General features: G+C 51.2%; 57 protein-coding genes and 1 pseudogene (1 of these 58 only partly in view). 32 read left to right on the top strand and 26 right to left on the bottom strand.

Translation table 11 applies throughout. From position 1 onward, the window contains the following. Positions 1-546, bottom strand: the 5' portion of a protein-coding gene (locus tag NY07_RS11260; RefSeq protein WP_081953823.1) for an MliC family protein. Its footprint begins 126 nt before the window's first position; the window shows 546 of its 672 coding nt (coding positions 1-546); it begins with the start codon at positions 544-546; its stop codon lies off the left edge, out of view. 182 nt (positions 547-728) lie between these two features. Between NY07_RS11260 and yegS the strand changes: the two genes are divergently transcribed. The 5 genes from yegS (at position 729) to NY07_RS11235 (ending at position 5,544) form a co-directional block, all read left to right on the top strand. Next, positions 729-1,646: a lipid kinase YegS gene (yegS, locus tag NY07_RS11255; RefSeq protein ID WP_033539457.1), complete on the top strand. Its 918-nt coding sequence runs from the start codon at positions 729-731 to the stop codon at positions 1,644-1,646. Positions 1,647-1,651: 5 nt separating this feature from the next. Next, on the top strand, positions 1,652-2,575 hold the full coding sequence (locus NY07_RS11250; protein WP_033539456.1) for a dTDP-4-dehydrorhamnose reductase family protein: 924 nt from the start codon (positions 1,652-1,654) through the stop codon (positions 2,573-2,575). A gap of 68 nt (positions 2,576-2,643) precedes the next feature. Next, complete coding sequence (locus NY07_RS11245) at positions 2,644-3,828, top strand: sensor histidine kinase (RefSeq protein ID WP_052125629.1); 1,185 nt, start codon at positions 2,644-2,646, stop codon at positions 3,826-3,828. Further along, positions 3,828-4,364 (top strand): response regulator transcription factor, encoded by a 537-nt coding sequence (locus tag NY07_RS11240; protein ID WP_033539454.1) that lies wholly within the window; start codon positions 3,828-3,830, stop codon positions 4,362-4,364. The genes NY07_RS11245 and NY07_RS11240 overlap by 1 nt, the downstream gene beginning before the upstream one ends. Before the next feature lie 199 nt (positions 4,365-4,563). Next, positions 4,564-5,544 carry a sensor domain-containing diguanylate cyclase gene (locus NY07_RS11235; RefSeq protein WP_033539453.1) on the top strand — a complete coding sequence of 327 codons (981 nt, stop codon included), beginning with the start codon at positions 4,564-4,566 and terminating at the stop codon, positions 5,542-5,544. A gap of 77 nt (positions 5,545-5,621) precedes the next feature. Here the strand turns inward: NY07_RS11235 and NY07_RS11230 are convergent, their stop codons facing one another. The 3 genes from NY07_RS11230 to NY07_RS11220 form a co-directional block, all read right to left on the bottom strand. After that, positions 5,622-7,679, bottom strand: a complete 2,058-nt coding sequence (locus tag NY07_RS11230; protein ID WP_033539452.1) for a TonB-dependent receptor — start codon at positions 7,677-7,679, stop codon at positions 5,622-5,624. Positions 7,680-8,696: 1,017 nt separating this feature from the next. Continuing rightward, positions 8,697-8,906: a TOBE domain-containing protein gene (locus tag NY07_RS11225; RefSeq protein WP_033539451.1), complete on the bottom strand. Its 210-nt coding sequence runs from the start codon at positions 8,904-8,906 to the stop codon at positions 8,697-8,699. 89 nt (positions 8,907-8,995) lie between these two features. Beyond that, complete coding sequence (locus NY07_RS11220) at positions 8,996-9,892, bottom strand: DMT family transporter (RefSeq protein ID WP_033539450.1); 897 nt, start codon at positions 9,890-9,892, stop codon at positions 8,996-8,998. A gap of 171 nt (positions 9,893-10,063) precedes the next feature. On the opposite strand from NY07_RS11220, the gene NY07_RS11215 reads away from it, so the two are divergent. The 3 genes from NY07_RS11215 (at position 10,064) to NY07_RS19620 (ending at position 11,529) form a co-directional block, all read left to right on the top strand. Next, a complete protein-coding gene (locus NY07_RS11215) occupies positions 10,064-10,564 on the top strand; it encodes a MarR family winged helix-turn-helix transcriptional regulator (protein ID WP_033539449.1) in 501 nt (166 codons plus the stop codon). A 405-nt stretch (positions 10,565-10,969) separates the two neighbouring features. Further along, complete coding sequence (locus tag NY07_RS11210; RefSeq protein WP_033539448.1) at positions 10,970-11,326, top strand: hypothetical protein; 357 nt, start codon at positions 10,970-10,972, stop codon at positions 11,324-11,326. 20 nt (positions 11,327-11,346) lie between these two features. Then, entirely contained in the window at positions 11,347-11,529 is a 183-nt protein-coding gene (locus NY07_RS19620) for a hypothetical protein (protein WP_140946943.1), read from the top strand. Here the strand turns inward: NY07_RS19620 and NY07_RS11205 are convergent. Together NY07_RS11205 and NY07_RS18890 are read right to left on the bottom strand one after the other, a co-directional pair. Then, entirely contained in the window at positions 11,513-12,718 is a 1,206-nt protein-coding gene (locus tag NY07_RS11205; protein ID WP_033539447.1) for a GGDEF domain-containing protein, read from the bottom strand. The genes NY07_RS19620 and NY07_RS11205 overlap by 17 nt on opposite strands. 107 nt (positions 12,719-12,825) lie before the next feature. Continuing rightward, a pseudogene (locus NY07_RS18890) lies at positions 12,826-14,759 on the bottom strand (bifunctional diguanylate cyclase/phosphodiesterase). 441 nt (positions 14,760-15,200) lie between these two features. Here NY07_RS18890 and NY07_RS11195 point away from each other — a divergent pair. After that, entirely contained in the window at positions 15,201-16,646 is a 1,446-nt protein-coding gene (locus NY07_RS11195) for an MBL fold metallo-hydrolase RNA specificity domain-containing protein (RefSeq protein WP_033539446.1), read from the top strand. A gap of 70 nt (positions 16,647-16,716) precedes the next feature. Further along, entirely contained in the window at positions 16,717-17,946 is a 1,230-nt protein-coding gene (locus NY07_RS11190) for a cation:proton antiporter (RefSeq protein ID WP_033539445.1), read from the top strand. Between the two features lie 11 nt (positions 17,947-17,957). Here NY07_RS11190 and NY07_RS11185 read toward each other — a convergent pair whose 3' ends face one another. Continuing rightward, complete coding sequence (locus NY07_RS11185) at positions 17,958-19,127, bottom strand: MFS transporter (protein ID WP_033539444.1); 1,170 nt, start codon at positions 19,125-19,127, stop codon at positions 17,958-17,960. Positions 19,128-19,498: 371 nt separating this feature from the next. Beyond that, on the bottom strand, positions 19,499-20,506 hold the full coding sequence (locus NY07_RS11180) for a class I SAM-dependent rRNA methyltransferase (RefSeq protein ID WP_033539443.1): 1,008 nt from the start codon (positions 20,504-20,506) through the stop codon (positions 19,499-19,501). A 106-nt stretch (positions 20,507-20,612) separates the two neighbouring features. On the opposite strand from NY07_RS11180, the gene NY07_RS19215 reads away from it, so the two are divergent. After that, the gene (locus tag NY07_RS19215) at positions 20,613-21,248 is read left to right on the top strand and encodes an esterase/lipase family protein (protein ID WP_081953822.1); all 636 of its coding nucleotides are present in this window, start codon (positions 20,613-20,615) and stop codon (positions 21,246-21,248) included. Here the strand turns inward: NY07_RS19215 and rarD are convergent. Beyond that, on the bottom strand, positions 21,168-22,094 hold the full coding sequence (gene rarD / locus NY07_RS11170) for an EamA family transporter RarD (RefSeq protein WP_033539441.1): 927 nt from the start codon (positions 22,092-22,094) through the stop codon (positions 21,168-21,170). The genes NY07_RS19215 and rarD overlap by 81 nt on opposite strands. A 241-nt stretch (positions 22,095-22,335) precedes the next feature. Between rarD and mnmD the strand changes: the two genes are divergently transcribed. The 3 genes from mnmD (at position 22,336) to NY07_RS11155 (ending at position 25,092) form a co-directional block, all read left to right on the top strand. Next, positions 22,336-23,028 (top strand): tRNA (5-methylaminomethyl-2-thiouridine)(34)-methyltransferase MnmD, encoded by a 693-nt coding sequence (gene mnmD, locus NY07_RS11165; protein ID WP_235363919.1) that lies wholly within the window; start codon positions 22,336-22,338, stop codon positions 23,026-23,028. A 162-nt stretch (positions 23,029-23,190) separates the two neighbouring features. Beyond that, entirely contained in the window at positions 23,191-24,669 is a 1,479-nt protein-coding gene (locus NY07_RS11160; RefSeq protein WP_052125624.1) for an FG-GAP repeat domain-containing protein, read from the top strand. Between the two features lie 210 nt (positions 24,670-24,879). Continuing rightward, positions 24,880-25,092 carry a hypothetical protein gene (locus NY07_RS11155; RefSeq protein ID WP_033539439.1) on the top strand — a complete coding sequence of 71 codons (213 nt, stop codon included), beginning with the start codon at positions 24,880-24,882 and terminating at the stop codon, positions 25,090-25,092. Positions 25,093-25,114: 22 nt separating this feature from the next. Here NY07_RS11155 and NY07_RS19425 read toward each other — a convergent pair whose 3' ends face one another. From NY07_RS19425 to NY07_RS11085, 15 genes are all read right to left on the bottom strand, one after another. Further along, the gene (locus tag NY07_RS19425) at positions 25,115-25,363 is read right to left on the bottom strand and encodes a hypothetical protein (protein WP_140946942.1); all 249 of its coding nucleotides are present in this window, start codon (positions 25,361-25,363) and stop codon (positions 25,115-25,117) included. 119 nt (positions 25,364-25,482) lie between these two features. Continuing rightward, complete coding sequence (locus NY07_RS11150; protein ID WP_033539438.1) at positions 25,483-26,745, bottom strand: sensor histidine kinase; 1,263 nt, start codon at positions 26,743-26,745, stop codon at positions 25,483-25,485. An 11-nt stretch (positions 26,746-26,756) separates the two neighbouring features. Then, positions 26,757-27,440 (bottom strand): response regulator transcription factor, encoded by a 684-nt coding sequence (locus NY07_RS11145; RefSeq protein ID WP_033539437.1) that lies wholly within the window; start codon positions 27,438-27,440, stop codon positions 26,757-26,759. 105 nt (positions 27,441-27,545) lie between these two features. Then, positions 27,546-28,913 (bottom strand): magnesium transporter, encoded by a 1,368-nt coding sequence (gene mgtE, locus NY07_RS11140; protein ID WP_033539436.1) that lies wholly within the window; start codon positions 28,911-28,913, stop codon positions 27,546-27,548. Between the two features lie 100 nt (positions 28,914-29,013). Further along, positions 29,014-29,289, bottom strand: a complete 276-nt coding sequence (locus NY07_RS11135; protein WP_033539435.1) for an HPr family phosphocarrier protein — start codon at positions 29,287-29,289, stop codon at positions 29,014-29,016. Further along, complete coding sequence (rapZ, locus tag NY07_RS11130; protein ID WP_033539434.1) at positions 29,282-30,130, bottom strand: RNase adapter RapZ; 849 nt, start codon at positions 30,128-30,130, stop codon at positions 29,282-29,284. The genes NY07_RS11135 and rapZ overlap by 8 nt, the downstream gene beginning before the upstream one ends. Then, complete coding sequence (gene ptsN, locus NY07_RS11125) at positions 30,127-30,570, bottom strand: PTS IIA-like nitrogen regulatory protein PtsN (RefSeq protein WP_033539433.1); 444 nt, start codon at positions 30,568-30,570, stop codon at positions 30,127-30,129. Before ptsN ends, rapZ begins: the two co-directional genes overlap by 4 nt. 2 nt (positions 30,571-30,572) lie before the next feature. Next, positions 30,573-30,860 (bottom strand): ribosome hibernation promoting factor, encoded by a 288-nt coding sequence (gene hpf, locus NY07_RS11120; RefSeq protein ID WP_033539432.1) that lies wholly within the window; start codon positions 30,858-30,860, stop codon positions 30,573-30,575. 30 nt (positions 30,861-30,890) lie between these two features. Next, on the bottom strand, positions 30,891-32,378 hold the full coding sequence (locus NY07_RS11115; protein ID WP_033539431.1) for an RNA polymerase factor sigma-54: 1,488 nt from the start codon (positions 32,376-32,378) through the stop codon (positions 30,891-30,893). A 132-nt stretch (positions 32,379-32,510) separates the two neighbouring features. After that, complete coding sequence (gene lptB / locus NY07_RS11110; RefSeq protein ID WP_033539430.1) at positions 32,511-33,242, bottom strand: LPS export ABC transporter ATP-binding protein; 732 nt, start codon at positions 33,240-33,242, stop codon at positions 32,511-32,513. Then, positions 33,239-33,781, bottom strand: coding sequence for a lipopolysaccharide transport periplasmic protein LptA (gene lptA / locus NY07_RS11105; protein ID WP_033539429.1), 543 nt, complete (start codon positions 33,779-33,781; stop codon positions 33,239-33,241). Before lptA ends, lptB begins: the two co-directional genes overlap by 4 nt. After that, positions 33,768-34,325, bottom strand: coding sequence for an LPS export ABC transporter periplasmic protein LptC (gene lptC, locus NY07_RS11100; protein WP_033539428.1), 558 nt, complete (start codon positions 34,323-34,325; stop codon positions 33,768-33,770). Before lptC ends, lptA begins: the two co-directional genes overlap by 14 nt. Further along, positions 34,322-34,873: a 3-deoxy-manno-octulosonate-8-phosphatase KdsC gene (kdsC, locus tag NY07_RS11095; protein WP_033539427.1), complete on the bottom strand. Its 552-nt coding sequence runs from the start codon at positions 34,871-34,873 to the stop codon at positions 34,322-34,324. Before kdsC ends, lptC begins: the two co-directional genes overlap by 4 nt. A gap of 1 nt (position 34,874) precedes the next feature. After that, a complete protein-coding gene (locus NY07_RS11090) occupies positions 34,875-35,852 on the bottom strand; it encodes a KpsF/GutQ family sugar-phosphate isomerase (RefSeq protein WP_033539426.1) in 978 nt (325 codons plus the stop codon). Positions 35,853-35,887: 35 nt separating this feature from the next. Next, on the bottom strand, positions 35,888-36,847 hold the full coding sequence (locus NY07_RS11085; RefSeq protein WP_033539425.1) for a calcium/sodium antiporter: 960 nt from the start codon (positions 36,845-36,847) through the stop codon (positions 35,888-35,890). A gap of 165 nt (positions 36,848-37,012) precedes the next feature. On the opposite strand from NY07_RS11085, the gene NY07_RS11080 reads away from it, so the two are divergent. From NY07_RS11080 to NY07_RS11035, 10 genes are all read left to right on the top strand, one after another. Beyond that, a complete protein-coding gene (locus NY07_RS11080) occupies positions 37,013-37,858 on the top strand; it encodes an ATP-binding cassette domain-containing protein (RefSeq protein WP_052125622.1) in 846 nt (281 codons plus the stop codon). After that, complete coding sequence (gene mlaE / locus NY07_RS11075) at positions 37,845-38,630, top strand: lipid asymmetry maintenance ABC transporter permease subunit MlaE (protein ID WP_033539424.1); 786 nt, start codon at positions 37,845-37,847, stop codon at positions 38,628-38,630. Before NY07_RS11080 ends, mlaE begins: the two co-directional genes overlap by 14 nt. A gap of 71 nt (positions 38,631-38,701) precedes the next feature. Further along, positions 38,702-39,175 carry an outer membrane lipid asymmetry maintenance protein MlaD gene (gene mlaD, locus NY07_RS11070; RefSeq protein ID WP_033539423.1) on the top strand — a complete coding sequence of 158 codons (474 nt, stop codon included), beginning with the start codon at positions 38,702-38,704 and terminating at the stop codon, positions 39,173-39,175. A 44-nt stretch (positions 39,176-39,219) separates the two neighbouring features. After that, complete coding sequence (locus NY07_RS11065; protein ID WP_373681782.1) at positions 39,220-39,840, top strand: MlaC/ttg2D family ABC transporter substrate-binding protein; 621 nt, start codon at positions 39,220-39,222, stop codon at positions 39,838-39,840. After that, entirely contained in the window at positions 39,840-40,133 is a 294-nt protein-coding gene (locus tag NY07_RS11060; protein WP_033539421.1) for an STAS domain-containing protein, read from the top strand. The genes NY07_RS11065 and NY07_RS11060 overlap by 1 nt, the downstream gene beginning before the upstream one ends. A gap of 15 nt (positions 40,134-40,148) precedes the next feature. After that, entirely contained in the window at positions 40,149-40,406 is a 258-nt protein-coding gene (locus tag NY07_RS11055) for a BolA family protein (RefSeq protein WP_033539420.1), read from the top strand. Between the two features lie 9 nt (positions 40,407-40,415). Further along, complete coding sequence (gene murA, locus NY07_RS11050; protein WP_033539419.1) at positions 40,416-41,675, top strand: UDP-N-acetylglucosamine 1-carboxyvinyltransferase; 1,260 nt, start codon at positions 40,416-40,418, stop codon at positions 41,673-41,675. 43 nt (positions 41,676-41,718) lie between these two features. Next, positions 41,719-43,188, top strand: a complete 1,470-nt coding sequence (locus NY07_RS11045) for a sensor histidine kinase (protein WP_235363918.1) — start codon at positions 41,719-41,721, stop codon at positions 43,186-43,188. Next, on the top strand, positions 43,188-43,820 hold the full coding sequence (locus tag NY07_RS11040; RefSeq protein ID WP_033539418.1) for a response regulator: 633 nt from the start codon (positions 43,188-43,190) through the stop codon (positions 43,818-43,820). The genes NY07_RS11045 and NY07_RS11040 overlap by 1 nt, the downstream gene beginning before the upstream one ends. A 195-nt stretch (positions 43,821-44,015) precedes the next feature. Further along, entirely contained in the window at positions 44,016-45,683 is a 1,668-nt protein-coding gene (locus NY07_RS11035) for an Ig-like domain-containing protein (protein ID WP_033539417.1), read from the top strand. A 606-nt stretch (positions 45,684-46,289) separates the two neighbouring features. Here the strand turns inward: NY07_RS11035 and degS are convergent. Next, complete coding sequence (gene degS / locus NY07_RS11030) at positions 46,290-47,369, bottom strand: outer membrane-stress sensor serine endopeptidase DegS (RefSeq protein ID WP_033539416.1); 1,080 nt, start codon at positions 47,367-47,369, stop codon at positions 46,290-46,292. Positions 47,370-47,507: 138 nt separating this feature from the next. Next, positions 47,508-48,860 (bottom strand): Do family serine endopeptidase DegQ, encoded by a 1,353-nt coding sequence (degQ, locus tag NY07_RS11025; protein ID WP_033539415.1) that lies wholly within the window; start codon positions 48,858-48,860, stop codon positions 47,508-47,510. Between the two features lie 309 nt (positions 48,861-49,169). Between degQ and zapE the strand changes: the two genes are divergently transcribed. The 8 genes from zapE to rlmB all read left to right on the top strand — a co-directional run bounded on the left by zapE (position 49,170) and on the right by rlmB (position 57,172). Next, entirely contained in the window at positions 49,170-50,276 is a 1,107-nt protein-coding gene (gene zapE / locus NY07_RS11020) for a cell division protein ZapE (protein ID WP_033539414.1), read from the top strand. A gap of 275 nt (positions 50,277-50,551) precedes the next feature. Further along, positions 50,552-50,983 carry a 50S ribosomal protein L13 gene (gene rplM / locus NY07_RS11015; RefSeq protein WP_033539413.1) on the top strand — a complete coding sequence of 144 codons (432 nt, stop codon included), beginning with the start codon at positions 50,552-50,554 and terminating at the stop codon, positions 50,981-50,983. A 15-nt stretch (positions 50,984-50,998) separates the two neighbouring features. After that, on the top strand, positions 50,999-51,391 hold the full coding sequence (rpsI, locus tag NY07_RS11010) for a 30S ribosomal protein S9 (RefSeq protein WP_011867089.1): 393 nt from the start codon (positions 50,999-51,001) through the stop codon (positions 51,389-51,391). Positions 51,392-51,497: 106 nt separating this feature from the next. Continuing rightward, entirely contained in the window at positions 51,498-51,686 is a 189-nt protein-coding gene (locus NY07_RS11005) for a DUF2065 domain-containing protein (RefSeq protein WP_033539412.1), read from the top strand. A 66-nt stretch (positions 51,687-51,752) separates the two neighbouring features. Next, positions 51,753-53,048 (top strand): adenylosuccinate synthase, encoded by a 1,296-nt coding sequence (locus tag NY07_RS11000; protein ID WP_033539411.1) that lies wholly within the window; start codon positions 51,753-51,755, stop codon positions 53,046-53,048. Positions 53,049-53,236: 188 nt separating this feature from the next. Then, on the top strand, positions 53,237-53,893 hold the full coding sequence (locus tag NY07_RS10995; RefSeq protein WP_033539410.1) for a tetratricopeptide repeat protein: 657 nt from the start codon (positions 53,237-53,239) through the stop codon (positions 53,891-53,893). A gap of 55 nt (positions 53,894-53,948) precedes the next feature. Continuing rightward, on the top strand, positions 53,949-56,417 hold the full coding sequence (gene rnr, locus NY07_RS10990; protein ID WP_033539409.1) for a ribonuclease R: 2,469 nt from the start codon (positions 53,949-53,951) through the stop codon (positions 56,415-56,417). Positions 56,418-56,431: 14 nt separating this feature from the next. Continuing rightward, complete coding sequence (gene rlmB / locus NY07_RS10985; protein WP_033539408.1) at positions 56,432-57,172, top strand: 23S rRNA (guanosine(2251)-2'-O)-methyltransferase RlmB; 741 nt, start codon at positions 56,432-56,434, stop codon at positions 57,170-57,172. The last annotated feature ends 176 nt before the right edge of the window (positions 57,173-57,348 follow it).

Genomic DNA, 57,348 nt, shown 5'->3' with positions numbered 1-57,348 from the left:
TTGGTGATACATAAGTGAGACGCTGTCGCCAAACTCGGCGATCAGGGTGCCAGGCTCGGTGGCGAAATAGCTGACCACTACCTCTTTAGCGGCGATGCCGTCGCATTGGTAGTACACCTCGGCGCTAGGGTCAATGAGACGGTATCTGGCTTGCAGTTCTGCGATCCGCATCTGATAGCTGTTATGAACGCATTGGCGCTCATCGTCACGCTTCCAACACTCGTCGCGTACCTTGATCCAGCCACGCTGCTCCGCCTTCAATAGCGGCGGATGTTCATTGACCGCCTTGGCACTGGCCGCCTGAAAGACTTGGGCGAGCTGAGTGTCCAGCGTTGCCAGCGTCCTGTCTTGGCAGACTAAGCGGGCCATACTGGAGAGCTGGTCGTTGTCGCAGCGAAAACTGGGTTGATTGTCGGCGCAATTAATCAGCTTAATGTCTGGCTTAGCTATGTGGTCGTTTTCCTGCTGCCCGGAGGCCTGAGTTGGCGAGTTGCTGCAGGCCGACAGCAGGATGCCAGTTGCGACAGCTAACGAAATGGTTTTCATGACTAAGCTCCTAGCCTTGGCCTGATATCCTTGATAACAACAGAGAATATCCTGTTGCGGCGGACGCGGCAAATATCCAGGATTAAAACCGTTTCATTCTCGCTGGCATGCCTGCGTTTGGTTTAGCCTCTGCCTCCTTACTGCTATGATTAGGTAACAGAGGGTTGGGAAGGAGAGTGACAGTGACGCTACGTATCATACTCAATGGCAAGAAAGCCGGCATTGAGGAGGTCAGAGAAGCGATTGCCCGTGTCAGAGAAGATCATGACATCCAGGTGCGTGTAACCTTTGAGGCCGGTGATGTGGCGCGTTTGGTTGATGAGGCGATAGCCGAAGGTTGTAGCCGGATTGTGGCCGCAGGTGGCGACGGTACGCTCAACGAGTTGGTAGATGCCTTGATGGGGCATCCCAAAGAGAAACGTTGCGAGGCGGCGATTTTACCGCTTGGGACGGCAAACGACTTTGCCGCAGCGGCTGAAGTTCCCGAGGATTATGAGGCAGCATTAAGGTTGGCGGCTGAGGGCGAGGCCTATGGGGTCGATGTGATTCGTGCCAACGACAGGCATGTGATCAACATTGCCAGCGGCGGCTTTGGTGCCCAAGTCACTTCAAATACTCCTGTGGCGCTAAAGCACTTTCTCGGCGGCGGCGCTTATACCTTATCTGGCTTAGTGCAGGCGTTGAACTTTAAGCCCTATGATGGTGAGTTTGTTATTCATGGGGAGTCCAGTCAGCAGCAATTGCTGGTGGGCGCCGTCTGTAATGGTCGTCAGGCCGGTGGTGGCCAGGTGCTGGCGCCCGAAGCCTATATTAACGATGGTTTGATGGATCTGGTGGCCCTGCAGGACTTTCCTATCGAGGTGCTGGCCCAGGTCATTGCCGAGTTACAAAACCCGGAATCGGACAACCAGTATGTCAAATATCACCGACAGCCCAGCGCCTGTTGGCGCTCAAACCCGCCGATGCCGATTAATTTAGATGGTGAGCCCATCACAGAGACCCAGGTAGATTTTGAGATCCAAGCCGCTGCCATCAGCCTGGTCTTGCCAGCCGATTGCCCTATGTTGAAACCTGGTACCCAACCCATAACAAACGAGTAGTATTGATGTTGAAGATAATGATCACCGGCGCCACAGGTCTATTGGGGCGAGCCTTGATTGAGCGATTTTCCAGTGAGACGGTAACCATACTGGCTTGTGGGTACTCGCGGGCGACTCCAGATATGCACAGATTGGATTTGACCGATAAGCCGGCTGTGGAGCTGTTTATTGCTAATCATAAACCCGATGTGATCCTTCACTGCGCCGCCGAGCGGCGACCCGATGTGTCTGAGCGCGACCCGCAGGCGGCGCTGGCGCTTAATCAGGCTGCCAGTGAGCACCTGGCGCAGGCGGCTAAGGCCCATGATGCCTGGCTTTGTTATATCTCTACCGATTATGTGTTTGACGGCACAGCGCCTGATTATGGTGAGGAGGATGAGACGCATCCGCTCAATTTCTACGGTGAGTCCAAACGTCAGGGGGAGCTTGCCGTCCTAGGTGTGTCACCTGGCTTTGCCGTTTTGCGCTTGCCTATTCTCTATGGTCAGGTGGAGTCGTTAGCTGAGTCCGCCGTCTTGGTGATGTTAACTCAGTTGGTGAGTCAGGAGGCTAGCACGCAGGATAACTGGGCGACCCGCAGCCCCACCTCCACCTTAGATATCGCCAATGCCCTGGTTGCCATGGTGACACGTCAGCAGACTCAGGGGGATGTTAGCGGTATCTATCACTTTACCGGCGCCGAGCGAATGACCAAGTATCAGATGCTGGTCAAGATGGCCAAGATCTTGGGACTGAGTCATCAGCATATCGCGCCGCTTGCAACTCCTAATGATAGTGCCAAGCGACCCAAGGATTGCAGTCTGAGTATGGCACGGCTCAAATCTTTGGCGATAAAGAGTGAAATTGAATTCGAACAGGGCGTAAAATATAGCCTGTCCCGCTCCGGTCCAGCCCTTGCCAAGATCGGATTATCCTCTGATTTAAATTAGGAAATAATGTGCCGACTCTGAGTTATGGTCGTTACCGAGCCGCTGACCAGCTAGCCTTGCTGCGCATCATGGCCCTGATGCTGAAACTCTGTTTGACCTTTGTATTTGCCGATACCTTTGGTCTGTCGCTGCATAGTCCGGCACTGAATCTGACATTGATCCTTGAGGCCTGCTATTTAGGTTTCACCTTTTGGCTGCGAAAGCCTCTGCTCAGCAGTGAAGCTGGGCTCTTTATCGCCCTGGTGCTCGATACGCTGCTGTGGATCTCCTGGCTCTATTTCTCCGGCGGTGCCACCAATGCTTTCATCTCTTTGTTGTTACTGCCCATCGCCATCGCCGCCGTGCTGCTGCCATTTTGGGCGCCTTGGTCTTTGGCGCTGCTCTCGAATCTAGCCTATAGCCTGATGTTGTTTGCCACGCCTGATAGCAGCATGAGCCACCACGGTATGGATATGCAGTCTCACTATCTGGGAATGTGGGTTAACTTCATTATCTCTTCGTTGGTGTTGACCACCAGTGTGGCCCTCTTAGCCAAGCGGATGCGGCGCCAGGATGCCCAGCTGGCCTTTATGCGTGAAGCGCAGCTGCGTCAGGAGAAGCTGATTGCCCTGGGCACCGCCTCGGCGCAGATGGCTCATCGACTGGCGACGCCTCTGGGAAGCCTCAGGTTGCTGGTGGAAGAGTTGCAAGAGGAGGCAACAAATGATGGGCCTGCACTGCAGGAGATGAAGTCGGCACTATCGGTTTGCGAGGCCACTCTGATGGCGCTGCGAAACGCTACAGAATCGATACGTGACGGTGCTGTGCGCACCGAATCGGTTGAGCAGTTGGTCAGCGGCCTGCGTGATCAGGTCAACTTGTTAATGCCAGCGGTGAAGCTTGAATTGCAGCCTGATAAAGCGGTTGCCAAATTGGCGCTGACCGTCGATGCCAGCCTGCAACCTGCCTTACTGGCGCTGATTGAAAATGGTGCCAGAGCCAGTCAGGAGAAGATAGATGAGATGCGGGTAACCCTCTCGGTGCTGCGTCAGGAGGATGAGCTGGTATTGAGTGTGCGAGATTTCGGCGCGGGAATACCGGCGCCACTGCTGCAGCAGCTCGGGCATCAGATTGTCGAGCAGCCAAAGGGAATGGGGGTCGCCTTGTTACTCAGTCATGCCAGCCTGGAGCGACTGGGGGGACGTTTGATCCTCGGCAGCCATGTGGATGGTGGCGCCGTGGCGCAGGTTTATCTGCCGATAGTGGAGGCCTAATGAAGCGCTTGTTGATCATTGATGATGAGGTGAGTTTTGCGGGGATATTGGCAAGGCGCATGGCAAAACATGGTTATGAGTGTGAACAGGCTCATGATGCTACACAGGCGCTACTAAAGGCGCGGCAGTTTAAGCCCAGTCATATACTGCTGGACATGAAACTGGCCGACGATAATGGTCTGGCATTGATCGCACCCCTAAGGGGCGCCGCGCCTCAGGCGGTACTGGTGCTGCTGACCGGTTACGCCAGCATAGCCACAGCGGTGGAAGCGATGCGTCTGGGCGCCGATAACTACCTGACTAAACCCGCCGATACCGCGACTCTGCTCAGGGTGTTGGATGATGAGGCGCCCAAGGTGATCGAACCAGAGGTCGATGAGGTGCCCCTGAGTCCTAAACGAGTCGAGTGGGAGCATTTGCAGCAGGTGCTGAATGCCAACAAGGGTAATGTTTCGGCGACGGCGCGCCAGTTGGGGATGCACAGGCGTACCTTGCAGCGTAAATTGCTGAAAAAACCGCAGGATATGAGTTATTAAACCGGTTTACACCATTGCCTTGGGGGTATTTAAATTGATTATTTAATAACGGCGCTATTTGTTATATCTATGATTTGGGTTTGAATTGGGCTAAGTTGACCTCTATGCTCTAAAGCATAGCTAGTTCACAGGTAGGTGTGTTTGACTTCAGGTCAAAACGCCAGGAAGGCGATTTCGTTGTCCGTAGAAAGGAAAGACGATGCCGACAGAATCTTTGTACAGCAGTGAACGCTTTTTACTCGATAATCCTATCGATCTTATCTCCCTCGACAAGTGGCAAAAGACGGTTAATCTGCTGGCCAATGTGTTCAATGCGCCTGCCAGTTTTCTGGTGCAATATACGCCAAAAGGGTTTCAGGTCACCATCGCCAGTAAGCAGGTCAGTAACCCCTATCCGGCTGGGGTGGTGATTGCGCCCGATACCAATATCTTCTGTCGACGTATCGTCGAGACTCAAAAAGATCTCTATGTACGCGATGCCCAAATAGAGCCCTGTTGGCAGACCAATCCCGAGGTGAAGAACGACGGTTTTTCATCTTACTTGGGGGTGCCGGTGTTTTGGCCCGATGGCCGCTGTTTCGGTACCTTCTGCGTGATGGACTTCAACAAGACTGATTACCAGGACACATATTTTGAGTTGATCCATCAGCTCAAAGAGATCCTTGAGGCCGATCTTGCCCTGTTAGATATTTACGGTGAACTGAAGCAGCTGGCTCATCTGGATGAGCTGTGTCATATCAATAACCGCCGTGGATTTAAGGGATTAGCAAGGCAGCGTATTAAGTTGGCTCAGCGTAATGAGAGCCGCTTAGCCATGCTCTATATCGATGTCGATAACTTTAAAGGGATCAATGATGGTCATGGCCACTTGGTGGGCGATGAAGTCTTAAAGTTGCTGGCGGGGATCATCAAGCAAAGCGTGCGCGCCTCGGATGTGGTGGGGCGTATCGGTGGGGATGAGTTTGTGGTGCTACTGATGTGCCAAAGCGATGAGGATGTTATTGCTACCGAGACCCGCATCATGCAGGGGCTAGACAATGCCATGGCCGACAGTCATCTGCCTGAGGTGACCGTCACCATAGGTCATAAAATAGTGGATCAGGACGTGCGCCTAGATACCCTGTTGGCCGAGGCCGATGAGGATATGTTGCGCCGTAAGCGCGATAAACAGGGCCTTTAAATAAAAAAAGCCCCGAGCGTGCAGTATGCTCGGGGGACGGGAGCGCAGTGGAGGGTTCCCAAAACCAGTAAATATTCTTAGAAGCGGTATTCTCCTGCTAGCCAGGCGTTAAGGCCTGTGCCAGGCATACGTTGTCCGGGGGCGAGATCGGCATTAAATACCCGGTTGTAGCCACCGAGATGATCTTCATAGTCGACATCAAACAGGTTGTTTACCCCGGCTTTTATCTGCCAGGCTGGTGCGTCATAGGCCATCATTAAGTTGACTAAGCCATAGCCGGCGCTGGTCTGTTCAGATTGGCTGACAGAGACCTTGTCCTGCGCGGCTACCATGACTCCTTCGATACGGGCCGACCAGTTACCTTGTTGGTAATTGAGGCCAAGGTTGATCTTAGGCGGCGCAATGCGATACAGGTTATCGTCGATGTCGCGGCGCTCACCACTGACGTAACTGGCCAGCAGATCCAGCTGCCATTGGGCGTTGATCTCGTAGCTGGCATTGATATCCATCCCCAGTAACTGGGCATTGACATTGGCAAACTCCATGGGATCTTCACTGCCCATCATATTAGCTGCCATGATCACCGCAGGATCGCGCGACTTGACCCCTTGGATATAGTCGTCGATACGATGCAAGAAAAATCGCGGGCTGATACTTAGCCCCTGACGATTGAAGTCGGCGCCGAGTTCCAGCTGATAGGCGGTTTCCAGCTCCAAATCCATCTTGCCCACATAGGTGCGGCCGTCGGCCAGACCACCTGTGGACTGCATCGGGATCCACAGGTATCTCTGTTGGTAGCTGGCGCTGTCCTGTTTGCGGGCTAAGCCTAGTATCCAGGTGAGATCCGAATTGACTCGATAGCGGCCATTCATCACCAGATCCATGCCTGTTTGTGCTTGAGCGCGATCGGCCTGGTTATACCTGTCCATTAATACTTTGATGGCAGGCATGGCAGCAGCCATGGAGTGGTTAACCTTGTCGGCATCGGTTCGGTAGTGCTTTACCCTGGCACCAAGTTGCCACTGCCAATGGTCAATATCCTGTTGCCATTGGGCAAATAGGCTGTAGGTATCGTCCTGCACCTGATTAAAGTTGTCGACGCTAAAGATAGGCTTGCTGGGATCGGTGATCACCGAGTTGTGCGTGCTGAGTTGGCTGTCGATGCCAAATAGCCAGGCGTCTTTGCCCAGTGTCAGCGCCATATCATAGCTCTGGCTCTCGGCGTTGTTGTACCTGGCACTTGCGCTCTCTGGTTTAACTCGCTCGCTAAAGTTGTCCATGCCGTGTCTGGCGTCGCTATACGCCAGATGCCAGTTCAGCCCCCAGCTGTCCAGATTATGTTCGCCTTCGAGTTTAACTCTGTCGGTGCGAATGAAGTCGATATCCATGGGCAAGGCTGGCGTGCCTGCTTCGGTGGTTTCCAGATGCTGATAGCCGATGGCAATAGATTCATCGTCTAATCCCTTATCGCTAAGATTAAAGCGATATTGACCGCCGACCATCTGCTTGTCATAGCCGCTAGGGGAAATATGCAGGTCGCTGCCACTTTTGAGATCTTTATCCCCATGCATCAGGTCGCCATAAATCAATAGGGCATGCTGCTCGCCGCCCACATTGACCTTGGCCCCAAGATGACTCTGTGCACCGTTGCCTTGATATTGGCCAGCAATGCGTCCTTGGGTATCGTTAAAAGTGGCCTGAGATTCGATTACTTTAATACTGCCGCCCAGGGTATTGGTTCCGGCGGAGACGGGGGCAATACCCCGGTGCATCTCGACACGTTCGCTGTTGATCAGGCTGGCATAACTCAGCGGGGTGTCCATAGCATTAGGGCCCGCGCCGGCGAGCGATACACCATTGACCTGAGTGTTGACCCTGTCGCCAAACAGACCACGATATTGCGCAATGCCTGTCAGGGGACCATTACCATTTACCGCTGTCCCTGGCAGTTTAGAGAGTAAGCCGCTGATGTCGCTCACAGGAGCCTGGGCCACGGGGGTGACAGAAGTAAAGTTGTCCTGATGGGCGCCATATATCTTTATCACCTCGAAGGCGGCTTCTTGAGCCTGGACAAAGGGGAGTGTCAACAAGGCTGCGCCAATGGAAAGGGTAAGATAGGAAAAACGCAGTGCCATGATATTGGTTTTGTTCGTGTTTAGATGGCGGCATTGTGGCAGTGAAGGGAAATTGTGACAAAGCCAAATCCCGATAGTGCGACAAGGTGTCGCACCATGGTAAATCGCTGACTAATTGCCTGTCTTTAGCCACGACTTGCCTTACCGCTGGATGAAATTCAAACAGGTGTTTGCTTTTTTCACCACATAGGAAGGGTGGGATTTGATGGTCATAAGATTAAATTTTTTAAGGATAAAAGTGGCTTGGTTTATTATTTTGGTAAAATTGAATACAGGATTCAATTAGTAAAGTTGTTTTTAATCATTGGTTTATTGTTTTGTTGTCTCTTTGTTCATATTTTTTTGGTTTATTTGTATGACCAATATAATTCATTGACATCAATAAGATTCAGTCATTTAATTAAACCTCAAGTGTTTGATAAATTAAACGCGGCGGTCGTTTTGTTGTGCTCTCAAATGCTTAATTAGTGCCGAGTGTTATACCGGCGAACAATGTTGAATTGGGTATTGATTATGGAATATGAAACAAACACTGGACATAGCGTGACTGAAACAGAATCTGACCACGGTGCAATAACGCGTCGTCAATGGCTACAAGAGATGTTGGCTGGCAATGAGACAGACCTGAAAGATGAAGAGCCTAATTGCTATGTCTTAGGGTACAACTGACACCTTAGTTTATCGCCGTCCCGTTGACACGAGTAAGTTAAGGCTAGACATCACGCGATAGCGAGCAATCAACCTCTTGTGTCTGCAAAGCAGCCCGTTGTGAGACCTGCTTGTTTGCAGCGGTGCTTGTTTGGAACAGTGCTTGTTTTGAGGCGGCAATAGCGCTTGAGTAAGACTGCTAAAGTCTACGGAAGCATTGCTATTTAAAGTCATTACGAGCGCTGTTGGAGTATGATGTTAAGCGGATAAAGCGATGTCGGCATAGGGCTATTAAATGAGGATAAAGTCTGGAGTGAAACACTCCATATTTATCGGCCCTATGCCTGAGTCACTCTCAAAGGAGAGAGATTAGTCGACGGCTATCATCACGTTGCTTGCCTTGATGATGGCATAGGCTTGGCCGCCTACGACCAGTCCTAGCTGCTCACAGGATTTCTTGGTGACCACTGAGGTGATCTCTACACCCGGCGCCAATTCGATAACCACTTCGTTGTTGACCGAACCTTCCTCAATCGCCTTGATCTTACCGGTTAGGTTATTGCGTGCACTGATTTTCATCTTAATTTATCTTCCTGTTAAATAATGAAAAAGTCATGGTAACTCTTTCTGTGGTCAAGGATAAACCTCGGCATTGAATACTGTGACCCCTATTGGGATTTAGCCTGGGAGATCCGTCTACGCTCAGCGATCAAGCCGATGATTTGGGGCATGAGTGAGGCGACTATCATGGATAGCATCAAAAGGTATTGATGTGGGGTGAAGGATTCGCCCAATAACACCATGCCCGAGACAATCCCCGCCACAGGATTGGCGATGCCGCCGAAGGTAAAGTCCACCACGCTCATGCGCTGCAAAAGCCAGACATACATGATATAGCCAAGCACAGTATTGAGTAGGATGATCCAACCTATACCCACGACATTATTCAGGTTCAATTGTGCGAGCGATTCACTGTAAGCTTTTGGCGTAAACCCAGCGTGGATTGCTGCGGCCACGCTGAGAAGGGCGCCGCCAATGATCAGTTGCCAGGTGAGCACTGTCCACCAGTGGATACGGTCGCCTAAAGCCTTGGTGATCGTGCTGCCGACTATGATGCAACTAATGGCTGCCAGCATGGCAAGTAGGCCAACGGGGTTGAGACTGATGGAGTTTGGATTAAACAGCAGCCAGGCTAATCCAATCAGTACAAAGCCAAAGATCCCTTGGGTCAGGCTAGGGCGACGCTTACTGATCACCCAGTGAAATAACATGGCAAACACAGGCACAGAGATCATGCCCACACCTGAGATGGCCGAGGGTAAGGTAAGGGCCATCACAAAGATCAGGCTAAAGAAGGCGGCGATATTGATAAAGCCCAGGCGAAATAGCAGCCCCCATTCACCACGCTTGGGCAGGCTGGGTTTGATCGCCAGTAGAATAAGACCCGCCGGCAGCGCCCGTAAGGCACCGAGTAGCAGAGGTGGCCAGTCTGGCAGTGTAAATTGGGTTACCGCATAGGTGGTGCCCCAGAAGAAGGCGGGGATCATGGCCAGGAGTACATTCATATTTATCTCAGCAAGAAGTATCTTCACGTAAAGATATTAGTCTGCACGCTTTACTTAAGCTTGTAAAGTCTCTCTGGATTAATTATCTTTGCGTTAAGATAATTAATGGCGACTAAGTCGTACCCATAGGTACGTATTGCCTTATTCAACTTATGTTCTCTCGGAGAGTCGATGAACTCAGATCACCTCGACGGCGTCGATCGCCTGACAGCCCAGTGGGCTAAAGAGAAGCCGCAGCTGGATACACTGCCAATGGCGATTCTCGGTCGCCTAATGCGTATTCACAAACACCTGGAATGTCAGCTGACCGCCTGTCATAAACAGTTTGGTATCAGTATGGGGGAGTTCGATGTATTGGCTACTTTGCGCCGCAGCGGTGAGCCCTATCGTCTTACGCCTTCAGAGCTGTTGGCAGCCATGATGTTGACTTCGGGTGCCATGACCAATCGCATCGATGGACTGGAGAAGAAGGGGTTAGTATCCCGAACTCATTGCCAGCAAGACAGACGCAGCGTCACCGTCGGATTGACGCCCAGTGGACTGGCGCGGATCGATGAGGCGATAGAGGCCCATGTCGAACTGCAGCATACTTTGACAAAGCAGTTATCGCTCGATGAGAAACATCAAATTAATCATTTTCTTAAGCTTTGGCTAGCCGACTTCGAGTCCTAGACGAGCTATGAAAAAGTCGGTAGTCCCTGTGGGCTTACCGACTTTTTCAGCGCTTAGCTGTGTTATTTTTGTAAACATATAATTACATTTAGTGCTGCTCTACCTAATTTATTCGCTCATTTTGACCATCAGAAGCTCCCCTTTACCTTGTCTCATTAGTATTGCCCAGCGAGCTTGAACGGCCCGGCTTTCCCTTGCTTTTTATGTCTGTTTTTACCTTCAGAAACCCACCTGACTTTTTAGTCTGGCTTTGCTCATTACACATTTTTTTAGCGACTTGACCAAAGTCAATTTCAATCTGCGTCAAAGGCATAGTCTTAGCGTTACAAGGTATTCACACCTTCATCATAGCGGCTCTGGCAGTTTGAACCCCTTTGGTGAAATGCGCTAACAACGGAGTATTTTATGGAAAAGCAATCTTCTACCCCAGCAGTTAATGTCAATCAGCAACGTCGCAGCTTCTTGAGTGGATCTGTTGGTTTGGGTTTGGTGGGCGCGGGTATGGCCGCAGGTCTGGTATCAACCAGTGCTTCAGCCACGACTCAGAGCAAGTCTGACCGCATGGCAAACTACAAGGCCGAGCAGTTAGAGCGAGTGACTCAAGAGTTGGTGCCACCGCCTATGGTGCCTAAGCATGATCAGGTCGCCAAGGGTAAGCCTAAGGTGGTGCAGGTAAAGATGGTCGTAGAAGAGAAGCAGGTGGAGCTGGAAAATGGTACCAAGGCGTGTGCCGGGTCCGCTTATCGTTTGCCATCAGCATAACTTCGTCGAGTTCTCGGTTAATGAAGAAGATGGTCACAGAGGGGATCATCACAGAGTCCCCCGGCGCTATCGACATCAAAGAGCTTTCTAAGCTTTATGCCTGTGCCAATATGCCCTTGGCTAATCAGACGATGAATCAGAACGCACCCCTTATGCAAGCGGATAAGGCGCCTTGCCAGCAGATTGCTATTGAGATGGTGTAGCTAGGGTTTCGGCCAACGGGCGTTCGGCGGTGCAGCAGCGATCTCTGCCAGTCTCCTTGGCGCGGTACATCGCTTTGTCGGCCAGTGCCAGCAGGCTGTCCGGCGTGTCGCCTTGAGTGGCGGTCACTATGCCGAAGCTGGCGCTGATGGGAATGAGTCTCCCCTGCCAATTTAGGCTGCTCTGCCTTAGGGTATGTTGTAGCTTCTGGGCGATGACATCTGCCTCTGTGCTATCGGTCGTTGGTAAGATAAGCAGAAACTCCTCTCCCCCAAGACGGCAGAAGCTGTCCGTGGCGCGTATCACTTTACCAATCTGCTGCGCGGTCTTGACCAGTACGGCATCTCCCGCCGAGTGGCCAAACTTATCGTTGATCTGTTTGAAAAAATCGAGATCGAACAGAATAAGGCTGTAGGCCTGCCCATCTCTAAGCCAACGCTGATGCAGTTGTTCTAACTGTTGCTGCATGGCGCGTCGATTCCACAGACCGGTGAGATAGTCTCTGTCTGCCTGCTGGCGAATTTTTTGTACCAGGCGGGTGAGGGCATTGCCCATCATGATCACATTGATCCACAGAGTCATGATCACATATAGCCATAACATAGGGATGGCATCGTTGCTCAGAATAGTTGCGAGTTGGGGCTTTAATGAAGGGTCCAATGCCAGTAGCAGGGCTCTGAGGGCGAAGGCGATTCCCATCAGGGCGATAGGGCTTAATAGCACCACAGCGATGGGCCGTTTGACCGTGCTTTCCAGGGCGACCAGGTTGTCTTTCGCCATCAGTAAAAAGACGATAGCCGCCATTAGCGAGAAGAGTATTCCGAGTGTGCCGCTTGCCTCGTGGCTCGGCGCCTGAGTCAGCATCAATAGCCCAATGACTAGCCAGAGTGCGCTATCGAATTTAATGCTGCTGTTTAGCCTGAACAGACCTTGAGTGCCGCTGCGAAGCAGAATAAACCCCAGTAACAACAGCATATCGGCACCATGCCAATAGAGATAACTGGCGCTTTGTCCTCTTTGCGTTGTCAGTATTACACCAATAAGGACGAGGAGGTTAGCAAGGGAAAAATAGGCACTGGCACGCGGCGCAATACGCAATGGAAAGCTCATTACCCCCCAAGCGAGGGTAGAGGTGCCGGCGAGCAGGCAGATAAACATGACGAGCAGCTCGGCGATGGGATCAATAGTCATAAGCAATCTTTTTTATTTTTTCACTCTATAGAGCAGGTCCGCTGCGAGTGAATACCCGTTATCGCAAAAATGTATATGATGACGATGAAAGGCTGAATATATCGCCCTTAGCCGTCTATCTGTTTGTTCGTTAGGTAGCAGCGCTCAAAGCTTATCGCATCAGTGGGTTTACCATAGAGGTAGCCTTGACCGAAATCGCACTCTTCCTGACGAATAAAATCATCCTGAGCCTGGGTCTCAACTCCCTCGGCGATCACATTGAGCGTCAGCTTCTTACCCATGGCGATGATCGCTCGTGTCAGTTCTCTGTCTTGCTCGTTCTTCTCCAGGTTTGTAATAAAACAGCGATCTATCTTGAGAGTGTCGAAGGAGTATTTTTGTAGATAGCTCAGGGAGGAGTAGCCGGTGCCAAAGTCGTCTAGAGAGATCTTGACGCCCAAAGTTTGTAGGCGGTCGATGATATGTTTGGCCAGCTGCTCATCTTGCAGTAAGACGCCCTCGGTAATTTCCAGTTCTAGGGAGGAGGGCGGCAGTTGATACAGGCTCAACAGATTGGCGATGTAGTCGGCAAAATCGACGTCGCGAAACTGCAGTGGTGAGATATTTATTGCTACGCGAAATTGCCGGCTGGGATCACGGCAAAGCCATTGGGCAGCCTGTTCGATGGCGGTATGCAGGACAAAGTTACCTATGGCAATGATCTGGCCATTGTTTTCTGCCAAGCTGATAAATTGGTCCGGTGGTACGTTGCCCAGCAGTGGGCTGTGCCATCTAAGTAGGACCTCGGCGCCGATCACACCTTGGTGCTGCAGACTGAATAGCGGTTGATAGTGCAAACTAAGCTCCTGATTTTTTAGGGCGTCGACCAAGTGAGATTCCAACAGGCAACGGCGTTCGATATTGGTCTGAGTCAACTTGTTAAAGAAGCTATAGGGCGTGCCGTCACTCTTACTGATGCTCATGGCTGCGCCCGCTTTTTGCATTAGCTCGGCCGCATCCTGTGCGTCGGTCGGTGCTATTGCTACTCCTATGCAGCAGGGAATATTGATGCTGAAATTGGCCAGAGCAAAGGGGATGTTGGCGGTCTGTATGATGCTGTTAATTAACGGAAGCTCTAGTGGATTTGTGCCTCTGTGGGCAATGACAAATTCGGCGCCAGCAATACGGGCAAACAGGTTGTCTTTGTGCAAAATACCCTTAATGCGCTGACTAAAGAGCTGCAGTACCTTGTCCCCAATGACGTAGCCATAGCTTTCATTGATTGACTTAAAGTTACGTAGGCCAAAGTAGATCACATAGGTGTTTAGTTCGTCGGCTTGGCTGAGCTGTTGCGACAGTTGATTGATAAAGCCGAGTCGATTGGCCAAGCCGGTTAATGGATCGTGATCTTTATGAAATTGCAGTGAATTTTCAATGGCGGTGCGATGCTCTATTTCACTTAATAACTTTTTACTGAGTTTGGTTAGCTCCAGTGTTCGCTCTTGTACCTTGGTTTCTAAGATCTGGTTGAGGTGAAGCAGTTTGGCGCTCTGATACAGACTGGCGAGATTGGCGTTGATGGCATTTTGAAAACGTGCCAACAGATGACGAAAGGTCCGCCCGTAGTCTCTCTCATGATTGTCTAGCATGCAGAGGGTGCCAAAGGGATGGCCGTTGGGCCAGGTCAGCGGTAGGCCACAATATGCGATCATTCCCAGTTTGATATCTGGATTGCTATCCCACTCTTTATCTTTTAAGGCATTGGGCACTACCAGCTCGGATTGATTTTTGATAACGGTTTCACAGTAGAGACCATGGCCCAGACCCTCTGTATCATGGCGCTTATAGGGATTGTCCGGATGCTGGTAAAGACCGAAATGTCTTTATCTGTCACCCGCATGATTAAGATGGCCGGCGTATCGACGATTTCCGATAAAAGATCTAGGGTTTGCTGCCAGCCATTAAACATCTCATCCGGCACGCCAAGCTGGGCCGTGTTTACCTGAGTTTGACTGAAGAGAGGGTCTTGCTCCAGCAATGAGAAAGCGTCTTGGTAGGGCATGATTAGGCATCCTGAAAAGCGCATTTGTGATCCGTTTAACTAACTATAACCTATAGACTTCATCGGTGTATGGTGTTGTGCTGCTGTTTTTTTGAGCTGTATGGCTTTTTGTCTTTTATATCCTTGGAAGCTTAACTGAACGTTTGGTTTTAAGGTGTTTAACACTAGTTTATGGTCTAAATCCCATCATCTTTCTCGAGCGATAACCCAATGCTCATCGGAGCGCATTAATCATTCGCTTTAAAGGCTGGCTCATCTTTGCAATCATTTGCTGTAGGGCTTTAAAGCCTGCTCTGGCCAATGGAGATAAACCTTGGCGTTAACTGGTTGGAAGCTATTAAAAAGACTATCTTTTAATCATAAGCCGATTCATTTTCAGGCGAGTTTAGTTCTGGCCATTCTCTTTGCCTTACCGTTTGTGGGCACACTAAGGATACTCATATGCAGATGACGCTCTCTTTTCTCGGCGCCGCCCAGGAAGTCACTGGGTCTTGCCATCTTCTCGACATCGCGGGCCGTCAGGTGTTACTCGACTGCGGCATGATCCAGGGAGGCAAGCTTGATGCCCTGCGCAATCACGAACCCTTTGTTTTTGAGCCCACAGAGATCCATGCCGTGGTGCTGAGCCATGCTCATATCGATCACTCGGGGCGACTGCCTCTGCTGGTCAAGTCTGGCTTTACCGGCCCTATTTATACCCATAAGGCGACGGTCGAGCTTTGTGAGGTGATGCTTAGAGATGCCGCCATGCTGCAGGTACGCGATGTAGAGCGGCTTAATCGAAAGCGGGCGAAGCTGAATCAGCCGCTGCTAGCGCCCTTGTTCGACGAAGAAGATGTGGCGGCGGTGATGAAACAGTTTGTCGCCCTCGATTATGGCCAGTCGGTGCAAGTGGTGCCTAACCTGACGGCCAGTTTGTCTGATGCCGGCCATATTCTGGGCTCCGCCGTGGTGGAGTTGTGGCTGGGGGAGGCCGATAGCAGAAAGAAACTGGTTTTCAGTGGCGATCTCGGCCGGGCGGGCATGCCAATTTTGGGTGATCCCACGTTTATCTATGAAGCCGATCTGGTGTTGATGGAGAGCACCTACGGCGACCGATTGCATCGTAGCTGGGACGATACGCTGGCGGAGCTAAAGGCTATTTTTGCTAAAACCATCAAGGAGAGCCGAGGCAATATTCTGCTGCCGGCGTTTTCAGTAGGTAGAGCCCAAGAGCTGCTCTACCTGTTTCACCTTTATGCCAAAGAGTGGGCCTTGTCGAACTGGCGTATCTGTCTCGACAGCCCTATGGCGATCAAGGCGACGCAGATTTATGTGGCCAATTATCAGTTGATGGATGAGGATTTTAAGCGTTTCACTCGACTGTCTCCGGGCAAGCACCCACTGCTTTCTAATGTGGACTTTATCAATAGCACTGAGGAGTCGATGGAGCTCAACGAGATCCATCAGGGGCTGATCATCATAGCTGGCAGTGGCATGTGTAACGGTGGCCGGATCCGCAGTCATCTGGAGCATAATCTGGCCAATCCTAAGTCGGATGTGATCATCTGTGGTTTCCAGGCCTTAGGTACGCCAGGCCGTTTACTGGTGGATGGCGCCGAGTCGCTTACGATTCATGGTCGTAATATTCCGGTGAAGGCCAAGATACATACAGTGGGCGGGCTGTCGGCCCATGCGGATCAGGCGGAGCTTATCCATTGGTATCAACACTTTGAACAGATGCCGCCACTGGTCTTAATCCATGGCGAGAAGGAGGCGCAGGAGCGGCTGCTGGCTAAGCTGACCGCCGAGACTAGTAAGCCGCCCCATGTGGTGATTGCCGAGCGCGGCGATACGCTAGATCTTAGTGCATTGCCTGAGCTAGTGTGGCTGCCTGGTAGAGATTGATCTTTCCTTGGAGGTAAAATCTCTGTTAGCTTAACGCTCAGCGAATGATATTAGCCCAAGGAAATCTCAGATGGATGAACATATCGTCATACTTATCATAGCCTTAGTTGTTTTGTTTTATGGCTATATTTCTAAATGGTTGGCGCGTTTTTACATCTCGGGTCCTATGGTGTTTACCTTACTTGGTCTGCTTATGTCGCCCTACGGGCTCGATGTGGCTCAGGTCAAGGTAAATGCCGACTTTGTCACCATCTTGGTTGAGATCGCCTTGGTATTGGTACTCTTTAGTGATGCCGCGCTGTTAGATCTCAAGTTGCTCAAACAGTCTTGGCAGTTGCCGGCGCGGCTGCTGTTTATCGGTTTGCCTATTACCGTGGTGGCGGGAGCCATAGTGGCCAGGTATTTCTTTCCCGATTTTCCCACTCTCTATCTGTTAATGTTGGCCTTACTGCTCACGCCCACCGACGCGGCGCTGGGTAAGGCGGTTGTGTCAGATCCTAAGGTGCCTAAGAAGATTCGCTCTACCATCAATGTAGAGAGTGGCCTGAATGATGGCATTATCTTCCCCATATTGATCACTGTGGTCGCGATGATCTTGAGTGGTCTGGAAAAGGCTCAGGACAATACCTGGCTGATGTACGTTGGTGAACAGATTCTGTTCGGTGCCTTGGTGGGCGGCGTGGTCGGTTATCTGGGGACTAAGCTGCAGACCTTTTGTTTTAAGCGCGAGGGTATGGTGGAGACTTACCTTAACTTGATCCCTATCGCGCTGGCCATTTTGGCTTACTACCTTGCCGAAGCGTTTTCGGGTAATGGCTTCATTGCGGCTTTCTTTGCCGGTCTCTATGCCGGAAATACCAGTGAGATGGCCAGGGGGCATATTGAAGATTTCGCCGAGAGCGAAGGTGAGCTGCTGGTGTTGATCAGTTTCTTTATCTTCGGTCTGGCGTTCGTGCCCACCACCTTGCCCTATGTCACCTTTGATGTCGTGATCTATTCGCTGCTTAGCCTGACGCTGCTACGTATGTTACCTGTGATGGTATCTCTTATTGGCACTAAGCTGGACCTTGCGACCATGGCCTTCATCGCCTGGTTTGGGCCTAGAGGGATCGCCTCAATTTTGTATGTACTCATCATTGCCCATGAAATGGGCGGTATCAAAGGGTTTGAGACCCTCTATAGCGTAGTGACTGTGACAGTGCTGATGAGCATACTGGCTCACGGCCTGTCGGCCCAGCCGCTGGCAAACTGGTATGCCAAACGGCATCCTGATACCGAATCTAGCGCCAAACAGGATTAGGGCGCCAAGCTTTAGTTTTGTAGATGATCGGTTTGTGTATGGATCTTCTGCATGCTCTTGATCAGCATGTAGAGACAGGTGCTGAGCAGACAGATCCCCAGATAGAGCATCATGCCCTGACGCTTATTATCTAAGGTTAAGGCGAGTAAAGGACCGGCAACTGACCCCAGGCTGTAACAGAGCAGCATCAATTCGGTTGCCGATACCAGCTTAACCGAGGGCAGTTTGTCACAGGCCAATGAGATAGCCACAGGATAAAGGGCGAAGCTCGCCGCGCCCAGGATAAAGTAGCTCAACGCCTTGAGGGTAAAGTCATTGGACTCTATGGCGCCGATCACTCCCATTAAGCCTATTAGGCAACACATGGCCATCAAGAGACGCTTATCCATACGGGGTGAGAGATAACTGACTAGTGGCTGTATCGCCATACCGCCCAAAATGATAGCGGCCATCAGTAGCCCTGTTAGGTTAGGTTCTCCCACTTGCTTGGCGATGTAGACAGGCATCAGGCCGTAGATGGGCCCCAGCAGCAGGCCTGAGACCAGGCAGCCTACAATTGCTGGCCGGCTAAGACCTGCGATCTCTTTGATGGAGAGTTTCTGTTGCTGTTGATGAGAGGGTTGTCCCGAGGTGATTAGCAGTGGCGCCAGCATGGCCAATGCCAATAGGGCGATCACAAACAGGTAGGGTAATACGCCTTGGGTACCGACTTCACCTATGGCCAGTTGTCCGACGGCGCTACCGCCATAGAGACAGGCCATGTAGATCCCCAATCGCTTAGCTCTTGCCTTCAGGCTGTTAGCCATCAATAACCAAGACTCAACCACCACAAAGACACCGGCAACGGCAAACCCGCCCAGCAGACGTGCTCCCAGCCAGATGCCTGCAGTTGGCAGCAGCAACATAGCGAATATGCTGGCGATTAATAGCGCCAGAAACAGCATAAAGGCTTGTCGATGACCGACTTTCGCTATGATGCGCTCGGCTCTGAGTGCACCGATAAGTAAGCCGAGGTAGAAGATGCTGGCAAGCCAAGGTGCCAATTGCTCTGACAGGCCAAAACTGTGCAGCGACAATGGAATAAGGCTCATAAGAAAGCCTGATGCAAGGGCAAAGAAGGACAGTCCTATAATGGGTGCTGTAGGATTGTTCGATTTACAGTTATCGGCGACGTCTAACACCAATAATCTCCAACTTATCTATCATAAATGGCGGTAAGTTTAGGTAGGTTGCCTGTATTGCCATTTATCGCGGGTTTAGCGGGAAGCGAAATGTAGTGCCAGATTCGATGCAAGTAAAGTGAATTTTATATTTTGTCGTTTTTTTGATTGAAAACGTGCCAAATGTGGCAAATAAATGTCCGCTTTTGTCTTGGGTAGCAGATGAGGTGGGCTTTATGAATGAAGAGTTTTTCTGATTGCTTAACTAGTTTATCTCACCTTTAAACCCTCTTTGCCACCCTGTTTTTGTTGAGTATTTGTTGCTTAATGTACTTGGTGAGGTTTAAAGCCGTAAAAGTGAATGTTTACGGCTTGATGTGGTGAGGGGTTGTCTAATTGAGCGTCAGGGCGACTATCTTTAGGGGATGATTGCCATCGAAAGAGGGGAAGTCGTCATGGCAATGCAGCCATTCAATCTGGCTCACTTCGCGTCCCTGCTTTTCGACGCAGCGGATCAGAGATTTCAGCCAGGTTTCGCGCTCTACTTTTGCCACATTATTGCAGCAAACGATAGTGCCACCGGTACGCGTTGTCATCATGGCAGGTTTAAATAGGCTCTGGTAGTCATTGACTAAGTCGACGATACCAAAGGGGCTCTTAGCAAAGCGTGGCGGATCGAGAAATACCAGGTCAAACTGGCGTGGTGCCAGTTTTGGATAGCTGGGCAGTTTTTGGTTGCGGCGGCCGCCCACCTTCATGCCCGCCAGCTGACGCATTGCCGGAAAGGCATCGCTTTGAATAAATTCACAGGTGTCGCCTACCTCGTTGAGTTCGGCATTACGGCGTCCGGCGGCGAGAGCAAATGAGGAAAAGTCCACATTGGTCACCTTGGTCGCCCCGCCCACCGCGGCGGCAGTGCCTATACCACAGGTGTAGGAAAACAGGTTCAGTACGGTTTTCCCCTTGCTATGGGCCTTGACGTATTCGCGGCCGATGCGCATGTCGAGAAACAGCAAGGGGTCTTGGCCTTCATGGCGAAGCTTGCTGATGAAATGGATATCGTTTTCCAGCATTTGCTGTTCGGCGCGGGCAAAGCACTCGAGATCGTCTGTTAGCACATTGAGAATACGAGAGTTTTTATTGGATCTATCATTGTAGATAACCGGAAGTTCCGCGACCTTTAGCAGTTCATCGCTAAGGGCCGTCAATTCATCCTGTGGCAGCGACTCGTGAAAGCTCTGCACTAACCATGCATCGCCATAGCGATCTATGGTGAGTCCGTTGATGCCTTCAACTGTACCGTGGAAGACGCGAAAACAGTTGGTATTGGCGGCTTGTGCATCGGCAAGCAGGGCCGTTCTTTGGCTTAATGCTTGGCGGAGCAGCGCGGCATTGGACATGAGCTTATGATCTCTAATCGGTGGTATGCTGAGTGTGAGCACGGATAATAGCAAATATTCACCCCCTTGGGGGGATTAAGGGTGTCGTCGATAATAGGGAGTCGGTATGAAACTTGTGTTGGTTCATGGGATCTTTAATACGGGGCATGTCATGGGCTGGATGCGACGTCAGTTTGAGCGCCAGGGCTATGAGTGCCTGACCCCGACACTGGCTCCTTTTGATGGTCGCCGAGGGATTGCTCATTCGGCCAAACAGCTGCAGAGGTTTATCGATGCGAGTATTGCAGAAGATGAGCCGATCTCCCTGATAGGTTTTAGTATGGGGGGTATAGTTGCCCGCTATTATCTGCAGCACCTTGATGGCCATAAACGTACCAAGGCGCTGTTTTCTATCTCTTCTCCACACCATGGCAGTTATCTTGCCTGGTTGCCATATCCCTCAATGGCGATGCGGGAACTACGCCCAAGGAGTGAGCTGCTTTGCCAGCTGGCGCGCAGTGAATCTCGGTTAACGGGGATCGACCTCTACTCGTTTCGCACTCCGATAGATTTCACCATAGTGCCGAGTCGCAGTTCTCATTGGCCTCTGGCCGAGAACCGAGTGATCTGGTGTCCGCTGCATCTGTCGATGATCTTCAGTCGCCGTGTGGTGGCAGAGATCTTAATGGGGCTGATGCAGCTGCCGGCGCGCGCTAATAGTGCGCCAGAGGCCGGGGAGCGCCTCCAGGGAGCAGAGGATTAATCCTGTCCAGATCAGGGCGAAGCTCACCGCCTTGACGCTATCAAACACCTCGTTAAACAGGAAGATTGCCAGCAGAAAGTGCATGGTGGGCTCTATATATTGCATCAAGCCCACCATGGAGAGACTGGTGTGGCGAATCGCCAGGGCAAAAAAGATCAACGGCAGCAGGGTCACCGGCGCCGAGCCCATGTAGAGCAGCAAGTTGCCTGTCCCCGCAGAAAGGGCTTGGCTCTGCCCGGTGGCGCTGAGGTAAAGCAGATACGCTGCGGCAATGGGCGTGAGTAGCGCAGCCTCTATGGTGACCGAAGTGAGTGAGTCGAAGCGGATAAACTTCTTACACAGGCCATAGAGGGCGAAGAAACTGCCCATCAGCAGGGCAAGCCAGGGCAATTGACCATAGGCCATGACCATATAGCCGATCCCAAGGCCGCCCAGGGCGACCGCCCACTTCTGTGCCAGTGACAGTCTGTCTTTAAGGCAGATGACCCCTAGCCCTATGGCAAACAGTGGATTGATAAAGAAGCCCAGGCTGGCGGCCAATACCTGACCATGGGTTAACGCCCAAGTGAAGCTATACCAAGAGACACACATGATCAGCGAAGCCAGTCCACATAGGGCAATGGAAGGAAGGTTGGCCTTTAGCATAGACACTGTGGGGAGTGGTTTTCTCAGCAACAGAAAAACCAGCAGCATAAAGGGAACTGAGCAGAGCAGGCGAATCGCCAGCATCTCGGTCACATCGGCACCGGGCAGAAACTGATAATAAAGGGGCAGGAGTCCCCAGAGCAGAAACGAGACGATCGCCAAGGCGTTGCCTTTGGCGCTAACTTGAGTGGTGCGGGGCATAGGGTTCTCTAAGTGCTGTTGGCTGTAACAGTGTCAGGCTGCCGTGGCTGGGTTATACGGCAATGCACACAATAAAGGCTTGTTGACCTTACTGAAATTGGTGCGGATTTTCGCACTCAAACCTCAGGCTGGCTGTGAGGTGGATCACTCTTGTCCTGATTTTTTATCGTTAAGGCATTGCCTTTCAATATCTGGGTTAAGGTACAATTTGTCCAAGCTAAGCCTTGATATGAGCCTGATAATGAACAAGATCCATGTACAGATGACCAAAGATGGTTCTCATACCCTAATGAGTAGCCTGTTTGATGATAGCTACCATGCTCATAATGGGGCCATGAGTGAGTCTGAACATGTCTATATACAGGCTGGGTTTGCGGCGCTTGATCCGGCCTTTAAACAGGTCAGCATTCTCGAGTTAGGTTTTGGCTCGGGGATGAACGCCATACTGACCCTCAAGCAGGCTTTAGGCTGTGAGGGTAAGATAACCCGGCCGATCCGTTTCGTGACCGTTGAGGCCTATCCTGTGCCGAGTGAGGTGATCGCACAGCTTAACTACAAGCAGCATCTCTCGCCCGCCCTGCGCACACTCTTCGATCGGCTGCACAGTGCCCCTTGGGGGGAGGATGTCACCCTCTGCCCAGGTTTTGTGATACATAAAATTCATGGTAGCTGGGATCGAGTGCAGTTACCGCAGGCGTCAGTCAATTTGGTGTTCTATGATGGTTTTGCGCCGAGTAAGCAGCCAGAGCTATGGACACAAGATAACTTCGAGCGTCTCTTTCCCGCCATGATGCCTGGTGGCATGTTGGTCAGCTACTGTGCCAATGGTCAGTTTAAGCGCAACCTTAAGGCGGTGGGCTTCATGGTGAAGCCCTACCCGGGGGCGTTGGGGAGGCGGGAGATGACCCGTGCCTGGAAGCCCTTAGTTGAGTAAGTTGGCGATTTATGCGCTTTTGTTTGTAACAAGGCATTAACTTAGCTTTCTTTTTCGCAGGGAATCGATAGATTAGAAACTTCCTAAGATCACCCAGGGCTATGATCTGTGAAAAAACTGGCAATAAATTTCTGCTTTACTTGGGTTAGCGCTTGCTTGCTGATGGTGTCAATCGGTCAGGCGCAGGGGGATGCCTCAAATCCACTGGCGTTTGTCTCGCAACGTATCGATACCGGCTTTAAGCTGACTCATCCTTTGGTGAGTGCCAATTTGCTTGGCGATGGCAACAAGGAGTTGCTGGCGATAGGTGTCGATGACACCCAGACCAAGTGGCTCGCCGTCTACAGCTTGGATGGCGTCAGTCAGCAGTATCGCTTATTGCATAAGCTATCACTTGCCAATGACCTGTTTCGTTTCGATGTGACCGCTAAGCCTAAACAGGCTGACGCGCTGCAATCTGTCTACTTTATGTCGCGTTCCCATCTGTCTAAGTTAACTTTCAGTGAAAAGGAGATGGCGATCAGTGAGCTGTTTCCCATCGCCCCGCTGGTGGTGAAGCAGCGTATTGAGTTTATCGCTCGTGGTCATTTTGTACGGGATCTCAACCAGGATGGCCGAGACGATTTCATCGTAGGCCAGTTCGACCAAACTCAGCTTTTTTTAGGGCAGGGCGAAGGTTGGCTAAATCAAACCTTAGCGATTAAGCCTAAGGTGCTGCTCTATCGTGATGGCGCTCGTTACAGTGAGGCCAAACTCTATTTTGCCGATATGGATCTCGATGGTCTTGATGACATTATCAAGGTGGGTGAGGGTGAGCTTGAGATCTATGGCCAACATCAAGATGGTCAGTTTGAAACCTATCCCAGGTATCTGGCGGTCAGTCAGGCGATCAGTGGCCTGGATTGGTGGGACAGGCGTGACGCCTATGGTGAGGCGCTGGATCAAAGTGACCTCATCTACCGCAAGGTGGAGCAAATTAAAGATCTCGACGCCGATGGTATCGTCGACATGGTGGTGCGCTATACCAAAAGTTCTGGGGTGCTCGATAGGGTCAACGATTACGAGATCTATTTCGGCAGCCGCGGGGAGAATCGTGTTCAGTTTGGTAAGCAGCCCCAGAGCGTGATCAGAGCCGATGGCACCCTGACGGGCTTCGAGCTGGTGGACATCGACCTTGATGATCGCAGCGAGGTATTGGTGTCGGGCTTCGATATCGGCCTGTCGCAGATCATCGGCGCCCTGGTTTCCGGGAGCATAGATCAAGATGTGCATCTGTTTAAGATGGACAAAAATGGCCGCTTTGCCAGTCGGCCCAATATGAGTAAGTCAGTTGAGTTAAGTTTTAGTCTGACATCGGGACAGAGCGGTACGCCCGTGGTCACCCTTGCCGATATCGATGGCGATAAGCGCCAGGATCTGCTGCTCTCTGATGGTGAACAGGAGCTGGATCTCTACCTTGGTAGTGAAAAAGGTGCCCCGTTTGCTCACAAGGATAGCTTGAAGCTGACCTTGCCCAAAGATGGCGAGATGCTGAGCAGTGACGATTTGAATCAGGATGGTAAGGCGGATCTGCTGATCAAGTATGGTCGTCAAGACAAGGCGGATCTGCAGAGCCAATTTTTGGTGATCATGACCCAATGACCTGATGTAGAGTCGGGGATACGAATTGTAGCAATTCCACTCACTGGCATTTGCTGGCAATAAGCCAATAAGGTTCAGATGGTTAGCTCATCTCATGCCTTAATCTAAATTTAAGGTCATTTTTGCTTAAGTTTGGTTTAATTTTGTCCAAATACCCTTGACCATATTATGACCTATGGGTCAGTGAATGATGTAGTCTAAGGGTTGTGTATGATAGGTTTTGGCCGCGCCAGCAGTTCTGCGGGAGCAGATGTCGCAGTAAATATCATCACCTACCTGGGAGCTGGATGCTTATTGGTGGTGGTCGTAGGGTTTACAATAGCCCTTTATAAAGAATGGTTGGTCGTTCGTCGCTTCGACGCCGAAAAGCAGCGGCAGAAATTTTACGATAGTCTCTCCAATATCACGACGAGATCCCGCTAATGTCAGCAGCTCGTTTCTCTGTCTAATTCAGTGACAGCCTCGCCTGTTCGGCGATCAGGCTGGCAATCTCTTGTGTTAGCCCAGGCTGTTCATCTATTTGATTTACTTGGCTCAGTTGACCAAGTAACTCATCGATATTCATGCCCAGTTGCATAGCAACCTCCTGTGCGTGACGATTGTTGAGGTGCTGTTCATTCACTAGTTTTTGCCTTAGGGTGCATCTGTCATTGCTGCTCTTGTCGCCGAGCATGGGTGTCCAGGGGGTATACAAAGTAAAGCCTCCACAGTGTCTGTTTACACTATGCTAAGCGAAACTTGTGCCAAGAAGATGACAATTCAAATCCCCATGCCGACAGGCTGGTCTTTTACTTTAGTGGGCGTGTTGCACCATCATGGGGCATCTGGCGCTGCAGGAAAGTGCAGTGTGGCGATGCAGCCCGTATCACCATTGGTGAGGCTAAAGCGCCATTGATAGCGCTGGCACAGGGCCTCGACTATCTCCAGCCCTAAGCCATGACCCTGAGGCTGGGTATCTAAGGTGCTCATGCCACGCCCCTGATCTCTCACCGAGATCCCATCCGTGTTGATACTGATCTCGATACAGCCTGTGTCGCTGGCATTGATGGCGTTATTGAGTAAATTGATCAGTAACATACGCAGAACTGGCTCGCTGGGGGCGATCTGTGGAGTGGCATTGAGGATAAGCCGCAGTTCAATGGCTTTATGGTCGGCAAGCGGTTGTATTTCATTAATTATCTGAGAGAGTTCTTTTTCTGTCAGCGTTCGCGTATTCGACGCTAGCAATCCCTTTTCCTGTTTAACCAAACTCAGCAGGGCATCTATGGTGTGTTGCATATTGCTGGCAGCGGTAGCGATCCGTTTACGCTGGCGTTTGAGAAACTCAGGGTTTCCCTCTTGCTCTAACAAACGACTGGCGCCCTGAATGATGGTCAGCGGGGTTCTGAGTTCATGGCTGGCGTAACGCGAGAAGGCCTGCTCCTGGCGAAGCAACTGGGCGATCTGCTGCTGGTAATAGTTAAGACTAGCGGTAAGAGCGTGAAACTCTTGAGTCGCATCGTTGGAGACCTGGAAAGGGCGCTCGGCGTCGGGGGATTCCAGCTGTTTGCTAATGGCTTGGATCGGAGCGATCAGCCTGTGTGTCAGCCGGTTGATGGCAAAGCCGAACAGAGCGAACAGCATCAGAGTGACAGCCAGTATCACCAGGCTGATACTGCGCCATTCGTTACTGCTCAGTTCTACCTGTGCGGCATCCATCACCAAGAGCAATGGTAGGGTTAAGCCTTGCGCCTGATATTCGCCGCGATAGATGAAGATATCCTCTTTGAAAGTATCATGTAGCTCATCGAGAAATCCAACCGGTAACTCTGCCATCGGTTGGTAATCCTTAGGCAGCAGGCTCAGGTCATTGTAGGCGGTGATATTAGTGCTAAGGATGAGCGGCGAACGGGCGCCTTGCTCGAAGGCTGTCTGAGCGCTGGGGACTATCTGTTCCAGGGCACGGCGATTGATCTCATCTTCGACCCAGTAGAGTATGGTTACACTGAGCAGATAGAGAATCGCCGCCACTAATAGGGCGATAGCCCCAAAATAGAGGCTTAATCTACGGGTCAGGCTCTTGGCGGTTTGTTGCACCTTTGGGCTCGCTATTGTTTTACATCTAACCGAAACCCAATTTTAGGTACGGTTAGTATGATGGGGGTATCGAAGGGTTTATCCACCTGATTTCTCAGCTGGTACATGTGGCTGCGCAATATATCGCTGTTGGGAGGCTCCTCTCCCCACAGGTGCTGCACTATCTCCTCACGTTTCACCACATTGGGAGCTCGGGAGATAAGCAGCTGTAAGATCTGATAACCGCTTGGGGTAAGCTGAAGTTTTTTGCCCTCCCGGAAGGCAGTATGTTCGGCGATATTCAGGGTGAGCGGCCCACACTGTTTACACCCTTGGGCGACTCGTCCTTGTTGGCGCTTGATTAGCGCCTGCAGGCGTACAGTGAGTTCATCGAAATCGAAGGGCTTAGTCAGGTAGTCATCGGCCCCGCTATGAAACCCCTGGAGCAGATCCTGTTTATCATCCAGCGCCGTTAACATCAGGATAGGGACACTCGCGCCTTGCTCACGCAGGGCCCTGGCGACAGCGTAGCCGTCCATCTTAGGTAACATAAGATCTAATATGATGGCGTCGAAGTGCCCTTCGGTGGCGAGTCGCAGGCCGAGTTCACCATTGCTGGCGTAATCCACCTGCGCGCCTTGGGATTCAAGGTAGTCCCCCAAGACGCCGGCGACATCTGGGTTATCTTCGATGATCAATATCTGAGTATTTTGCATGTCACCTCTCTCTATGATGTGACCATAACCATACTAACGTGAAAAAGATGTCGATAATATTGAAATTCAAGCGCATCCGATTCGGTATCGGGATGCTCTTGGCATTCAGTTCAGCAGAAACAGGGTCGCCAGGCCTAGGAAGGCAAATAGGCCGATAACGTCAGTGACTGTGGTCAGCACCATACCGCCGGCAAGGGCGGGATCGACATTAAACTTCTTCAGTAGCAAGGGAATGCTGGCGCCAGCAAATCCTGCTACCGTCATATTGATCAACATGGCGCCGCCGATCAGGGCGCCAAGGGCGATATCGCCTTTCCATAGCCAGATGGCGCCAAACACCAGCAGGGACCATAACAGACCATTGAGAAAGCCGATGGCCAGCTCTTTGCCGATCAGCCAGCGGGAGTTACTCTGACCTATCTGTCCTAGGGCAATACCGCGGATCACCAGAGCTAAGGTCTGGTTGCCAGCGACGCCGCCCATGCTGGGAACTATGGTCATCAGGATGGCGATGGTGGCAAACTGCTCAAGGGTGCTCTCGAACATGTTACTGACCGAGGCGGCCAGCAGCGCGGCAAATAGGTTGATGGTGAGCCAGAGGGAGCGCCTAAAGGTACTCTTAAGCACAGGACCGAAGGTATCTGTGTCGTCGTCCATCCCTGCCATCCCCATCATGGAGTGTTCGGCATCTTCACGGATCACGTCGACAATATCATCGATGGTGATACGACCAAGCAGACGGTTGGTCTCCTCTTCAATCACCGGCGCCGACACCCAGTCATGGCGCTCAAACAGCTGGGCGACTTCGCTATCGTCCATACCGACCGGGATCCCTTCGAGATCCTTGTTCATGATATCGCGCACCGATGCATTTGGATCGCAGGTAAGTAGATCGGTAATACGCACGCCGCCCAGCAGGCTGTCGCGCTTATCCACCACATAAAGGGTGTCGGTGGCATCGGGCAGTTCACCACGAATTCTCAGATAACGCAGTATCACATCGACATTGACATCGGGGCGCACGGTGACGGTATCGGTATTCATCATACTGCCGGCGGTGTCTTCCGGGTAGGAGAGGGCCTGCTCAACCCTGGCTCTGTCCTGGGCTGTCATCGACTGTAGCACCTGGTTGAAGACGCTGTCGGGCAGGCTACGCAGTATGTAGGCCAGATCGTCTGTGTCCATGCCTTCGGCCGCCTTGGCGACACGCTCCGGACTCATCTGGGTGATCAGATTGTCTTTGAGCTCCTCGCCGAGCTCATCGAGGATCTCCCCCGTATGCTCTTGATCGATCAGCTGCCATAACACCTGACGGGTGCGCGGTGGAGAAGACTCCAGGATGAAGGCGATATCTGAGGCAGCCATGTCGTGCAACATGCTGCGCACATGCACAAACATACCACTACCTAAGGCTTGAGTGAGCTGATTTAGGCGTTGATCTGTGGTTTCACTATCTAACACTTCGATCGGCATAGCTCCTCCTTAGGCAATAGATTGACCGGCTTGGGTAATAGGCGTGTAAGTCTATGATAAGTATAGGACGAAATTCACCCGGCACCGCAAAGCGAGCCGATTATACGGCCTCGTCGAATTTGGCGTCAATAAGGGCACTGATGGCGTCCAGTGCCGCCTGGGCATCTTTGCCTTCACTGGTGATTGTGATGGTTTTGCCCATGCCGGTTTCGAGCATCAAGAGGCCGAGTACGCTGGCGGCCGAGGCTTGTTTGTCGCCCTGGATCAGGGTGACTTGGGCATCGAACTTGGCGGCAAGTACTGCCAGCTTGGTGGCCGCCCTGGCGTGCAGTCCCAACTTATTGCAGATGGTCAGCTCGCGAGCCAACTTAGTCATGCTTTAGCTCTCTGTGACGAGCCTGTACCTTATGCTTGCCTTTGTTGAACAGTTTGGCCAGTTGGTCGGTGACATAGACAGATCTGTGTTGCCCACCCGTGCAGCCAATGGCAATGGTGAGGTAACTGCGGTTGTTACGCTCAAGGTGAGGTAACCAGGTTTCCAGCAGGTTTTCGATTTGCCAGATAAATTTATTTACCAGTGGCTGCTGACTCAGAAACTGCTGCACTGGTTCATCGAGGCCGGTCAGGGGTCTCAGTTCAGGCTCCCAATGGGGATTTGGCAAAAAGCGCACATCGAACATGAAGTCGGCTTCGCTTGGCATGCCATATTTAAAGCCGAAAGATTCGAAGTTGATCACCAGCTCTTTATCGACTGTGCCCAGTAATATTTCGCGCACCTTGTCACTCAACTCATAGATGTTGAGGTTAGAGGTGTCGATATAGTGATCAACTAGCTTGGCGATGGGATCGAGCAGTTTGCCTTCGAGCTGAATCGCCTCCTTGAGAGAGACTTTTGAGCGTGACAGCGGATGTAATCTGCGGGTCTCGCTATAGCGCTTGAGCAGCACATTGTCGCTGGAGTTAAGGAAGAAACTTAAGATCTCGGTATCTTTCGGGAGCTTGGCCAGCTGCTTTTCCAACTGGATCTCTTCGCTGGGCATATTGCGCACATCGACGCTAATGGCCACCAGTTCGCTGCGTCCCTTGAGCTGCTCCAGCAGGGATTCCATCATTTGTAGGGGCAGATTATCGACACAGTAGTAGCCGAGATCTTCTAAGACCCTAAGTGCGACAGATTTTCCCGACCCTGAGCGTCCGGATACCAAAACCAATTTCATTGGGTGATCACCTGATAGAGTTCTGACTCATCCTTGGTTTTTCTTAGCTGTTTCATGATCGCCTTGTCATTGAGTTTCTCTGCCATGGCGGCCAGAGTACTGAGATGCTGCTCGCATTGATCTGCGGGCACCAATAATGCAAAAAGGATATCGACGGGCTTATTATCAATGGCATCGAATGCGATTGGTTCAGCACACTTCACCAGTACGGCCACAGGTTGCTCTATGTTCGTCAGCCGTCCGTGAGGAATCGCGATACCATTGCCTATACCTGTGCTGCCCATTTTCTCTCGAGCCAGAAGGCTTTCAAAAATCTCTTGAGAGGAGAGGGTGGGGTACTGGACAGCGGCTAAGTCGCTGATAAGCTCCAGTACCTTTTTCTTACTGCCCGGAGTGGCGCAGGTTGTGCACTCCGGCCGCAGGATGGTACTCAGTTCCATCGTTAATGTTTAGTAAGCTTCTCTTTGTGTTTAATGACCTGACGATCGAGCTTGTCAATCAGGGAGTCTATCGCGGCATACATGTCCGCATGTTCGGATGTTGCGAACACTTCTCCGCCACGGAGGTGTAACTTGGCCTCAACCTTTTGCTGCAACTTTTCGACATTTAATACAACGTGCACATTATTGATCTGATCGAAATGACGTTCAAGCTTTGTGAATTTCTCTTCAACATAGTTTCTTAGAGATTGGGTGATCTCGATATGGTGCCCAGTCAGGTTTATTTGCATAAAGATAGTCCTCCAGTTTCCAGTTACGTGTTATAAGCTCTTACGCTGATTCGAGGGCGGTATAAGCATTGCCTCTCGGTACTTAGCAATAGTGCGACGTGCCACTTTAATGCCTTGTTCAGCTAAGAGTTGAGCCATCTTGCTGTCGCTTAATGGCTTTTTCTGGTTTTCCGCAGCAACTAGCTTCTTAATAAAAGCCCGTATTGCTGTTGAAGAGCACTCTCCACCATCGTCAGTGCCGACATGGCTAGAGAAAAAGTATTTGAGTTCGAAGATCCCTCTCGGGGTATGCATATATTTCTGTGTGGTTACACGGGAGATGGTCGATTCGTGCATCTCCACTGCCTCGGCGATGTCGTTAAGCACCATGGGCTTCATCGCCTCTTCGCCAAATTCGAAGAAACCTTGTTGGAAGTCGACGATGCAGTTGGTGACCTTTAGCAGTGTCTCGTTACGGCTCTCAAGACTCTTGAGGAACCACTTCGCCTCTTGCAGGTGACCACGAATAAACTGACCGTCAGCCTGGCTCTTAGTACTGCGCGCCATGGCCGCATACTGCTGGTTGACGTTGATCTTGGGCATGCTATCGGGATTAAGCTCGACCACCCAGCGTCCCTTCTTCTTGGTGACGGTCACATCAGGGATCACATACTCGTCGCGGCTGGCGGTAATGGCTAGGCCTGGACGGGGGTTTAAAGTTTGAATGAGGGCGATAGCATCTCTTAGCTCATCTTCTTTAAGCTTGGTTTTGCGCATCAAGAGGCGGAAGTCGCGTCCAGCGATGAGATCCAAGTGCTCCTTGATCAACATGCGTGCATTGGCGATATGTGGGGTATCGTCGCTGTATTGGGCCAGCTGAATCGTCAGACACTCGCTGAGATCTCGAGCCGCCACGCCAATGGGGTCGAAGTGCTGTACTCGCTTGAGTACTGCCTCGACCTCATCGAGTTCTATTTCGGGATCGCCCATCGCTTCGAGAATATCCTCGCAGGTTTGGGTCAGGTAACCGCGTTCGTCAATGGCATCTATGATGGCGGTGGCGATGGCCAGATCGTTATCGGAAAAAGGGGTGAGATTCTTCTGCCATTCGAGGTGCTCGTATAGGCCTTCACTGGTCTCGCCCTGAAAAGGCATGTCGTCGTCGCGCATGGCGCCTGAGCTGGAGTTAGGGGAGGCGGTATAGACCTCGTCCCAGGTGGTGTCGACCGGCAGCTCGTCAGGCATAGAGTCTTGAGTCAGGGCGTCTGAGGTCTCGACGCCTGAGTTATCCTGACTCGAATCCAGCTCTATCTTGTCATCATACTTGCTGTCGAAATTGTCGACGGCGGTATCATCTTGTAGTTCGGCACTGGCGCCTTCTTGCTCTTCATCCAACTCCAGTAGCGGATTGGATTCTAATGCTTGTTGGATCTCCTGCTGCAACTCTAGTGACGACAACTGCAACAGACGTATGGCCTGTTGTAGCTGGGGCGTCATGGTGAGATGCTGACCCATTTTGAGCTGAAGTGACGCTTTCATCGTACTGCTATTCCCTTGTTTCTAATTATAAAATGAGAAAGCTCTGGCTAATTGGCCGGACAAATATAAAGGATAGTCCTTATGGCCACAATCTGATATTAGTTTCAGTTTATGGCCCGGTTATAAGATTAACTATAGCTTGAATTGTTCACCTAAGTACACTGCTCGTACTTGCTGATTGTCTAAGATTTCGGCGGGTGTTCCTTCGGCGATCAGATTACCGTGGCTGACGATATAGGCTTTCTCACAGACGTCTAATGTTTCGCGCACATTATGGTCGGTGATCAACACACCTAGGCCACGGTTTTTGAGTTGCTCGATGATCTTCTTGATGTCGATGACCGAGATAGGGTCGACACCGGCGAAGGGTTCATCGAGCAGAATAAATTTCGGGTTCGCGGCCAGGGCCCTGGCGATCTCTACCCGGCGACGTTCACCGCCCGACAAGGCCATACCGTGGCTGTCACGGATATGGGTAATATGAAACTCTTCCAGAAGATGTTCCAACTCCTCTTCGCGGCCATCGTTATCCAGATCGCTGCGAGTCTGCAGCACGGCCATGATGTTGTCGCGTACCGAGAGTTTGCGAAAGATGCTGGCTTCCTGGGGCAGGTAACCTATGCCTTTACGGGCGCGAAGGTGCATGGGGTCGAGGGTGAGGTCGTCATCATCGATATAGATGCGTCCCTTGTCGCTCTGTACTAGGCCGACCACCATGTAGAAGGTGGTGGTCTTACCGGCACCGTTTGGTCCCAATAGGCCGACGATCTGCCCGGTTTTGACTGTAAGGCTCACATCTTGGACAACGGCACGACTCTTATAGCTCTTGGCGAGGTTTTCCGCCTTCAAGGTCAGGTCTGTCATTGCTTTTCCTGTTCGGGTTGTTCTGGCTCGGGTTGCGCTTGTTTCTGCTCTTGATAGTTTTCAGGCTGAATAATGGTGATCACGCGGTCATTGCCTGTACTCTCGGCGATCAGCTGTTGCTGTTCAATGTTGTAGCGGATCTGAGTGCCTGTGACCTGGCTGCCTTCCTGTTCCAGGGTAGCATCGCCAATGAGTGTCAGGGTGCGGCTCGAGAGTTCATAGCGGATCTCTTTGGCACTGGCAGAGGCGGGACGGCCATCTTCCATTACCTGAGAGTAGGTGGCCGGGTTGCCTGTGGCAACGAGGATCTTGCCACTGTTCTTTTCTTTGCTGAAGGCGCGCAGTTCATCGGCCAAGATCTTGATCGAGCCCTGAGAGACCTCAACCGGTCCATGGAAGATGATCTGATTGTTCTTGATATCGGCTTCCTGGCTAGCGGCAGAGATCTTGACCTCTTGTAGCAGGTCATTATCCTTGGCTTGGGCGCCCAGGCTAATCAGGGTTAGCAGCCCAGCGAGAATAAGGCTATTTAGTTTCATATGTTCCTTCTACCTGACTCGTCAGTCGTATATTTTGTGCGTTGAGATCGGCGTATAAGCCTTGCCCCGTGATGAGGAAATCTCGCCCCGTTACCCGAATGCTTTTGTCGGATGTCATTATCATAGTATTGAGATCCAACTCCAGATAGGTGGTCTCTATGGTCTGGATAGGTTCTTCTGGGCTAATAGCATCAATGATAACATTATTTTCCAGGGTGACCCGTCCGCTATTTTTGTCCAGAGTGCCTTTAGTCGATCTGAGTCGCCATTGGGCATCGCCCTTGTCTGGATACACAAGATAGATGGGCTGAGTAAAGTAGGTCATGTTGCGTTCGGCGTAGTGCTTCATGTGGCTGGCCGATACGCGGCTATTGATGCCGCCCTGCTCATTGTACTGCACGCTCTTAAGATCCCGGACGATATAGTCGGGACTGTCGGCGTTCACCTGTGCCAGATCTTCTTCTCCCCGTTTCGATTGCACCTGCCAATAGAGGACTAGTGCGGTACCGAAAAAGGCGATAATGGCCAGCGTGACTCTATTCATATGCTCATTCCGTGGGCCGACGCAAACTTATCCTGGCTGAGCAGAATAAGGTCTGTCAGTTCTCGCAGGGCGCCGTGGCCCCCCTTGATATGGGTCGTCATGTCGGCGTGTTGGCGCACATAAGGGTGGCCATCAGCCACACAGACAGATAAGCCCACCTTCTGCATCACAGGCAGATCCACCATATCGTCGCCAATATAGGCCACTTCCTGGGGCGTGACCTTGTAGAGAGCCAGCAGCTCTTCGTATGGTTCAAGTTTGTTGTCCACGCCCTGATAGATATGGGTGATCCCAAGGGCTGTCATGCGATCTTCCACTATTTGAGACTTACGCCCTGTGATGATGGCAACGGGAATATCGCTGGTGAGCAGCGAGCGCACGCCATACCCATCGCGGGTGTGGAAAGTCTTAAGCTCATCGCCCGAGTTACTCATATAGACTAAGCCATCGGAAAACACGCCGTCGACATCGCAGATCAGCAGCTTAATCTGTTTAGCCTTCTGCCAAACCGCATCAGTGATGGGACCGTAGAAACCTTGATGTGCCATGTTAGATCACCCCCGCCTTGACCATATCCAGCATATTGAGAGCGCCGATGGGACGCTGTGTCTCATCGGTCACTATCAGGCCGTTAATCTCTTTTTCATCCATTACCTTAAGGGCCTGCGCCGCCAGTATGCCGTCGCTGACGGTGACGCAACCATGGGTCATCACCTCGGAGATAGAGGTCTTGCGCAGGTTGATCTCGGCGTCGATCACCCGGCGTAGATCGCCGTCGGTAAAGATACCTACCAATAGGCCTGCCGAATCGATCACAGCCGTCATGCCAAGGCCCTTCTTCGATATTTCATACAGGGCATCGGTAATGCTAATGTCTTGTGAGACTAAAGGTAACTCATCACCCTTGTGCATTACGTCGCTCACCTTAAGCAGGAGCTTACGGCCCAAGCTGCCACCGGGATGAGACAGGGCAAAATCATCTTTGGTAAAGCCACGCGCCTGTAATAGTGCGACCGCCAGGGCATCGCCCATCACTAAGGTGGCAGTGGTGCTAGATGTGGGGGCAAGTCCTAATGGGCAGGCCTCTTCTGGCACCTCGATACACAGGTGAACCACGGCGTGTTTAGCCATGTTAGATTCGGGTTTACCCGTGACCGCAATCACAGGCAATCCCATGCGTTTGATCACTGGCATCAGGGTTAAAATTTCACTGGCCTCGCCCGAGTTTGAGATGGCGAGCACGATATCGTTTTCGCTCAGCACACCCAAGTCGCCGTGACTGGCTTCACCCGGATGCACGAAGAAGGCTGGAGTCCCTGTGCTGGCCAGCGTGGCCGAAATCTTGTTGCCTATGTGGCCGGATTTGCCCATGCCCATGACGATCACCTTGCCGGTGCAGGCGAGGATCAGTTGGCAAGCTTTGGCAAATTCATTTGAGTCGACATATTGATACAGGTTGTCCAGCGCATTGCGCTCGGTATCGATAACCTTGCGTCCCCATTGACGTAATTGATCCGCATCTACCATCTTGTTCTCTCTATATTTTTCGGCCTAAAGCGCTATTAGGATAGGAAAAGCGTGACTTGATAGCCGATAAAAGTCACTAATAACACGCCACCATGCCAAGGGCGAAGTTGGCGGGCTTTGCCGGTTAATAAAATCAGTATGGCCAGGGCAACGCTAGTTGCCATTACCATATAAAAATCTCGAGTGCTGGCTGCGGCATCTACCGCACCGGGTGCGATAAGCGCAGGCAGTGCCAGTACCGCCAAAATATTAAACAGGTTTGAGCCAACCACGTTGCCTATGGCCAGGTCGTCCTCTTTCTTTAACACGCCCGCCACACAAGCCGCCAATTCAGGTAGGCTGGTGCCAACGGCTATGATGGTGAGTCCTATGACTAAGTCTGACATATGGAAAGCCTTGGCGATACCCACTGCGCCTTGCACCATCCAGTCTGCCGACAGGGGCAGCAGCACTATGCCGATCACTAACCAGAGCACAGCCTTTGGCGTGGGCACATCCTTAGGAACTTCGCTTTCGGCTTCATCGATAAAGGGGTCTTTCTCCTTGTTGGAGATCGCATGCCAGATGAGATAGCCCATCAGCGAGAAAAAGAGTGCCAGCAACACGAGCCCTTCGATGCGGGTCAGTTGCCCGTCGTGGAGGAAATAACCCGCCAGCGCCGTCGCCCCTAGCATCATAGGAATTTCACGCTTAAGTGTTTGTGAACCTACTGATATTGCGCCTAAAAGCGCGGTGATCCCCAAGATAAGCGTGATGTTGGCAACGTTGGAGCCCAGCACATTACCAATGGCAGTGTCTGTCATTCCCTCGAGGGAGGCGGTGGCCGCAACGAACATCTCTGGCGCCGAGCTGCCCATGGCAACTATGGTGAGCCCGATTAACATGGGAGGCAGGCCGAGATTGCGGGCGAATGACGCGGCGCCAAAGACAAATTTGTCGGCGCTCCATACTAGCGCCCCTAAACCGACGATCAGTAAGAAAATATTAAATAGCATTGAAATTCTTTTTATTTAAGAGTCTGCCGCGCATTTTCGCTGGATTTGAGCCAAATTGAAAGTATTGCGCAAAGATAGTGTCGATTCAGTTGTGCACAATCGGTCAATTTCGTACAATTTGTCTCTTTTCCTGCCGCCTATCCATGGAATGTATTAGGTCCCGTTATGAGTCATCAATCGTTAAGTCATGACACAGAGTCGTCAACCGAGACCAGGCCATTGGTTGAGGTTAGCCATCTAGGTTTTAGCCGTGGTTCCCATGTCATCTATGATGATGTGAGCCTGTCGATTCCTCGCGGCAAGGTAACTGCCATCATGGGCCCTAGTGGTATAGGTAAGACGACCCTGCTGAAGTTGATCGGGGGGCAGCTGCGCCCGGATACCGGTGAGGTCAAGGTCGACGGCATAGATGTGCATAAGTGTAATCGCAGTGAACTCTTTGACCTGCGTAAACGTATGAGCATGCTGTTTCAAAGCGGCGCCTTGTTCACCGATATGAACGTATTCGATAACGTTGCCTTTGCACTTCGGGAGCACTCAGACTTGCCAGAGGCGATCATTCGCCGCATCGTGCTGATGAAGCTTGAGGCGGTGGGGCTGAGAGGCGCGGCGCAGATGATGCCGAGCGAGCTGTCTGGCGGCATGCAGCGACGTGCAGCCTTGGCCCGTGCCATCGCCCTTGAGCCCGAGCTGGTGCTCTATGATGAGCCCTTCGCCGGTCAGGACCCTATCTCTATGGGGGTCTTGGTAAAGCTGATCCGAGAGTTGGGCGATGCCCTGAGTCTTACTTCTGTGGTGGTGTCTCACGACGTACAAGAGGTGTTGGGGATTGCCGATTATGTCTATGTGCTGGCCGACAAGAAGGTGATCGCCCATGGCACGCCCGCCGAGTTGAAAGCGGCAGATAATCCTAAACTGAAACAGTTTATCGGTGGTCAGCCCGACGGGCCTGTGCCGTTTCACTTTCCCGCACAGGATTACCAAAAGGAGATGTTAGGTGAGCGTGATTGATCATATCGCCAGCTTAGGTCGTAGTGCAATCGATAGCGTCACCGGCTTGGGTCGTGCTGGCCTGATGTTGTGGGGCGCTATTGCCAAGGTCCCTAGAGTACGAAAAGGCACGCCTTTATTAATTAGACAGCTGTATGTGATTGGCGTGCAGTCTATGGTGATCATCTTAGTGTCTGGCCTGTTTATCGGCATGGTGCTGGCACTGCAAGGCTATAATATTCTGGTGGGGTTTGGCACCGAAGACAGCCTGGGTCCTATGGTCGCGCTCAGTTTGCTGCGTGAACTGGGACCTGTGGTGACCGCGCTGCTGTTTGCCGGACGCGCCGGATCGGCATTGACCGCCGAAATTGGTTTGATGAAGAGCACCGAGCAGCTCTCTAGTCTGGAGATGATGGCTATCGATCCCCTAAGGCAGGTGATCGCGCCGCGATTCTGGGCCGGGGTGATCAGCTTACCCCTACTGGCACTGATGTTTACCGCCGTGGGTATCTATGGTGGTCATCTGGTGGGTGTGGAGTGGAAAGGGATAGATAGCGGCAGTTTTTGGTCGATTCTGCAGGCCTCGGTAGAGTGGCGCGAGGATATCGTGAACTGCATGATCAAGAGTCTGGTATTTGCCGTCGTGGTGACCTGGATAGCTTTATATCGCGGTTATCATGTGATTCCTAACCCTGAGGGCATTAGCCGCGCAACCACACAAACCGTGGTGCAATCCAGCCTGGCAGTGCTGGCGCTAGATTTCTTGTTAACGGCCATTATGTTTGGCCGCTGATTAAATTTTGTTTATGGATAAACCTATATATTTGCCGTCATGGTATGTATAGAACTGAGTGGTAATTGAGTATGTTGACTCGAAAAATTGAACTGTTAGTTGGCTTGTTTATTCTGTCGGGCCTGTTGGCCTTTTTGGTCCTGGTCTTTAATGTGGCCAATGTCGAGGTGAAACCTGGCCAGAGCCATTACACCTTATACGCCAAGTTTACCAATATCGGCGGATTGAAAGTGCGCTCGCCCGTCAAGGTGGGCGGCGTGGTGGTTGGCAGAGTGACCAATATCAGCTTAGATCCTGAAGAACTGGTGGCTGTGGTCGAGCTGGCAATGGATAAACAATACGATCAGTTCCCCGAAACCAGTAGCCTGTCGATTCTCACCTCTGGCCTGTTAGGCGAGCAGTTTTTAGGTCTGACGCCCGGTTTTGTGATGGACGATATCGGCATGCTCAAAGATGGCGATCGTATCGATGATACCCATTCGGCTTTGGTGCTCGAAGATCTCATCGGCCAGTTCTTATACAGTATGAAGTCTAAAGAAAATTAATAGGGACGATTATGAAACAGTTGTTGAAAGTGGTTTTCTCCGCCATGGTGCTGTTGACCAGTGCGGCGGCGAGTAGCGAAGATATTTCGGTTAATACCAAAGATCCTTATGCCATGGTGGAATCGGTTGCCAACAAGACTTTCGCCAGGTTTCATCAGGATTTTGCCACAATTAAGGCCAACCCTGACCACCTTAAGGTGATAGTCTCTGACGAGTTGATGCCCTACATAGATTATAAGTATGCCTCTTATAAGGTGATGGGGCCTTACCTGCGCCAGAGTACTCCGGAGCAGCGTGAGCGTTTTGCCGACGCGTTTAAGACCTATTTGATCGCTACCTATGCCCAGGCATTTACCGAGTACACAGATCAAGAGGTAGAGTTTGCACCGGCTAAGCGCTTCGACGATGAGAAGATGGTGGATGTTAATGTACAGGTTATCGAGCAGGGACGTCCGCCGATCAAGTTGATCTTCAAGGTGCGTCGTCTTAAGGATGATACCTGGAAGGCATTTGACCTTGTGGCCGAAGGGGTGAGTCTACTGGCCTCTAAAAGCGCAGAGATCTCTAACCTTATCCGCCAAAATGGTATCGATGCGGTGATAAAAGAGTTAGAAACTCACACTGAAAACCATATCAGCTTGGTTAACCAAGGGACTAGGCTATAATGCTGTCCTTTAATCAGGAAGAGGGCGTCTGCCGGGTGAGCGGTGAGCTGTCCCAGGCGGCGGTGGTGCAGCTTTGGCCCAAGCTTGATGGGCTGCTGAGCCAGACGAGTGAGCGCTTGGATCTTTCTGGCATCGTTTATAGCGACAGTGCCGGTGTGGCATTACTGCTGCATCTGGTGGCGCAGCAGAAGGCGCAGGGCAAGACGCTAGCGCTATGTTGTCCGCCAGAGCAATTGAAAAAGTTAATTGATTTATATGATTTACAAGACTTCTTCATCGAAGAAGCCAAATAAAAGGGTTATCCATATATGGAATGCAATGAGATTGAACAGCTGCTTAGCCAAGCGCTGACACTAGATGAAGTGCACGTGAGCCAGGATGGGACACATTATAAGATTGTCGCCGTTGGTGAGTGTTTCGACGGTGTAAGCCGAGTCAAACAGCAGCAGATGATCTATGGCCCCTTAATGGAACATGTGACCAGTGGGGCATTGCACGCCATCACGATCAACGCCTTTACCCCGACGCAGTGGAAGCGTGAAAAAATCTTCAACATGCCAGGCTAGAGACTCATAGTGGATAAATTAACAATTCAGGCCAGTGGTGCACTGGCCGGTGACGTGGTGATCTCAGGCGCGAAAAATGCCGCGCTTCCCATTCTAATGGCCGGTGTATTGGCCGAGACAGACTTTGTGGTCACCAATGTCCCCAACCTGAGAGACGTCAACACCAGCTGTGAATTACTTCGCTGCCTCGGCGCCGACGTTAGTCGCAGTGATGAAGGTAAGATCACCATATCGACCACCCATCTTAACGAGTTTTGTGCGCCCTATGAGCTGGTGAAGACCATGCGCGCTTCAATTCTCATCTTGGGACCTCTGCTGGCACGTTACGGCACTGCCGACGTCTCTTTGCCGGGCGGCTGCGCCATTGGTGCGCGTCCGGTTAACCTGCATCTACATGGTCTGGAACAGATGGGTGCCAAGATTGAGGTGAAAGAGGGCTACATCAAGGCCCGCGTCGATGGCCGCCTCAAGGGCGCTCATATCTTCATGGATATGATCAGTGTCGGCGCTACCGAAAACCTGTTGATGGCCGCGGCTCTTGCCGATGGTGAAACCGTGATTGAAAATGCGGCCCGTGAACCTGAGGTGATCGATCTGGCGAATTGTCTGAACGCCATGGGCGCTAAGATCAGTGGTGCCGGCAGCGATACCATTCGCATTCAGGGTGTCGAGTCGCTCAGTGGCTGTGAGTACCGTGTGATGCCGGATCGTATCGAGACAGGTAGTTTCCTGGTGGCCGCCGCGGTAACCCGAGGTAAGATCCGCTGTGTCGATGCCGATCCTAAGACGCTCGAATCTGTGCTGGCCAAGCTGGAAGATGCTGGCGCAACCATCACCACGGGTGAAGATTGGATTGAGCTGGATATGCAGGGGCAACGCCCAAAGGCGGTCAATATCAAGACAATGCCTTATCCTGGTTTTCCGACGGACATGCAGGCGCAGTTCTGTGTGCTCAACGCCCTGGCCGAAGGGACGGCGACCATTACCGAGACCATCTTTGAGAATCGTTTCATGCATGTGCCTGAGCTGATTCGTATGGGCGCTAACATGGAGCTTGAAGGCAATACTTGTATCATCAAGGGGACTGAACAGCTTAATGGTGCTCAGGTGATGGCGACCGATCTTCGCGCCTCGGCTAGCCTGGTGATTGCTGGTTTAGTGGCTGAAGGTGTGACCACAGTGGATCGTATCTATCATCTCGATAGAGGCTATGAGCATATCGAAGACAAATTTAAGGGCCTTGGCGGCGAGGTCGTGCGGGTCAGCTGATCTTTGATTACCCTATGATAAAAGCCACCTTAGGGTGGCTTTTTTGTCCCTGGCCGGTTTTAAAACGATATTGCTGCAGTCGTCACGGCAAGGCATGTTGAGCCAGTGGTACAGTCTGGCTATGTCGACCTTTATCGTGTTTAACATCTATCTCTTTTACGGCCTGGTATTTTTCTCCATTGGCTGTGTCGTTGTGTTTCGCAATTTTAAGTACAGCCAACTCTCAATCTCCCCCACACTATGGGCGCTGGCTTTGTTTGGGTTTACCCATGCTTTTCACGAGTGGTCCGAGTTATATGTGATCCTGTTTGCCGATGATATCTCCAGGCAATATCAGGTGCTCGTGGAGTGGCTTAGGCTGCTTAAGTTAGCGCTCTCCTTCGCCAGTTTAATGGTCTTTTCTTGGCTATTATTCTCTATCTTGTCGCGGTCCATTGCGCGCATCGGCCATGGGGTGATTTTGCTTATCTTGTTGGCATATTTAGTGTCGGTAGTGCGTTTCTCAACTTCGCTGGACTTATCCGATGAGATGTTTGCGCAGGCTTCATTCTATACACGTTTGTTGCTGGGGTTTGGCAGCGCCTTTCTGGCTGGATGTGGCATGGCAATATATGGTCACGACCTGTTGCGGCAGCGACATGACTATGGACAATACTTTGTGGCCACAGGCGTGGGACTTTGGATATACGGCATATTCGCGGGGTTGGTTGCAACAGATTTACACATGACAGTTCCCGTGCTGCGTACCCTGGCCAGTGGCCTGGTACTCATTGCGCTGTTGAAGGCTCTCAAGATTTTTGATATCGAACGCGAGCAGCAAACAGAGGCCAAGTTGAAACGGGCGGTGGAGACGGATAAATACAAGGCGATAGGCCAACTTGCCATGGGTGTAGCCCATGAGATCAACAATCCTTTGGCCTCTTCGACATTGGCGCTGGACTTACTGGAGCGAAAATATCCACCCCAGGATCCTGCGCAGGCTGAGTATATTCAGCGAATTCGGCTGGGCATTAGTCGCGCCGCCGAGATCAGTAAGGAGTTGCTGGCTTACGCTCGACCTGTGTCAGAAGAACCGAGACAGGTTAAGTTGGCTGAGGTGGTTGGTTCGGCAATTAAACTCTTGTCTCATAAGCAACGAGAGTTCGACATCAAGGTCGATTGCCCCGATTCGCTGCAGATCATGGGGCAAAAAATCAAGTTGGAAGAGTTACTGATTAACTTGCTCAACAATGCCATGGATGCCAGTGATAAAGGCGGTAAGATCTGCGTCAGTGCGTTGCAGCGAGATGATGGCATTCAGTTATCTGTGAGTGATGAGGGGCAAGGGATGGATGAAGCTTGTCGTGCTCGGGCTCTAGAGCCTTTTTATTCTACCAAGGCGATAGGTAAGGGGACCGGGCTGGGATTGGCTATCTGTGAGTCAATTGTCAGGGCACATCACGGCAGTATGTGCATCGAAAGCCAACCCGGCCGGGGCACTCAGATATCGATTTTTTTTGAGGAAGGGGCATAATGGCAAATGTGTTGATTGCTGAAGACGATGCAGACTTACGTACCAATATGGTAGACATATTGGAGTTAGAAGGTCATCAGGTGATCGCCGTCGATTGCGCTGAGGGGGCCATTTCTGCCTGTGAGCATCACAGTTTCGATATTGCGCTAATGGATCTGCTGATGCCTGGGATGACTGGGGTTGAGGCTATCTCAAATCTACGTCAACTGAACCCGTTTATCGCCATCATCATTATCACTGCCTATGCAACGGTAGATACAGCGGTTGATGCCATGAAGAAAGGTGCCGATAGCGTGATGACCAAGCCTTTTAATGCCGGTGAGTTATTGATGAGTATCAAGCGCAGTATCGCCGAGAAGCAATTATTAAAATCTGCCGCCGATATCGACCCAGACAGCGTTTATGCCGCTCTGGCAAATCCGTTAAGACGCATGACCCTTAAACAGCTTGGCACTCATAAGCAACTCAAATTTATGGATCTTTGCCGTCTGGTGGGGGTAGAAGATCACACCAAATTTAATTTTCATCTGCGCCAATTGAAGAAGGCGGGTCTGGTACAACAAAATGAGAGCAAGATCTATATTCTGACAACAACGGGTCAATTTGTTTTACAAAACCACAATCTTTCATGATGATTTTTAGTATTTAAAATCAGCTCCTTACCTTTACCTTGATAAGTAAAGTTCACAATAGGCTGACTATTGTGAAATCGCCTAATCTATCCCTTTAGTGGTAAGTCACAAATACTGTGACCATGTCCAAAGAGACATATCAATCGCCCTCCCTGCAAAGTTGGTGATTGTCATAAGCCACGAGAGGATGAACAAATGAGCAACCAAATTCCATGTAAAAAGCTATTGCTCGCTAGCATGATATCCATGTTAGTGGCATGTGGTAGTGATAACGATGAAAACCCACCTCCAGTTCAAGAAAACACCCCGCCCGTTGCCGTAGCCGATAGCGCGACCGTGACGGTTTCTGAAATGGTCGTCATAGATGTACTGGCCAATGATACCGACGCCGATGGTGACACGCTCTCTATCGTATCGGTCAGCAATGATAGCGCAGTGATCAAAGAGGGTAAGGTTGAGTATACCGCGGGAACTTCGGCAGGAGAGGTTAAGTTTAATTACACAATCACCGATGGCACTGATGAGGCAGTTGGTGAAGTCACTGTGACAGTTGAGGCCCTGCCAGAGCCAGAGGTGTTAGCCTATGTGGGATCAGCGGCTTGTGCCGGATGCCACAGCGAGCAGCATGCTTCTTTTGCTAAGACGGGTCACAACTTTAAGATTCAAAAGATCAGCGACGGTGCACAGCCAAGCTTCCCGTATACGCCTGAAACGACCATTACTGGCGCGATCGATCTGTTAGTGGATTCAACGCCGAACAACACCTTAGGCGCACCAAGTAGCTATGATGATGTCACCTATGTGGTGGGGGGCTATCATTGGAAAATGCGCTGGTTGGACAAAGACGGCTACATAGTGACGGGTAAGAATGTTCAATACAACATTCGTAACAGTAAGGGTGAGCTCAATATTCCCGATAATCATTCCGTCGATCCAGATGTGATGGGTAACTACAAAGATACAGAGTTTGACTATAAATACAGCTGCGGTAACTGTCATACAACAGGCTGGAAGCGCACCACAGATGTGGCCGGTGGCGACAACCGTAACCCAGATCGTCAGGACGACCTTATCGGTATGAATGGTACGTTTGCCGAGCAGGGGATTCAGTGTGAAGCCTGTCATGGTGCGGGTAGTTTCCACGTTAAGGCACCTTCGAAAGATAACATCACCAAGATAGCCGTTGCGCGTACTACAGAGGAGTTCCTCGCCGATGATATGGCCTATGGCAAGGCGGTGACCTGTGCCGAATGTCATACCCGTGATGGCGAGAAGGATTACCCCTCTTTCGTCAGCAAGTACAATGAGGCCTATCCTAGCGGTAGCCAAGTGGGTGGTCGCATCATTGCCAAAGGTGGCTTGGCGCAACATCACCAAACTGCCGATGAATTCTTAGGCGTAGTACCACAGGACCACGGTATCTATAAGGCTGGTGATGAAATTGGTGTTAAGAAAGGCATGAGCTGTACGACCTGCCATGACTCTCATAAGTCGACTAAGAATCAGGACAGCAGCGATGGTCTGCATATGGGCGCCGTTAAAGCCTGTACCGATTGTCATACCATGGCCTTTGCTGACGGTGGTGGATCATATGGCCACGGCACCCTAGCCGAGTGTACCGACTGTCATATGCCTAAGTTGGCTAAGAGTGCGGTAACGACAGCACCTAAGCTGGGTAGTGCGGATGTGGTATTTGGTGATATTAAGTCTCACCTCTTTACCCTGGATCTATCGCCTGATGCCAAGCAGTTCACCGATGATGGCAAGTATCAAATGCCATGGGGTACAGCTAAGTTTACCTGTGGTAATTGTCACGACAATTATACAGAGAAGGCCGCTGCCTTAACTAAGGTTCATAAGTAACCGTTCCCTAAGTAAGAGGTTTAATAATAAGTGCGTATGATCGCACCATAAAAGCTCAACAAAGTGATTCATTGCCCTTTCCCATAAAGGTAAAGACCACCTCAGTTATATGCTAGGGTGGTCTTTTTTTGATGAGTCTGGTTTGTTATCCATCAAGCGTGTGTGTTGTAAATGCTTGACTGAACAGGAGTCGTCCTCTTTACTGGAGACGTGCAGATAAGCCTGAATCAGTTAAAGGGTAGCGAATAAATTTCATACATTTCGGCGGTACAGAAACGCTTATACTTGTAATATAGGCAGGTAAGCTTGGTTCATTATGCTAAGGAGAGTATATGGCACATGGTAAAAGGATGGCGTTATTAGCGGTGCTGCTCAGTGGAGCACTGATCTGTTATGGGCTAGGAATGCACTTTGGTGCGTTAGGACTGCTGATTGCCGGCGCAGTGCTTGAATGCAGCTTTTGGTTGCGACTCTTTCGGAGTCCGAATAAATAACCCCTTGGGGATGCCCCTCATTTTATGACCTCTTGGCTTTCAATGGATAGAAAGTACAAAAGTAAAAAAGCCAGCATTTGCTGGCTTTTTACTTTGTTTTTTTTGAGAAAGATTATTCGTTATTAAGGTTTTCACCTATGGTGACGGGTACCTGATAGTACTTGCCGCTGCGTATGATGGTCATAGTCACCTGAGTCCCTGGCGGTGTCTCGGCAATTCTGTCCATCAGCATTTCGACGCCAGGAACGGTTTCGTCGTTAAATTTAGTGATCACATCTCTGGGCCTGAGTTTAGCCTGCGCCGCAGGGCCTTGATGATCGACGCCTGTCACCATCACACCGGTCAGATCCGGCAGGTTGAGGATCTGTGCCATCACAGGGTTGATGGGCTCACCAGTGATTCCTAGCGCCCCACGGATCACCCGACCATCTTTAATTAATTTACCCATGATGCTGTGAGCCAGCTTGATAGGAATGGCGAAGTTGATGCCGTGTCCACCGCCTTCTCCACCGATCTGGAAAGCGGCGGTGTTAATGCCGATCAACTGACCGCTGGTATCGATAAGGGCGCCACCCGAGTTACCTGCGTTGATGGCCGCATCTGTCTGTAGGAAATCCAGATAGCCTGAGCTAAGGCCGTTACGCCCCGTGGCGCTGATGATCCCTTGGGTAATGGTTTGCCCTAGGTTATAGGGGTTGCCTATGGCCAGTACCACATCGCCTACCTGGGCTGGGATATCTAAGTTGATGGGCACTACGGGTAGGGCGTCGCCCTCAATTTTAAGCACCGCCAGGTCAGTGACTGAATCTGAGCCAACGACTTCAGAGGTGAACTTGCGTCCATCTTGCAGGGCCACGACTATCTCATCGGCTTTCTTGATCACATGATAGTTAGTGAGTATGTAACCCTCTTTACTCATGATCACGCCCGAACCCAGCCCTTGGAGTGCCCCTGAATTGAGTGGGCGGCTCTGATCTATGCTTAGGCTGTAGATGTTGACGACGGCTGGTGCCGCGCGGCGAACCGCCTTGGAAAAGGAGAGTTCTATGCCGTTTTGTCCGCGGTGTTGAAAGAAGTTATTTTGATTGTTATTTCCCGTGATTAATGGGGTGATGACCAGAAAGACCGCGGCCATGATGAGGCCGAATAAAACAGCTTTCGCGATGTAAATTACCGTGTCTTTTAGAGTCATGATTTTGCGTGCACTGGGAAAAGTAGCGTTAGATTAACATGTTTAGTTATAGGGCACTATTGGCTATTTAGCCTCTGATAGGCTTTGGCTTAGGAAGTGCAAGGGATCATACTCAAAGTATGATCCCTTGGTGCTTATTTACCTGAGAACCAGGTAAAGGCTGTTGTTACCGCGTAGCAACTTAAGCGCAACGGCGCCATTTTGCTCCTTAAGTTCTGCCTTAAGTTCCTTAAGGTTTTCGATGCGGGTACGGTTCACCCCGACAATGATATCGCCCTTAAGCAGACCACTGGCCGCAGCCGGAGAGCCTTGCGTGATATCAGTGATCTCAACCCCTTTCTTGTGGTTCTCTAAGGTTGCGCCCGTCAGCATTGGGTGTACTGCACCTGCTGCAGTTTCTGTCTGCTGGCTGGATTCGCCCAGAACAGCTGTGACGGTTTTCTCATCGCCATCGCGGATTAGGCCAAGTTTCACCTTGGCGCCGGCGCCCATGGTACCAATCTTGGCTCTGAGCTCCTGGAAGGTCTTGATGGGCTTGCCATTAACGCTGACAATGATGTCACCGGCCTTAATGCCCGCTTTGTCTGCGGCGCTGTCTGGCATGACTTCATTAACGAAGCCGCCGTGTTGAGAGTCCAGACCGAAGCCTTGAGCCAGTTCACTATCCAAGTCTCGACCGCTGACACCTAGCACGCCACGGCGCACCTCACCGTGCTCGATCAGCTGATCCACCAGGTTGTTGACCATGTTAGCCGGGATGGCAAAGCCTATCCCTACGTTACCGCCGCCAGGGGCGACGATGGCGGTGTTGATACCAATAAGCTCACCGTTAAGGTTAACCAGGGCGCCGCCCGAGTTACCGCTATTGATGGCGGCGTCGGTTTGAATAAAGTTCTCTAGCATCTCAATGCCTAAGCCGCTGCGCCCCATGGCGCTGACGATACCTGAGGTGACGGTCTGACCTAAGCCAAAGGGGTTACCAATGGCGACAGCAAAGTCACCCACCTTAAGCTCGTCTGAGTCGGCGCGCTTAAGCGCGACTAAGTTTTTCGCCTTAATTTGTAGTAGCGCGACATCGGATTCGGCATCGGCGCCAATCAGTTTTGCCTCTATTTCACGGCCATCGTGCAGGCCAATCAAGATCTCATCGGCACCTTCGATCACATGGTTATTGGTGACGATATAGCCTTCTTCGGCATCGATAATGACCCCTGAACCCAGGCCTTTAAAGGGACGCTCCTGTACCTGCTCTCTTGGCGCATTGGGGCCGAAGAAGTAGCGAAAAGCATCAGGAAGACGCTGTTTAGACACATGGGTGCCCGATACGGCGACGGCAACCACGGCTGGGGTGGTTTTTTCCAGCATGGGAGCCAGGCTAGGAAGCTCTTGTCCACCGACGGCTAGCGGTATGGCGGCTTGAGAAACGGCGGGCATGACCATAAGGCTGGCGCCGAGCAGGGCGGCTGAAAGTAGTGATAATTTGGTTTTCATCTATTCATGACTCCAAGGTTGCAATTATGAACTTTTGACTCTGTAGATATAAGGCTACTCGGACGTAAATCAAGTCAGTAATTTTTGCTGTGTTACTCAATCCGACTGTCGCGCTTTAAATAAAGTTCATGGGATTAACAAAGGTTAATTTTTCGTTAGCCTTCATTGACTAGCGTGAATCGCGCGGCGACAAATTGCCTTGGCCTACGACCTTTTGCTCGTAGGATTGTCTGGGACGACATATACCCTGCGTTCGATTGTCGTGGTACCATCTAGCGGTTGAATTAAGGATAGAAGAGAATAATTTAAGTGTCGCATCTCACCCCTTGGCAGCATTATCAAGCCGATCTACAACGTGATGATTTTTCCTATGATCCTGCCCAGGAGCAGGCGGTCAAGGCGCTGCAACGCGTCTATGACGAATTGCTTGCGGCTCAGCAAAAGCCAAGTGGCGTCGCGAAACTGTTAGGATTTCTCGCTAAGCCAGCGCCTCAGGTGCAGGGCCTGTATCTCTGGGGTGGTGTCGGGCGGGGAAAGACCTATCTGATGGATACCTTTTATGATGCCTTGCCGGGTGAGCGTAAACTCAGGGCGCACTTTCACCGCTTTATGCATCAAATACATCTGGACCTTGATGGCCTAAAAGGTCAGCGAGATCCCTTGTTGGTGATCGCCAAGCGAATGGCCGAGCGTTATCAGGTGATCTGCTTCGATGAGTTTTTTGTCTCAGATATTACCGACGCCATGTTGCTGGGCACTCTGTTTCAGGCGCTCTTTGTTGAAGGCGTGGCACTGGTGGCGACGTCTAATATCATTCCCGATGAACTCTATCGGAATGGGTTGCAACGGGCGCGCTTTCTGCCAGCGATAGCGCTAATCAACAAACACTGTCAGGTGCTCAATGTGGACAGCGGCATAGATTACCGTCTGCGCACCCTAGAGCAGGCAGAGATCTACCATTATCCGCTAGATCCTCAAGCCGACGAGAACCTGTTGGGTTATTTTCAACAACTCGCCCCAGAGTCGGAAGTTTCAACTGCGGCGATTGATATCGACGGCCGCGAAATCGCCATTCGCAAGCAGGCCCAAGGCGTGCTCTTAATTAACTTCAGAGATCTGTGCGACGGCCCGCGAAGTCAGCGTGACTATATGGAATTGGCCCGTCTTTATCACACTGTACTGCTTAGCGGTGTCGAGCAGATGGGCAGTCAAAGTACGGGCGATGATATCGCCAGACGTTTTCTGGCCATGGTGGATGAGTTTTATGAGCGTCAGGTAAAGCTCATCATCTCTGCCGAGGTAGCGCTGGAAGAGATCTATACTCAGGGATTACTCAGCTTCGAGTTTAGACGCTGCCGCTCTCGTCTGACCGAGATGCAGTCTCACGATTATCTAGCGCTGGAACATCTGCCTTAGTCTGCTCGGCGAAAGGAAAAAGTGTGGTTTTTTGCCGTTTCGCTACGACAACAAGGATAAGCTGAGTAAATCATTTAAATTAGCTAAAAAATTAGGTGATTTTTAACTCAGCTTTGTCTATAATTCGCGACCTGCCCTCGTTACTCCGCCAAAAAGGCGGAAGTTGTAAAGCCTTATTCTTTGCTCGAAGGGGCGGAGAATGGCACTTTTTGTGTTGCTATTTCATCGGAAATGGCGGCATGTGAGAACAGAATTTAAACTTTGGGTTTTTGTAAATGAAGACTACATATACTGCTACACCAGAAACAGTGACGCGCGAATGGTTCGTTGTTGACGCTGAAGGTAAAACTTTAGGTCGTATGGCTACTGAGATCGCTCGTCGTCTACGTGGCAAGCATAAGGCAGAATACACTCCTCACGTTGATACTGGCGATTACATCATCGTTATCAATGCTGAGAAAGTAACTGTAACTGGTAACAAAGCAGCAGCTAAGACTTACTACTCTCATTCTGGTTTCCCAGGTGGAATCAAGCAGATTACTTTTGATAAGCTGCAAGATCATAAGCCAGAAATGATTATCGAGAAAGCAGTAAAAGGTATGTTGCCAAAAGGTCCTCTAGGACGTGCCATGTACCGTAAACTGAAAGTTTACGCTGGCGCAGAGCACAACCATGCTGCACAACAACCACAAGTTCTTGATATCTAATCCGGGAGTAAGCTAATGTCTGCAACTCAGTACTACGGCACTGGCCGTCGCAAAACATCTACTGCTCGCGTATTCGCTAAAGTAGGTAGTGGTAACATCGTCGTGAACCAACGTCCACTTGACGAATATTTTGGTCGTGAAACTGCTCGTATGGTTGTTCGTCAACCTCTAGAGCTAGTTGAAATGACTGAAAAGCTAGACATCTATGTAACTGTTAAGGGCGGTGGTATCACTGGCCAAGCAGGTGCAATCCGTCACGGTATTACTCGTGCCCTGATGGAACTTGATGAAGCTCTACGTCCATCTCTACGCGCTGCAGGTTTCGTTACCCGTGATGCTCGTAAAGTTGAGCGTAAGAAAGTGGGTCTACGTAAAGCACGTCGTAAGCCACAATTCTCAAAGCGTTAATTTTTACGCTGCGAAAATTCGAAAAACCCAGCCTTGTGCTGGGTTTTTTTATGGCTATTTTCTGCTATTTTTAAGCCTTATTGTTCTCTATAGGAAACGCGTTTAGATGACTTTCCAACTCCTGATGCTGGTTCTGGCCATAGTGTTGATTATCGAAGGGATAGGACCGCTTTTATTTCCGAATCGTTGGCGGGCATATTTGCAGGAAATTTCTAACCAAAATCAAAGGGTTTTACAAAGGTTAGGCGGTGCTTTAGTCACGGCTGGCGTGGTCATATTGATTATTTTTTCATAAATTACTTGCCATTTCCCCCCCAAGATCTGCTAAAATCCCGTTTTAACCACTACCTTGCAGCAAATAATGGGCAAAAACGTCGTAGTTCTCGGCACCCAATGGGGTGACGAAGGAAAGGGTAAGATAGTCGACCTACTTACCGAACAGGCCAAATATGTCGTTCGTTATCAAGGTGGCCACAATGCGGGTCACACTCTTGTTATCGATGGTGACAAAACCGTTCTTCATCTTATTCCATCAGGGATCTTACGCGATAATGTAAAATGCATTATCGGTAATGGCGTGGTGCTTGCACCTGACGCCCTGATGAAAGAGATCAACATGCTTAAAGAGCGTGGCGTCCCTGTAGAGGAACGTCTGCTTATCTCTGAAGCGTGTCCGTTAATCCTTCCCTTCCACTGTGCCTTAGATATCGCACGCGAAAAAGCGCGCGGTAATAAAGCTATTGGTACAACGGGTCGTGGTATCGGTCCAGCTTACGAAGATAAGATCTCTCGTCGTGGTCTTCGTGTTGGCGATCTGTTTAATGCAGAATTGTTCGCCGAAAAACTGAAGGAAGTGATGGCATATCACAACTTCATGTTGACCGAATACTATGATTGCGAAGCGGTTGATTACGAAACCACATTGAAAGATGCGTTGGCGATTGCTGACTATCTGAAGAGCATGTGTACAGATGTGACTGAGTTGCTGGATCAAGCACGTAAGGCCGGTGAGCCTATCCTGTTTGAAGGCGCACAGGGTACCCTTCTGGATATTGACCATGGTACTTATCCGTTCGTAACCTCTTCAAACACTACTGCAGGTGGTGTTGCGACAGGTTCTGGCTTCGGTCCACGTCATCTAGACTATGTGCTCGGTATCATGAAGGCATACACCACACGTGTGGGTGCAGGTCCTTTCCCTACTGAGTTGCAAGACGAAATCGGTGATCACTTAGGTACTAAGGGTCACGAGTTTGGTGCGACCACTGGTCGTAAGCGTCGTCCAGGTTGGTTAGATATCGTTGCCATGAAGCGCGCGGTACAGATCAACAGCATCAGCGGTTTCTGCTTGACTAAGCTTGACGTACTCGACGGCTTGGAAGAGGTGAAGATCTGTGTGGGTTATCAGTACCCAGATGGCAGCATCGCTACCGTGACTCCGCTAGCTGCAGAAGGCTACGAGCAGGTTACGCCTGTGCTTGAAACTATGCCTGGTTGGAGTGAGAACACCTTTGGTGCGACCTCTATTGAGCAGCTGCCACAGGCGGCGATCAACTATATCAAGCGCATCGAAGAGTTACTGGAAACGCCAGTCGACATTATCTCAACGGGTCCCGATAGAAACGAGACCATGATTCTAGTGAATCCGTTTAGTTAATCATAAGGGCCGCGTTAAGCGGCCTTTTTATTGGGAGTTGTTTATTGCAATATGGCCACAGAGGCGCCGCCTTAGGCTGACTATTTTGCAATCGCTTTTAAGCTAACGCCACAGCGGCCGATAAGATAAGGTATACTGCCTAAGTCTGTTACGGATAAAGGCACGAGTTCTACATAGAGAATTTTTTTATGGCACGATTAGTATTCTTTATTTTAATGGCCTGTTTATCGACAGTGGCACAGGCTGAAACCAAAACTGACAAGCAGACTGACGACAAAAGCGTGATCAGAGCGGTCGATATTTATAGCCAAGAGCAGCTTATCGACATGATCCGCGACAAGTCTTACCTGACAAAGGTAAAAGGCGACGATTGTCAGCTGGTACAAGATATTGAGGCGCGTGCCGAAGTGCTAAAACAGCCGCTGTATCAATATCTTTGGGCTGAGATGCTGAACTATGGTATCTGTGTCAAAGCCAATCCGCCCAGAGGCATTTCTATGCTTCGTGACGCTGCTGAGCAAGGTAGCGCAGAAGCTATGGCTCGGATCGCCGAGTATTACCATGAGGGTAAGTTCGTGATCCAAGATAAAGAGCGCGCAGTGCAATACACGCTGCCCGCTGCCGCCAGTGGCGATCTTCCTGCACGTATGATGCTGGTGAGATTGTTTGGCGAAGGCTATGGTAGTCCCAGAGATTATGTGATGGGTTACCACTGGCTTTACAACGATGTATTTAGTGATGAGGCGACCAAACAGGAAGCCATGAAATTATTGATGGTGCTAGAAGCAAAAATGCCCGCCAGTGCAGTAGATAGGGCTAAGCAGGAGCATCTGAGATCCCGATAAACGCCCTAAGCCCCTTAGACAATCTGGAGAGCCGGGCAAAAAGTATGGATATTGAATGATCAAAGATCCGCATTTAAAGCGTGAACAAGAGAAGTACGACAACCCCATTCCTAGTCGTGAGTATATTTTAGATTACTTACGCTCACAGCAATCACCCCTCAATCGTGAAAAAATTGCCCAGGCGCTCAAGATCAGCGATGAAGAGCAGCTAGAAGCCTTACGCCGCCGCCTCAGGGCGATGGAGCGTGATGGCGAGCTGGTCTTTACCCGTGGTCAGGCCTATGGCTTACCCGAGCGTATGGATCTGCTAAGTGGCATGGTATTGGGCCACAAGGATGGTTTCGGCTTCCTTAAACTCGATGAAGGGGGCGATGACCTCTTTATCAACAACCGTGACATGCTGATGTATTTTCACGGCGACAAGGTGCTTGCTCAAAAAGCCGGTGTCGATCGTAAGGGCCGCCGCGAGGCGCGCATCGTACGTCTGACCCATGAGCGCACCGCGCCTCTGGTGGGGCGTTTCCATCTGGATTCTGGCATGGCCTTCGTGATTGCAGACGACAAGCGCATCACCCAGGAGATCCTGATCCCCGATGGCGATCGCAATGGTGCTCGTCAGGGCGATGTCGTGGTGGTTGAACTCACCCGCCGTCCTGGCCGCTACATGAAGGCTGCCGGCAAGGTCACCGAGGTGCTGGGTAAAGAGATGGCGCCGGGCATGGAGATTGAGATTGCCCTGCGCAACTACGATCTGCCCCATACCTGGTCGAGCCTGATCGAGAAGAAGCTGCGCAAGATCCCTGATGAGGTGACCGAGGAGGATAAACAAGGGCGGGTTGACCTGCGCAAGTTACCTCTGGTCACCATAGATGGTGAAGATGCGCGTGATTTCGATGACGCCGTCTATGCCGAGACCAAGAAGAGCGGCGGTTGGCGCCTGTGGGTGGCCATTGCCGATGTCAGCCATTATGTGCGCACCGACTCGGCACTGGACAAAGAAGCCCGCGCCCGCGGTAACTCAGTCTACTTTCCGTCTCAGGTGATCCCCATGTTGCCAGAGAAATTGTCGAACGGTCTCTGCTCGCTTAATCCTGGGGTCGACAGGCTCTGTATGGTGGCCGAGATGACCATTTCGGCAACGGGCAAGCTGTCGGGCTATAAGTTTTATCCTGCCGTGATGCACTCTCATGCACGTCTGACCTACACCCAGGTGGCGGATATGCTCGAAGGTGGCGAGGTGAGTGATGAGCTTAAGCCAATCTTCCCGCACCTGCAGACATTGCAGTCGCTCTACCTGACTTTAGATGAGACACGCGCGCAGCGCGGTGCTATCGCCTTTGAAACCACTGAGACCCAGTTTATTTTCAATGCCGATCGCAAGATAGATCGCATCGAGCCCCGTACCCGCAATCAGGCCCATAAGATCATCGAAGAGTGTATGATCATGGCCAATGTGGCGGCGGCTAAGTTTGTGCAAAAGCATAAGGGTGAAGTGCTCTATCGGGTGCACGAAGCGCCGTCAGAGCAGAAGCTGACCAACTTTAAAGATTTCCTCAAGGAGCGCGGCCTCACCATGGGCGGTGGTCTTGAGCCTGAGCCGGCCGATTATCAGGCGCTCATGGAGCAGGTGATTGACAGGCCTGATGCCGAGTTGATTCAGGTAATGTTGCTGCGCTCTATGCGTCAGGCAACCTACACCCCGGATAACGAGGGTCACTTTGGCCTGGCGCTGGAGCAGTATTCGCACTTTACCTCGCCGATTCGTCGTTACCCCGATTTGATTCTGCACAGGGTGATACGTTACCTGCTGGCCAAGGAGCGTGGCGAGGGCAATGACAAGTGGACGCCTGATGGTGGTTACCACTATCAGATCGAAGAGCTGGATCTGTTGGGTGAAGAGTGTTCCACCACAGAGCGACGCGCCGATGAGGCGACCCGTGATGTGAGCGATTGGCTTAAGTGTGAGTTTATGCGTGACCATGTGGGCGACACCTTCGAGGCTGTTATCGCCTCGGTCACCCACTTCGGCATGTTTGTGCGCCTAAGCGATCTCTTTATCGATGGTCTGGTGCATATCTCGACCCTGGGCGGCGACTATTATCACTACGATAATATGCGTCAGCGTCTGGTGGGTGAGGCCACGGGGCAGGTGTATCAGATAGGCGATCCCGTCACGGTTAAGGTGGCGGCGGTGAATCTGGACGATCGTCAGATCGATCTCATGATGGTGGGTGTGGATGGTAAAGCACCTCGACCACGCCGGGGCAAGAAACCCTTGACCGCTCGTGAGCGAGTCGATCTCGAAGGCGCCAAGGTTGGCCGTAAGGGCGGCAAAGAAGATGACAAGCCAAGCGGTAAGCGCCGCTCTGGCAAACGCAGCGACGCTAAGCCCGGAGCAGGTAAGCCAGGAGCCGGCAAGGCGGGGGCGGCCAAGCCAAAGAGCGGTGCCCCAAAAAGCACAGCTAAGGCTAAGCCAAGCGCCAAGAAGCGTAAAGCGGTTAAAAAACGCAGTAGTAAGAAATAAGAGATTCTAATTAGATGAAGAAACAAGATTTTACCTTCGGCATCCATGCCGTCGAGGCCTTGCTAAAAAACAGCCCTGAGCGGGTAATCGAGATGTGGGTACTCCAGGGCCGTGATGATCAGCGCCTGATGCCACTGATCCAAATGGCGGCGGAATATGGTGTGTCGGTGCAGCAGGCCTCTCGTAAGGCGCTGGACGACAAGGCCGGCAGCAGTCAGCACCAAGGTGTGCTGGTACGTGCTAAGCCCGCTAAGCAACTCAATGACAACGATCTTCTGGCGCTACTGGATAAAACAGAGACCCCGTTTCTGTTGATCCTCGACGGCGTGACCGATCCCCACAACTTAGGTGCCTGTTTGCGTAACGCCGATGCCGCCGGAGTACACGGGGTGATAGTGCCGCGCGACAACTCGGTTGGCCTAACGCCAACCGTCAGTAAGGTTGCCTGCGGCGCCGCAGAAGTCGTGCCCCTGTTTCAGGTGACTAACCTAGCGCGCACCATGAAAGCTTTGCAAGATCAGGGCGTTTGGATCGTCGGCGCGGCCGGTGAAGCCGAGCACGACCTTTACAAGGCCGACCTTAAAGGCCCAATCGCCATCGCCATGGGCGCCGAAGACAAGGGCCTACGTCGTCTGACCCGCGAGAGCTGTGATTCGCTGGCCTCTATCCCGATGGCGGGTAGTGTGTCGAGCCTCAACGTCTCTGTGGCCACAGGGATTTGCTTGTTCGAGGCGGTTCGCCAAAGATTGGGGTGATCGGGAATTCGATCTTCCAATTTTTGAGTCTCTGACTCAGAGTTGATGAATGCCGATGAGGGAGACTTCATCGGCATTTTTATATCTGTCGTTGGAAGACATGGTCATTTAGTGACGTGGTTTTAGCGTTAACCGTCGCTGTTGTTTATAGCCTGCGGCTCGCTTATGTGCAGATA

This window comes from Shewanella sp. ECSMB14101 (assembly GCF_000773485.1).
GTDB classification, from domain to species: domain Bacteria; phylum Pseudomonadota; class Gammaproteobacteria; order Enterobacterales; family Shewanellaceae; genus Shewanella; species Shewanella marisflavi.
The sequence above is the reverse complement of the archived record's forward strand: the minus strand, read 5'-3'. Positions and strand labels throughout refer to the sequence as shown.

Excerpts from the sequence above, each read along its gene's own strand:
- NY07_RS11250 (WP_033539456.1), top strand. The coding sequence starts at position 1,652 with ATGTTGAAGATAATGATCACCGGCGCCACAGGTCTATTGGGGCGAGCC.
- NY07_RS11245 (WP_052125629.1), top strand. The coding sequence starts at position 2,644 with ATGGCCCTGATGCTGAAACTCTGTTTGACCTTTGTATTTGCCGATACC.
- NY07_RS11240 (WP_033539454.1), top strand. The coding sequence starts at position 3,828 with ATGAAGCGCTTGTTGATCATTGATGATGAGGTGAGTTTTGCGGGGATA.
- NY07_RS11235 (WP_033539453.1), top strand. The coding sequence starts at position 4,564 with ATGCCGACAGAATCTTTGTACAGCAGTGAACGCTTTTTACTCGATAAT.
- NY07_RS11230 (WP_033539452.1), bottom strand. The coding sequence starts at position 7,679 with ATGGCACTGCGTTTTTCCTATCTTACCCTTTCCATTGGCGCAGCCTTG.
- NY07_RS11225 (WP_033539451.1), bottom strand. The coding sequence starts at position 8,906 with ATGAAAATCAGTGCACGCAATAACCTAACCGGTAAGATCAAGGCGATT.
- NY07_RS11220 (WP_033539450.1), bottom strand. The coding sequence starts at position 9,892 with ATGAATGTACTCCTGGCCATGATCCCCGCCTTCTTCTGGGGCACCACC.
- NY07_RS11215 (WP_033539449.1), top strand. The coding sequence starts at position 10,064 with ATGAACTCAGATCACCTCGACGGCGTCGATCGCCTGACAGCCCAGTGG.
- NY07_RS11210 (WP_033539448.1), top strand. The coding sequence starts at position 10,970 with ATGGAAAAGCAATCTTCTACCCCAGCAGTTAATGTCAATCAGCAACGT.
- NY07_RS19620 (WP_140946943.1), top strand. The coding sequence starts at position 11,347 with ATGAAGAAGATGGTCACAGAGGGGATCATCACAGAGTCCCCCGGCGCT.
- NY07_RS11205 (WP_033539447.1), bottom strand. The coding sequence starts at position 12,718 with ATGACTATTGATCCCATCGCCGAGCTGCTCGTCATGTTTATCTGCCTG.
- NY07_RS11195 (WP_033539446.1), top strand. The coding sequence starts at position 15,201 with ATGCAGATGACGCTCTCTTTTCTCGGCGCCGCCCAGGAAGTCACTGGG.
- NY07_RS11190 (WP_033539445.1), top strand. The coding sequence starts at position 16,717 with ATGGATGAACATATCGTCATACTTATCATAGCCTTAGTTGTTTTGTTT.
- NY07_RS11180 (WP_033539443.1), bottom strand. The coding sequence starts at position 20,506 with ATGTCCAATGCCGCGCTGCTCCGCCAAGCATTAAGCCAAAGAACGGCC.
- NY07_RS19215 (WP_081953822.1), top strand. The coding sequence starts at position 20,613 with ATGAAACTTGTGTTGGTTCATGGGATCTTTAATACGGGGCATGTCATG.
- rarD (WP_033539441.1), bottom strand. The coding sequence starts at position 22,094 with ATGCCCCGCACCACTCAAGTTAGCGCCAAAGGCAACGCCTTGGCGATC.
- mnmD (WP_235363919.1), top strand. The coding sequence starts at position 22,336 with ATGAACAAGATCCATGTACAGATGACCAAAGATGGTTCTCATACCCTA.
- NY07_RS11160 (WP_052125624.1), top strand. The coding sequence starts at position 23,191 with ATGGTGTCAATCGGTCAGGCGCAGGGGGATGCCTCAAATCCACTGGCG.
- NY07_RS11155 (WP_033539439.1), top strand. The coding sequence starts at position 24,880 with ATGATAGGTTTTGGCCGCGCCAGCAGTTCTGCGGGAGCAGATGTCGCA.
- NY07_RS11145 (WP_033539437.1), bottom strand. The coding sequence starts at position 27,440 with ATGCAAAATACTCAGATATTGATCATCGAAGATAACCCAGATGTCGCC.
- mgtE (WP_033539436.1), bottom strand. The coding sequence starts at position 28,913 with ATGCCGATCGAAGTGTTAGATAGTGAAACCACAGATCAACGCCTAAAT.
- NY07_RS11135 (WP_033539435.1), bottom strand. The coding sequence starts at position 29,289 with ATGACTAAGTTGGCTCGCGAGCTGACCATCTGCAATAAGTTGGGACTG.
- rapZ (WP_033539434.1), bottom strand. The coding sequence starts at position 30,130 with ATGAAATTGGTTTTGGTATCCGGACGCTCAGGGTCGGGAAAATCTGTC.
- ptsN (WP_033539433.1), bottom strand. The coding sequence starts at position 30,570 with ATGGAACTGAGTACCATCCTGCGGCCGGAGTGCACAACCTGCGCCACT.
- hpf (WP_033539432.1), bottom strand. The coding sequence starts at position 30,860 with ATGCAAATAAACCTGACTGGGCACCATATCGAGATCACCCAATCTCTA.
- NY07_RS11115 (WP_033539431.1), bottom strand. The coding sequence starts at position 32,378 with ATGAAAGCGTCACTTCAGCTCAAAATGGGTCAGCATCTCACCATGACG.
- lptB (WP_033539430.1), bottom strand. The coding sequence starts at position 33,242 with ATGACAGACCTGACCTTGAAGGCGGAAAACCTCGCCAAGAGCTATAAG.
- lptA (WP_033539429.1), bottom strand. The coding sequence starts at position 33,781 with ATGAAACTAAATAGCCTTATTCTCGCTGGGCTGCTAACCCTGATTAGC.
- lptC (WP_033539428.1), bottom strand. The coding sequence starts at position 34,325 with ATGAATAGAGTCACGCTGGCCATTATCGCCTTTTTCGGTACCGCACTA.
- kdsC (WP_033539427.1), bottom strand. The coding sequence starts at position 34,873 with ATGGCACATCAAGGTTTCTACGGTCCCATCACTGATGCGGTTTGGCAG.
- NY07_RS11090 (WP_033539426.1), bottom strand. The coding sequence starts at position 35,852 with ATGGTAGATGCGGATCAATTACGTCAATGGGGACGCAAGGTTATCGAT.
- NY07_RS11085 (WP_033539425.1), bottom strand. The coding sequence starts at position 36,847 with ATGCTATTTAATATTTTCTTACTGATCGTCGGTTTAGGGGCGCTAGTA.
- NY07_RS11080 (WP_052125622.1), top strand. The coding sequence starts at position 37,013 with ATGAGTCATCAATCGTTAAGTCATGACACAGAGTCGTCAACCGAGACC.
- mlaD (WP_033539423.1), top strand. The coding sequence starts at position 38,702 with ATGTTGACTCGAAAAATTGAACTGTTAGTTGGCTTGTTTATTCTGTCG.
- NY07_RS11065 (WP_373681782.1), top strand. The coding sequence starts at position 39,220 with ATGGTGCTGTTGACCAGTGCGGCGGCGAGTAGCGAAGATATTTCGGTT.
- NY07_RS11060 (WP_033539421.1), top strand. The coding sequence starts at position 39,840 with ATGCTGTCCTTTAATCAGGAAGAGGGCGTCTGCCGGGTGAGCGGTGAG.
- NY07_RS11055 (WP_033539420.1), top strand. The coding sequence starts at position 40,149 with ATGGAATGCAATGAGATTGAACAGCTGCTTAGCCAAGCGCTGACACTA.
- NY07_RS11040 (WP_033539418.1), top strand. The coding sequence starts at position 43,188 with ATGGCAAATGTGTTGATTGCTGAAGACGATGCAGACTTACGTACCAAT.
- NY07_RS11035 (WP_033539417.1), top strand. The coding sequence starts at position 44,016 with ATGAGCAACCAAATTCCATGTAAAAAGCTATTGCTCGCTAGCATGATA.
- degS (WP_033539416.1), bottom strand. The coding sequence starts at position 47,369 with ATGACTCTAAAAGACACGGTAATTTACATCGCGAAAGCTGTTTTATTC.
- degQ (WP_033539415.1), bottom strand. The coding sequence starts at position 48,860 with ATGAAAACCAAATTATCACTACTTTCAGCCGCCCTGCTCGGCGCCAGC.
- rplM (WP_033539413.1), top strand. The coding sequence starts at position 50,552 with ATGAAGACTACATATACTGCTACACCAGAAACAGTGACGCGCGAATGG.
- rpsI (WP_011867089.1), top strand. The coding sequence starts at position 50,999 with ATGTCTGCAACTCAGTACTACGGCACTGGCCGTCGCAAAACATCTACT.
- NY07_RS11005 (WP_033539412.1), top strand. The coding sequence starts at position 51,498 with ATGACTTTCCAACTCCTGATGCTGGTTCTGGCCATAGTGTTGATTATC.
- NY07_RS11000 (WP_033539411.1), top strand. The coding sequence starts at position 51,753 with ATGGGCAAAAACGTCGTAGTTCTCGGCACCCAATGGGGTGACGAAGGA.
- NY07_RS10995 (WP_033539410.1), top strand. The coding sequence starts at position 53,237 with ATGGCACGATTAGTATTCTTTATTTTAATGGCCTGTTTATCGACAGTG.
- rnr (WP_033539409.1), top strand. The coding sequence starts at position 53,949 with ATGATCAAAGATCCGCATTTAAAGCGTGAACAAGAGAAGTACGACAAC.
- rlmB (WP_033539408.1), top strand. The coding sequence starts at position 56,432 with ATGAAGAAACAAGATTTTACCTTCGGCATCCATGCCGTCGAGGCCTTG.